Here is a 49,366-nt window from a genome sequence, read left to right as displayed (position 1 = left end):
ATGACAATTTTGGCGGTTGCCGGGTCAATTCTCAGTGGCAATCAACATGTTGACCGGCTGGAGAGCTACGCCTGCCGGGTGCTTCTGGCAGCGTTCGTATGCCTGCTTTTCGTGCAGATCGTCTCTCGGCAGGTGTTCGGAACCTCGATCACCTGGATCGAGGAACTGTCGGTCATTCTCTTCGTCTGGTTTGCCTACTTCGGTGCGAGCTATGCGGCACGGATGGCGGCGCATAACCGGATTTCGTTCCAGTTCAACCGGATGAACCGCCGCCGTGCCCGGCTGATCGAAGCCGTGGGTGATGCGTTCTGGATCGCCTTCAACGCAGTCTTCATCTGGCAGTCGATCAGCTTCATCTCGATGCTCAAACCCTTCGTCAAGGCGCAGACGCTCGGCTGGCAGATGCGCTGGGTCTATCTGGTGCTGCCGATCGCCTTCACGCTGATGACGATCCGCATCCTTCAGGTGAACTACATGAAACTCGTGCAAGGGCGCGATCCGCGCGACCCCGACAAGGTCGATGTCGTGGCGATGGACGCAAGCCCGACCGGAGGGTCCAGGTGATGGACAGCGTTCTGATCGAAATCCTCTTCGGTTGCTTTGCCTTCCTGATGCTGATCGGCGCGCCGATCACGGTTGCGCTCGGGGTTTCCGCGCTGGCGGCGATGTTCTACCTGGGCGACAATCCGATCAAGATGGTGCAGATGTCGTGGTCCTCGGTCGGGTCCTTCCCGTTGATGGCGCTGCCCTCCTTCATCCTCGCCGGCGCGCTGATGGAGGCCGCGGGTCTCTCGCGCAGGCTGATCACGGTGGCCGAGACGCTGGCCGGGCCCTTTACGGGCGGTATCTCGGCGGCAACGGTTGTCGCCTGCCTGTTCTTCGGTGCGATCTCGGGCTCGGGCCCGGCAACGACGGCGGCGGTGGGGATGCTGATGATCCCGGCCATGGCACGGGCAGGCTATGCCCGGGGCTATGCCGCCTCGATCACGGCGGCCTCGGGCGGACTTGGCATTATCATTCCGCCCTCGATCCCGATGGTCATCTTCGGCATCTCGGCAATGGGCATGCAACCCCCGGCCGAAGCTGTCGAGGCCCATGGCACCTTCCAGACCGTGTCGATTTCAAAGCTCTTCATCGCGGGTTTCTTCCCCGGTTGTCTGATGGCGGGGGCGTTGCTGGTCAGCAACTACCTGCGGTGCCGCGCGGCAGGGTATTGCGGCTCGGCAGAGTCGCTTTCGCTGCACAAGATCCTGAATGCAACGCTCAAAGGCTTCTGGGCGCTGATGGCCCCGATTGTCATCCTGGGCGGCATCTACGCCGGGCTCTTCACGCCCACCGAGGCCGCGATCGTCGCGATCTTCTATACGCTCTTTGTCGGCATCGTGATTTACCGCGAACTAAGCTTCAGGGCGCTGGTCGATGCGCTTGAAACGACGACCTGGCTGTCGGGGCGCGTGCTGCTGGTGCTGTTCACCGCAACGGTCTTTGGGCGCATTCTTGTGGAAAACGGCGTGCCGGCGGTGATCGCGGACGGGATGCTGTCGCTCACCGACAACCTCTACCTGATCTGGCTACTGGTGATCGGTTTCCTGCTGGTGGTGGGGATGTTCATGGAAACCCTCGCCGCAATCATGATCCTCGTACCGGTGATGCTTCCGGTTGCCTATCAGATGGGCATCGACCCGATCCATTTCGGCATCGTCATGATCTGCACCTTGTCGATCGGGTTCCAGACCCCTCCGCTGGGCGAGAACCTGTTCATCGCCGCGGGTATCTCGAATGTCTCGATCGAGGAAATCTCGACACGCGCCCTGCCCTTTGCGCTGACCGGGGCGGCTGCGGTCTACCTGATCGCCTGCTTCCCCGATACCGCGCTCTGGCTGCCGCGTGTGGTTGGCTACTAAGGGGATGAAATGATAAAGAAAATCAAAACGATCCTCTACGCAACTGACCTGAGCAACACTTCGGTTCATGCGTTTCGCTATGGGCTGTGCATGGCCAAGGGCCTTGGTGCACGGTTGCACATGCTCCACGTCATCGAACCGATGAACGAGGAAGCCCGGATGACGTTGCAACTGTTCATCTCGGACCCCGCGCAGCGTAATGCCGCGATCCACCACCGCCGCGAAACCGCGTTGGCGTTGCTCCGGGAGCGTCAGGAAATGTTCTGGGCACAGATCCCCGGCGACGAGCAGGCACTGCGCAACAGCGTGGACGAGATCGAGGTGGCCGAGGGGTTTGCCGCCGAAGCCATCCTGAAACGCGCCGAAAGCCTGCCCGCCGACATGATCCTGATGGGCAGCCACGCGCACGGGGTATCGCACACTTTCCTTGGAACGGTTGCCAAACGGGTCCTGCGCCGCGCGCGCATCCCAACGCTGATCGTCCCCTATGCCGAAGATTGACTGAAAGGACCAAGACCATGACCAAGACCATGACCGCCGATGACCTCAAGGCCACGTTCGACGCGTTCAACCGCCATGACGTCGCTGCGGTGATGACCCATTTCGCCGATGACTGCATCTTCACGACCATCGGCGGTGCCGAAGAGTTCGGGACCCGCATCGACGGCGCCGAAGCCATCGCCAGGGCATTCGCCGGGGTCTGGGCCGCGATGCCCGATGCCGAATGGGCCGACCACCGCCACTTTGTCTGCGGCGACCGGGCAGTTTCGGAATGGACCTTCAGGGGCACCGATGCCCAGGGCCAAAGGATCGAGGCACAGGGGGTCGACCTGTTCACGTTGCGTGATGGACTGATCGTCGAAAAACGGGCGTTTCGCAAACAGCGCCCGCCTTTCGCAACAAAATAACCCCCAACCTCTCATTTCGGGATCACGTCGATGCAAGTCACGGCACCACGGCGCAACACCGCGCCCTACAACCCCAAATACGACCCGATCCGGGATCGCTCGATCGGCCACGGCTGCGCCTACGCACCGACCTACTGGATCGGCACCGCCGGCACCCTGCCCGAGGATGACGGCCCGGTGCGGCAAGACATGGATGTCGATGTCGTGGTGATCGGCTCGGGCTATACCGGGCTGTCCTGCGCGCTGCATCTGGCCAAGGAATTCGGCATCAAGGCGCATGTGCTGGAAGCCAACGGCGTTGCCTATGGCTGTTCGACCCGCAATGGCGGACAGGCACAGATTTCCTCGGGGCGGCTCAAGCGTTCGCAATGGATCAATCGCTGGGGTCTCGAAACCGCCAGAGGGATGCATGCCGAGGTCACCGAGGCCTTCAGCTTGTTCCGCACGCTGATCACCGATCACAACATCGACTGCGACCCGCAGGACGGTGGTCACTATTACATTGCCCATAAACCCTGGATGATGCCCGCGCTGGAAAAGGAAACCGCCCTGTTGCGCGAGGCCTTCGGCTATGGGGCGAAGCTGATCAGCCGCGGCGAGATGCACGAACGCATCGTACGCGACGCGGAAGCGCAGGGCGCGATGTGGGAACCGGACGGCGTTGGCATCCACGCCGCCAAGCTGGCCTTTGGCTACATGCGGGCCGCGCGCGAACTCGGCGCAAAGATCCATGTGGACAGTCCCGTCGAAGGCTGGGCAACGAAAAACGGTATCCATCACCTGCGCACGCCGGGGGGCACCGTACGCGCCCGCGCCGTGGCCGTGGCGACGGCAGGCTACGCGCCGCGCGGACTGCACCCGCGGCTGCGCGACCGGATCATGCCGATCATGTCAAACTCGATCGTCACACGGGTGCTGACCGCCTCGGAACTCGAAGCCTGTGGTTTCCAGACCTTTTCGCCCCTGACCGACACGCGCACACTGCGTCATTATTACCGCCTGCTGCCCGACAATCGGGTGCAGATCGGATCGCGCGCGGCGATCACTGGCTCGGACGCCGACAACCCCAGGCACCTCGCCGGTCTGCGCGAGGGGCTGGCGCGGAAATTCCCCGCGCTGCGGGACATCCCCCTGGATTACAGCTGGTGGGGCTGGGTCGATGTCAGCCATGACATGATGCCCCGCATCACCGCCATGCCTGGCACACCCAATGCCTATTACGCGATGGGCTATGGCGGCAACGGTGTCATGTATGCCGCCCAGGCCGGACGACGCATGGCGCAACTTGTCGCGGGGCGCGCGGCGGACCTCCCCAAACTGCCGATCTTCGGCAACGAACTTCCCCATGAGGGCTGGAAAACGCCGTTCCGGCGACTCGGCCAATGGGGCCTCTACAAATTTTATCACTATCGGGACGAACGCGGCTGAGCCCGCGCGAGCAAGGAGACACGCGATGAAAATGACCACCGAAGAAGCCTTTGTGAAGGTCCTGCAAATGCACGGAATCGATCAGGCATTCGGCATTATCGGCTCTGCGATGATGCCGGTCTCGGACCTGTTCCCCAAGGCGGGCATCAAATTCTGGGACTGCGCCCATGAAACCAATGGCGGGCTGATGTGCGATGGCTACATCCGTGCCACCGGCAAGATGGCGATGGCAATCGCCCAGAACGGCCCCGGTGTCACCGGCTTCGTCACCGCCGTCAAGACCGCCTACTGGAACCACACGCCCATGCTTCTGGTTACGCCACAGGCTGCAAACAAGACCATCGGCCAGGGCGGTTTCCAGGAGATGGAACAGATGCGGCTTTTCGCCGACAGCGTCTGCTATCAGGAAGAGGTGCGCGACGCGACCCGCATCCCCGAAGTATTGAACCGCGTCATCATGAAAGCATGGCGATCTTCGGCACCGGCACAAATCAACATCCCGCGCGACATGTGGACCCAGGTCATTGATGTCGATCTGCCGCAGATCGTGAAATTCGAACGCCCCGCCGGTGGCGAAGAGGCCGTGGCCGAGGCCGCAAAGCTGCTCTCGGAGGCGCGTTTCCCGGTGATCCTGTCGGGCGCGGGCGTGGTACTTGCGGGGGCGATCCCGGATCTGGCGCAGCTGGCGGAACGGCTGGACGCCCCGGTCTGCTCGAATTATCAGCACAATGACAGCTTCCCCGGATCGCACCGGCTGGCCATGGGCCCGCTTGGCTACAACGGTTCAAAGGCCGGGATGGAACTGATCGCCAAGGCCGATGTGGTGCTGGCGCTTGGTACGCGGCTCAATCCGTTCTCGACCCTGCCGGGTTACGGCATCGACTACTGGCCGAAAGAGGCCAGGATCATCCAGGTCGATATCAACGCCGACCGCATCGGTCTGACCAAGAAGGTCACCGTCGGCATCGAGGGCGATGCGGCCAAGGTCGCGCGGGGCATCCTCGCGCAGCTTTCGGACACTGCGGGCGACGAAGGCCGCGCCGCACGCCGCGCACTGATCGCACAGACCAAATCCCGCTGGGCGCAGGAACTTTCGAGCCTCGATCACGAGGATGACGATCCCGGAACCGTCTGGAACGAAGAGGCCCGCGCGCGCGACAATGATCTGATGAGCCCGCGTCAGGCATGGCGCGCCATTCAGGCCGGGATGCCTGAGGATGCGATCATCTCGTCGGATATCGGCAACAACTGCGCGATCGGCAACGCCTATCCGGCCTTCGAAAAGGGCCGCAAATACCTTGCGCCGGGCCTGTTTGGCCCCTGCGGCTACGGCTTTCCGGCGATCCTCGGTGCCAAGATCGGCTGCCCCGACGTTCCGGTAATCGGCTTTGCCGGCGACGGCGCCTTCGGCATCTCGATGAACGAGATGACGGCCTGCGGTCGCGACGACTGGCCCGCGATCACCATGGTGATCTTTCGCAACTACCAGTGGGGCGCGGAAAAGCGCAACACGACGCTGTGGTATGACAACAACTTCGTCGGCACCGAACTGGACCGCGACACCACCTATGCCGGAATTGCCCGCGCCTGTGGCGCACATGGCATTCAGGTGCGCTCGACCGAAGAACTGACCACGGCGCTGCGTGAAGCGATCCAACGCCAGATGTCCGCGAAGGAAACCACCTTCATCGAGGTTCTGCTCAATCAGGAACTCGGCGAACCCTTCCGCCGCGATGCGATGAAGAAGCCGGTCGTGGTGGCCGGGATCGACGCCGCCGACATGCGTCCGCAAAAAGGCGCAATCTGAACCCTGCGGCGGGCAGTAATACCCAGGCTGCCCGCCGCACCCGACCTCGCCCGTTTCCTGCACTGGCGGGGGCCTCTCCTTCGCACAATCCGCCCGGAGCCCTGCCATGATCGCAGTCACGTCCGCCCCCAACCAGCTGCGGGTGCTGTTCCCCGGCTTTCTCGTCTCGGCCCTCGTGGCCGCGACCGCACAATTCCTTTCTGAACATTACGGTGCGCCTGCGATGCTGATGGCGCTGCTGCTGGGACTGGCACTGAACTTTCTTGCCGAAGACGGCAGCCCGACCGCCCCCGGTATCGCGATCACCTCGCGCACCGTTTTACGGCTTGGTGTGGCGCTGCTCGGCGCACGGATCTCGGTCGACATGCTCGCGGGGCTTGGCGCGGACCTGATCGCGCTTGTCGTCGGCGGGGTCATCGCGACAATCGCCTTTGGCCTGCTGATCGGCCGCTTCTTCGGGCGCAAGTGGCGTTTTGCCCTGCTGACCGGCGGTTCGGTCGCGATCTGCGGGGCTTCGGCGGCCATGGCGATTGCCGCGATCCTGCCCCGCCACGACAAGGCCGAACGCGACCTTGCCTTCACGGTCATGTCGGTCACGGTGCTTTCGACGGTGGCGATGGTGATTTATCCGATGCTCTCGAAAATTCTGGGCTTCGATGCCCGCGCGGGGGGTGTCTTCCTCGGCGGCACGATCCACGATGTCGCCCAGGTCGTCGGCGCAGGTTTCTCGATCAGCACCGAAACCGGCGAAACCGCGACCCTCGTCAAACTGATCCGCGTCGCGATGCTGGCGCCGGTTGTGCTCATGGCCTCGGTGCTGATCCGCGCTTTCGTCGCACGCGATGTGGGCAGCGGTCCGCGCCCGCCACTCCTGCCCGGCTTCGTCATGGGCTTTCTGGTGCTTGCCGCGCTGAATTCCTTTGGCGTGGTGCCCGCCATCGTCGCGGAATGGGCGGGGGTGATTTCCCGCTGGGCGCTGCTGATCTCGATCGCGGCGGTGGGGATCAAGACCTCTCTGGCCAGGATGCTTCAGGTCGGCGGCAGCGCCATCGCCCTGATCGTTGCCGAAACCCTCTTTATCGGCGGCTGGGTGCTGGCCGGCCTGCATTTTCTGGAGTAAGCAATGAAAGCCCTTGATCACATCTTCGACCGTGCGCGGCAAAATGCCGGTACCGTCATCTTGCCCGAAGGCGGGGATCCGCGGGTGCAGGCGGCCGGATTGCATGCGCAGCGCGACGGTCTGGCCCGGATCGTTCTGCTGGGGGATCCGGCGCAGATCACCCCTGCCCTTGCCGCACTCGGCGCCCGCCCCGGCGAAATCCGTGTCGAGGCGCCCGGGGACTACCCCCGCATCGGTGTGTTGGCCTCGGTGTTCCATGCCCTGCGCGCGCATAAAGGGATGACCCTGGAAAAGGCCCGGGAACTTGTCTGCCAGCCGCATCTGCATGCGGCCCTGCGGGTGTTCACCGGCGACGCCATCGGCACGGTCGGCGGCGCGGTCGCGACCACCGCAGAAACCGTGCGCGTGGCCTTGCAGACCATCGGCAGGGAACCGGGCCTTTCCACCGTATCAAGCTTTTTCCTGATGCTTTCCTGCACACCGGGGTCAAAACTTCAGGGGGGGATGATCTTTTCCGATTGCGGTCTGGTGATCGAGCCGAATGCGCAGGAACTGGCCGCCATCGCCCGTGCCTCGGCCCGGTCATGCCGTCAGCTCCTGAACGAGGAGCCGCGCATCGCGCTTTTGTCCTTTTCGACAGCGGGCTCGGCCGAACATGAAAGCCTGCACAAGATCCGCGAGGCGCTGGCCATCGTGCGCGCGGCCGAACCAGAGCTTCAGATCGACGGCGAAATTCAGTTCGACGCGGCTCTTGATCATGAATTGCGCGCCCGTAAGGCCCCGGGCAGCCGTCTCGAAGGGCGTCCGAACGTCTTTGTCTTCCCCAATCTTGCGGCCGGCAATATCGGCTACAAGATCGCCGAACGGCTGGCCGGAATGCAGGCTGTCGGCCCGATACTGCAAGGGTTGCGGCGCCCGGCCAACGACCTGTCACGCGGCTGCTCGGTCGAAGATATTGTGGCCACGATCGCGGTGACAGTGGTGCAGGCCATCGACTGCCCGCAAATACCGAAAAGCTTCGCAGCGGGGCATGCCGGCTGTACATGACCCGTTCAACCGGCCTCTGACCCGCCGGGGCACCTGAAAGGCGTCAAGGCTGAAAGCTTCTCATGCCAGAGTTGAAGGTTGCTCGCCTTCTGAGCGTAGGCCTTGAACGGGAAGCGGGCGCCGGGGGCTGGTGAACGCTTATTCGTGCGTATCCTTTTCTCCGACATAGATGCCCAAGGCATGGCGTTGGCTGTGATAGCTTGCGATCGAGGACACGACGTCCTCGCCGGCTTCCGCGATGATGAATGCGACCAGAACCTCGAAAAACGCCGTCAGCGCCACGGTTGAGATGAAGAATTGCGGCGTGTCGGTCGGCACGACGAACCTGTGCTGCGCCTCGGGCATGATCGGGCTTGCGAGACTGTCGGAAATGGCGATGACCCGAACACCCTGAGCGCGCGCAACCGCGACCGCTTCGACAATTTCGCGCCGGTAGGGCCGAAAGGTCATGGCGATCAGAACGTCGTTCTTGTCGGCGCGCGCAAGGCCGTCCACAGGCTGCATTCCGCCTTGGGGCAGGGCCCGCACGCCATCGATGGCCATGCCGGCAAGATAGGCAAAGTTCTGCACGATTGCGTTGTTCACACCCACACCAAGCGCATAGCAGCGCCGTGCAGATACGATTTCGCGTGCCGCCGCCTGAATGGCGCGGTGATCCGTCGCGGCGAAAAAGCCTTCGATGCCGTCAATGGCCGCTTCGGCGCTGGCGGCGAAAAGGGCGCCCATCTCGTCACGTTGCGCAACCGACTGAAGCCAGCGCGCCCGGTCGGGATATGTCTCGCGGCCCTGGCGGATTTCATTTCGAAATACCTCTCGGAACGATTCATAGCTTTCGATTCCAAGCGCGCGGGACAAACGTACCAAAGTGTTCGGCTTCACATCCGCCCTGGCGGCGAGCTGACGGATGGAACACACCCCGATCTCATTGGAGTTTTCAAGCAAAAATCCCGCCAACTTTGCCAATTCTGGCGTAAATTCAGCACGTTGCGCCTGAATCCGGTCAAGGATTTCAAGGGATGTCATCGGCGTTGGTTCATTTGTTTTCTTCATGATTGACGAAACTACAAATGTTCGATAGCCCTGTCCACAGAAAACATTTGTTCGAAAGGAAGAGATCAATGGTTCCCTCCTCTGCCCGCGTGGTGATCATCGGAGGCGGCATCATGGGCTGCGGTCTTGCCTATCACCTTGCACACGAAGGCTGGACGGATGTCGTCCTGCTGGAAAAGGCTGAACTCACCTCTGGTTCCACATGGCATGCCGCCGGGCAGATCACACATTCCACGTCCAGTTATGGCCTTGGCAAGTGCGTGGGCTACAATATCGATCTGTACTCCAAGGTGCTTGAGGCAGAGACCGGGCAGTCGGTCACCTGGCATGGCTGTGGCTCGCTCCGGCTGGCTTATACCGACGACGAGCTTGACTGGCTCCACCAGACGATTTCGGTCGGCAAGGGCCTCGGGTTCCCGATGGAACTCATCGGGCCCGAGCGGATTCGTGAACTGCATCCCTTCTACAACCTTGATGGCGTCAAGGCGGCATTGCACACGCCCGACGACGGCCATGTCGATCCGGCAGGCGCGGCCTTCGCGCTTGCCAAGGGGGCGCGGCAATTGGGCGTGAAGGTAATCCGTCACTGTCGGGCCACGAACGTGACATCTGCGCCGAACGGCGAATGGGTTGTGGAAACCGAACAGGGTTCGATCACTTGCGAACATGTCGTCAACGCCGGCGGCACCTACGCAAGACAGGTGGCTTTGTGGTCGGGCTATGACCTTCCGGCGACCTCGATGACGCACCACTATTTCATCACCGACACGGTGCCCGAGTTTCAGGGTCTCGACAAGGAACTCCCCGTCGTTCGCGATGATCGGCTGGTCTCGGGCTATATCCGGATGGAACAGAAGAAAGGCCTGATCGGTATTTACGAGAAGGCCAATCCGAACACTGTCTGGGAGGATCACTGCCCCTGGGAAGCCGAGAACGAGCTTTTCGAACCGGATTATGACCGCATCATGCCCTGGCTGGAAAACGCGATGGACCGGATGCCGATCCTTGCTGAACTTGGAATAACCCGCGAAGTGCATGGCGCGATCAGCCATCCGCCCGATGGCAACCCGCTGATCGGTCCGGCGCCGGGGCTGCGAAACTACTGGTGCTGCTGCGGCACCCAGATCGGTATCGGCTGGGGGCCTGGCCTGACGCGGGAACTGGCGCGATGGATCATTTCGGGCACGCCCGAGATCAACATGCGTGAATTCGATCCGCGCAGGTTCGGCCCCTATGCGGATAAGACCTACCAGATCACCAAGGCGAAAGAGGATTACCTTCTGCGGCACGAAATTCCATTCCCGCACTTCAACCGTCCTGAAGGCCGGCCGGCAAAACCCTCGGCGCTTTACGAAGATTGCAAGGCCGAAGGCGCGGTGTTCGAGGAAGTCTACGGCCATGAACGTCCGCGCTGGTTCGCGCCAGAGGGGACCGAAGCGGCGGATATTTACGGCTTCCGCCGCACCAGACTGCACGACATTGTCGGGGCCGAAGTACGCGCGGTTCGCGCACGCGCCGGGATAATGGATATCTCGGCCTTTACCAAGATTGAGGTCTCGGGGCCGGACGCGCGCGCCCTCCTTGATGGACTGGTCGGCAACAGGTTGCCCGCGCCGGGGCGCATCGCCCTGACACACGTCCTGAACGAGGCGGGCCGGATCGAGCTGGAAACCACGATCATCTGCCTTTCCCAGGACCGCTTCTACCTGGTCTGCGCGGCCTTCTTCGAACAGCGTCTGCTCGACAATCTGAGCTTCGCGCAGAAGGGCGGGAAGGTGACGATAACCAACCGCTCGTCCGACTGGGGTGCGTTTGCGCTGAACGGGCCGCTGTCGCGCGACATTCTCACGGCTTGCACCGGCTCCGACCTTTCCAACGCCGGATTCAAGTGGATGACAGCACAGGAAATCGAGGTGGGCGGCCACAGGCTTTGGGCTTTCCGCATGTCCTATGCGGGCGAACTTGGCTGGGAATTCCACGGCCCCCGCGATGCGACCCTTGGGGCTTTCCGTGCCATCAAGGCGGCAGGCAAGCAATACGGGCTGAAGAACTACGGATCCTTTGCCATGAACGCGATGCGCATGGAAAAGGCCCTCAAGGGCGCCGGAGAGCTCACGAATGAAGTGACGCTGCCCGAAGCGGATGTCATGAACTTTGTCAAACTGGACAAGGACTTCCGTGGCAAGGCGGTGACGGAAGCAGCCGCGGTCAGGCCGCGGCGCTTCGTCTGCGTCTATCTGGAAGTGGCCGATGACGGCAAATCCGACGGCAACGGCGGCGAGGCGGTTCTGGCGAACGGCACTCAGATCGGAACCGTCAGTTCCATCGCCTTCGGTCATGGCGTTGGAAAGCTGCTGGCCTTTGCCTATGTGAAACCCGAATTCGCCGCGCCCGGAACGACTTTGAACGTCGTGATCATGGGTGTGCCGCGGCCAGCCAGAATTCTGGGCGAACCGGCATACGATCCTGAAGGCCTCAAGCCACGGGCTGACAGCCGCGCCGTCTGCGCGTGATCCACGGGGTCAGTCTTCAGCGGCCGGGGCCGTTGCCGCGGGCTTTCCAGAAAAAAGGCGTCCAACGGCAAGGCTTTGCACGTCGCCCGCATCATCGCGCGCAAGGAACAGGGCGTCCAGGCCGAACTTCCTGGCAAGGATTGCGCCTTCATCCGTGCCCATCACCATCAGCGCGGTGGCCCATGCATCGGCCCCGGCACAGGTGGCCGCGATCACGGTAACCGATGCGGGCGAGCCAAGAAGGGGTGCCCCGCGCCCCGGGTCCATCGTGTGCGCCAGGTGTCGGCCATTGACCGTGACCCAGTGGCGGTAATCACCCGAAGTCGCCACGGCCGCATCCTGCAACGTCAGCACCGAATACGGCGCGCGGCGGTTACGGTCGGGGGCCTCGACCGCGATGGTCCAGGGGCTGCCGTCGGGGCGCAGACCCATGGCGCGCATCTCGCCGTCGATGCCGACCAGCGCATCGCGGATGCCGTGGTTGCGCAAGCAATCGACCAGCCGGTCCACGCCGTATCCCTTGGCGATACCGTTCAGGTCCAGCGTGATGGGCGCGGTCTTGCGTACCCTGCCGCCGCCAAGCTCCAACGTCTCGAAAGCGGGGCGACGGGGGGCCTCAATCGCGGCACGGATGGCCTGCGGATCGGCTGCGGCGGGGCCAAAGCCCCAGGCCCGCACTGCATCGCCCAGCCCGATGTCGAAGGCCCCGCCCGAGGCGCGACCGATGCCCAGCCCCAGTTCCAGCACACGCGCGAAATCATGAGGCATGTCATGCCACTCACCCACCGGCGCCGCGTTCAGGCGCATCAGGTCGCTGTCGGGCCGCCACATGGACATCTGCGCATCTATCGCATCCACCGCCGCCTGCAGGGCTGTCTGCGCCCGGGCGGGGTCGAAATCCCGGGCGGCAAAGAACAGCGCGGTCCACCGGGTTCCCATGGTCGGGCCATTCAGCGCGTGGCGGACAAGGTCAGTAGACATCTTCGACATAACGCCCCCCGGCCTTTAGCATCGCGGGCGTCATACCCATTGGTGCAAGGATATCCTCAAGCGCGCGGGCCACGCCTTGCGCCATGTCACGCCCGCCACAGACCATCACCTTTGCGCCCTGGCAGATCGCCTCGGCCACCTGCGCGGCCTCGGCCCGCAGCGCATCTTGCACATAGTGCGGTCGCGCCCCACGAGAGGCGGCGGTGGACAGGCGGGCAAGCCGCCCCCCGGCCTGCCACGCGACCAGATCGTCGCCATAAAGGAAATCGCTGTCGGGGTGACGCATCCCAAAGAACAGGTGCACCGCGCGGCAGCGGGCATTGGCGCGGATGACCCCGGCCAGCGGCCCGATGCCGGTGCCCGCCCCGATCAGGATCAGCGGTGCGTGACCGCGCCCGGCGTGGAAGCCCGGATTGCGCCGCAGGAAGGCCTGCACGCGGTCGCCCGGTTCCAGCGCCAGAAGCTGGCCGGAACACAGACCGCCGGGATGCTTCTTCACCACGATCTCGACAAAGCCATCGCGGCTGCCAGATGCCAGAGAATAGAACCGCGGCACGGCCGACCCTTCGGGCAGGATGCCCAGCAGATCACCCGCCTGAAACCGCGCAAAGCCCCTGCCTGCAAGCCGCGCCCGGAACGACGCCTGCGGCAGGTCAAAGCGCAGGATCGCGGTCGGGGCCTGCACTTCGGCCCCATAGTCGCGGCGCGAGGCAAGCGCCAGACTGTCGGCGGCGGGGCGGGTGGGCTGATGGTCAAGCTCCAGCGTCAGGCCCAGGGCGCCACCCAGCGCCCGGCCCCAGCGCACGAAATCCTGCGGTGACTGACGGTCCACGGTGTCCATGGGCAAAAGAGTAGCCCAGCCCATGGCGCGGGCGCGTTCTTCGACCTCTGCCGCGAAGGCGCAGAAGGCCGGAAAGCCGCGGTCGCCAAAGCCCAGCACGGCCAGCGGGGCCTTCGGTGCCTCGGTCATGCGCGCCAGCCGGTCAAGGAACCCCCTGGCCGAAGCGGGCGCGTCGCCTTCACCATAGGTCGCGGCCAGGATCAGGAAACGTTCGGCCCGGGGGTGAATGGCCGGATCGAAGGCGGACATCGGTGCCACATGCACCGCCTGCCCCGCTTTTCGCAGGGCGCATGTCAGCGTCGCGGCAAAGCCCCAGGTGCTGCCCCCTTCGGACCCCACAAGAATGACCGTCTGCGCCCGCGCGGCCGGGGCATTGCCGCGCAGCCGGGGCCGGCCCCGCCGCCCGGCAACCCAGATCAGCACGCCGGTTGCGCCCATCACTGGCACGCTCAGCGCGATCAGGCCAAGCACCAGCCCCAGCCCCGCCGCGCCCTGGCCGGTATGCAGCATATAGACGGTCTCGGACATTTTCCGCCACGGCGTCACCTCCGCCCATGAAAGCAACGCGCCCGTGCCCTGGTCAATCAGGCCCGTGCCGTCATCGGTTGCCAGCGTGAATACATCCTGCGCATCGCCTTTGTAGGGAAAGCTGAGCTTGCGAAGGCTTTGGACAGGCACATCCTGCAGCGCGGCCATCCGCCCAGGCGGAAACCCCATCTGGCCGCTGACCGCCGCAGGATCGGCCGGGCGCATCCCGTCATCGGGCAGAACGTCGAAGGTCGAGGCCGTCATCCACAGCGCCGTCATCGCCGACAGCGCAAGGCCAGGGACGGCCACGCGGGCGATCTCCACATGCAGCCGCCCGGCCAAAGGTCCGCGCAACCGGGCGAACCAGCGCAGCCAGCCGCCGGTGCGCCGCGCAACCAGCACAGCCCCCGACAGGGTCAGAACCAGCATCGCCGCGGCACCCGCGGCCATGACCAGCCGCCCGGCATCGTCCAGAAAAAGGGAACGGTGCAGGTTGGTAAGCCAGCGTTCCACCGGGTTCGGATCGGCCAAGGCGACATCCGCCCCGGTGGCCGGGTCAATCACCGCCGAACCCGGCGTGCCGCCGTCGAACCACCAGGCAGTGATCGTGCCAGAGGGCGCGCGGCGGATCTCCTCCAGCCCCGGATGGGTGACGGCAACGCGGGCGGCCAGGTCGGCCACGCTTTGCCCCGCCACGGGCTGCGGTGCGGACAGACGTTCGGCCATGGGAAAAACCGACAGCGCCGCCCCGCTGAGCGCAAGGACGGTCACAACGACAAGGGCCAGAAGCCCCGGCCAGCGATGAAACGAACGGATCATGGGGCCATCCCCTTACTGATAGGCAAAGCTGGCGATGTAGCGGCGGCCCTGCACAGGCGTACCGGCGCCAACGGCGGTCAAGGGCACTGCGATCTCATTCGGGCTGTCGCGCATGTCCTCGACCGCGGCGTCGATGTGCAGCATGTAACCCGCATCGAACAGCGCATCGGCCAGATCCAGCGTGATTTCCAGCGTCCGGCCCGCCCCGACGCTGGCCCCGGTAATGCCGTTGATCTGGGCGGGGTCACCCCCGGTCGCGGCGTACCAGTCGTTCAGGTGTTCGTAGTATTTCGACTTTTCGCCCGCCATCCAGAGGCTGCCCACATAGGCGCCGGAAGCATCGGTGACGTAAAGGGCAAGATAAGCCCCATCGCCGCCATAGTTGTTCAGCGTCGTGGTCAGCGTCACGGGACGGGCCATCGCCAGCCCCGGCAGGGTCAGCGCGGTGGTCAGGGCAAGGGTGGCAAGAAGGGATTTCATGAGAGAACCTTTGCAGTGAAGAGCGGTCCCGTTCCTGCCGGGACCGGATGACAGGATGCGGCGATCAGAACGGAACGTCGGGATGTCATGGCTGGTCCGCTGGTCTGCCTGGATCGGGATGCCATCAGGCTGAACCCCGTACCTGAGCGGTTCCTGACGCGCGAAACCTTTCTGCTTCAGCTTGGCGTCAGGCGAGAGGGCCAGAACGGACCCAACACGGGTCAAAGTCACGCACGGATCAAAAGGACGCCACGGGACCATGCCCCGCATCATGCGGCCGGTCGATTTGCGATGCCGTAACCCCGGCAACACAGAGCCGACGTGAACCCGGTGATCCCTGCGCGGCCATCACATGATCGTGAACGACGCTGAGGGCTTGACGAAATGGGGCGGTCAGGTGTTATTCTATAGAACTGTACAAGTGCGTTTTTCTGTTAAAGGGTTGTTTTTTGGACTACGTCGTATCATCGCGCGCCTACAATGGATCTTTGCTGGCTACACAATTGTTCAGCAAGCCCACCAATCTGGTGCTCTCCAGCTTCGGTACGCTGCAAACCGGGCAAACCCTTTCGGATGCAAATGGCAAGCTGTCTGTGGGCGAAAGCCTGACACTGGGCGGTACGCCCTATACCATGCTTGGGTCTGGTACGGTCACGCCCGGCATAACGGTGCTGGGTGCCACCGTGGCGCTTGGATCAGCGGTGGATGTGGTCATCGTTCAGGACAGCGGTGGAAATCTGCGTTTCATCTACCCGGAGGGAACGCCAAACCTGGTCGGGGCGCTGCTTCTGATTGTCGATGTCGACCCCATCGGCTATAGTCTGGTGACGGGGTCACCGCTGTGTTTCACCGCAGGAACGCGGATCCTGACCCGAGAGGGTTACCGCACTGTGGAAACTCTGGCGGTTGGCGATGTGCTGATCGATGCGGCAGGACAAGAAATGCCGCTGCTTTGGATCGGCCAGCACGAACAGGGGCTTGTGGCCCCGCGGGACCAGCGCCACAAGCCGGTTGAGATCGCCGCCCATAGTTTCGGCCCCGGCCTGCCCGAACGGTCGCTGCGCCTGTCGCCGCAACATCGGGTGCCAATTTCCGACAGCCGCTTCGTTTCTGCCTTTGGGACGAAAACTGTTTTGGTTCCCGTGAAATATCTGCTGGACGACGATTGCATTACCATCGTTTCCGACTTGCACCTGGTCATGTATTTCCATCTGCTGTGTCCCCGCCACTGCCTGCTGGTAGCCGAGGGCATGCCTGCCGAATCGCTTCTCCAGGGGCCGATGGCCCAGGAAGCACTGGCCAACCAAGTCGATGCTTCGCTGGCACATATTTCCACGCAACCCTGCCTGCCGGTGCTGAAACGCAGCGATCTGCGCAGGCTTGGCTATAGCTTCAGGCCGGAACGGATGCGGGCTGACGCCAAAATCGGGGGGTAAAGCCAGGACCGCGCCCGGTTACGGCCCTGGCATCATCGCCCCGCACGGGAGGCGGGTGGATCCTGCGCGCAGCGGCGCTGCCCCGTGACCGGAATTCCGCCCGCAGGCGCCGTGCCGCCCCATTTTCCCGCTGAATCAGAAAGCTGCGACGACTGATCTGAACATGGTTGTGGGGTCCCTTGTACTTTTGGTGTTGGCTATGTCATTCGCCAAGCGTGATAATTGCGCGTCCCAGAACGCTCTGATCCCGAAGGTCAAGGAAACGCACCTCATATTGGCCCGGGTCGCCCGGAAGCCTGAATTCCGTTTGGTTTTCATCTCCCACGCGATGCGCAGAAATCCATGTGAAATCGGGCGCGTCGGCCCGGGCCAACGCCACACGCCGGTCGGCATCATCGGCTTCGACCGTCCAGGAAACGGTGATGATTTCGCCCGGCTTCGCGGTGGCGGGCACCACCAGCCCGGCGCCGTCGTCCATAGGCGCATCCGCCGCCAGCACCTCGATCGGCCGGCGCGCCATGACCCTGTCGCCGTGGTCCAGGTGATACCGGATCTCATAGGCGCCCGGCTCTGGCGGGGCGGTAAGATCGGCCATTTCGGCATCGCCGACGCGGCGGTAGCCGTTCTGCGCGCCATCCGGCGTGCCGACGGGAACGATGGCAATGTAGTCGCGCGGATGGATGGTCCCGGTCCATGACACGGCAATCCCGGTTCCGGCCCGGACCCTGTCGGGCCCATTGATCGCGACATCCCCCTCGACCACCTCGATGGCCGTGCGGGCCAGCACCCGGTCACCGGAATCCAGTTGCAGGCGAACCTCATAGAGACCGGGTTCCGCCGGGGCGCGCAGATCACCCTCGGCGCGGCCTTCCATGCGGTCATAGTCGCCATAGTCCCCATCCCTGGCCCCGGCGGGCACGATCGTGACATAGTCGCGCGGATGAAGCCCTTCGGCCCGCCAGGTAACGGGAAAGGCCGATCCGACCACGACCTGCGCCGGGGCAGTGACCGTGACATCGGCATCGACCACCTCGATGGCCGTACGGGCCAGAACCCGGTCACCGGAATCCAGTTGCAGGCGAACCTCATAGAGACCGGGTTCCGCCGGGGCGCGCAGATCACCCTCGGCGCGGCCTTCCATGCGGTCATAGTCGCCATAGTCCCCATCCCTGGCCCCGGCGGGCACGATCGTGACATAGTCGCGCGGATGAAGCCCTTCGGCACGCCAGGTAACGGGGAAGGCCGATCCGACCACGACCTGCGCCGGGGCGTGGACCTGTGCCGGCGGCTGCTGCGGCGCGATGGCCGGAAAGATCGCATGCACATTGTGTGTGCTGTCCGGCGCCAGACGGATTTCGGCCTGCGAAAGATCGTCCTGCGCCATCGAATGGACCGTGACGATATAGTCGCCGAACGGCAGGTCGGCGGTAAAGGGATTCGCGGTGCCCGTCCGCACCATGCTGAACCCGGTGTCCGAGATTTCCCAGATCACCTCGCCGGCCAGAAGGGGAAGGTCCGGCGCTGTTGACGGTTGGTCCCAGACGGGGGCGTCGCCGATCTCTGCGCCGCCGAGACTGGCGGTGAAGGTGAAGGTTCCCGAAGGTGGCGCGGCGGTGACTTCGCGCAGGGCGCCGGTCAGTTCCAGGGCATTGTCTGCGGTCAGAAAGCGGCCTCCGGTTTCTTCGGCGATACATTGCATCTGCATCAACGCCTCGGCCTCTTTGGAAACATCGAACCCGATGACATGGGCGGTGAAATCCGTGCCGGCCGCCTCAAGCGCGCGCGCGGCGGCGCAGGGATCGGGGTTGCAGGTCTCGATCCCGTCAGAAACCAGGATTACCGTCGCCGCCTGTTCGGTATGACGCAACGCCTGTGCGGCGGCGATGACGGCGTCGGTCATCGGGGTCATGCCGCGCGGGTTCAACCCGTGGACGATGCGGGTAATTTCATCGGCGGTGCCCGGCGCCGGTGCAACAACCGTCTCGATATCCGTGCATTGCCCGCGTTCGCGATGGCCATAGGTCACAAAGCCAAGGTTCTGATCCGCCGGGAAATCCGACAGGATGTCAGCCACAACCTCGCGGGCGATGGTGATCTTGTTCACCCCGTCGATCTGACCCCACATCGACCCCGATGCATCCAGCACAAGGATCGTGTTCGGGCGATCCTGGGCAAGCGTCGGTGCCGCAAGAAAGAACGCCAGGGCGGCAAGCCCGGGAATTACTGGGCATTTCATACGGCTTCTCCGTTGTGCGTGGCGCCGAAGCGGGGGCCCGCGCGCTCTTTCAGCTTGCGGAAATGCGAGGACATCTTATCCAGCCGCGCCTCCCATTCCGGGTCGGGGCGCTGACCGTCCGTCGTCCTGAAATAGACCTGCATCAGGCAGGCGACGGCGAAGGGTTCCAGGAAGGCGGCCTTGACACTCCAGGCAAGCAGCAGCGCAAAGACGAAACCCCCTGCCGACCAGGCGCCGGGCATGGCATGGACCAGCGCCGCCGCCGGGGCAAGCGTCACGAGGAAAACCAGAAAGGCCAGGCCATAGGTGATCAGCGTCAGCCAGGCGGCGTTGCGCAGCATCACCTTCCAGTTCTGGCCGTAAAGTACCAGGGCCTCATGCGCCGATCCCCAGGCATCCGTCGATCGGGTGCGGATCGCATGGGCAAGGATCACCTCGTCGATAAAGCCCACCGCCATGCGAAGAAAGGCCTGCACGACGCCCATCAACTGCCGGACATAGGGGATCGGCAGGATCGACAGGATGCCGCGCACCAGCCCCGTGATGGCGCGGATCACGCCCTTGACCAGCTGGTCCAGCGCAAAAAGCAACGACGCCTGGCCGAACCGTTCCTTCACCACGACCGTGGCATGGGCGATCTGGCCGCGCCCCTGCGGCAGCGGTTTGCCGTCGATCAGTTCGACCAGCACCGCGACGTGGCCCGCCTTGACGATGTAAAGGATATACTCGCGCAGCCAATACATCACCGCCCCGGCCAGCGTCAGGCCCGCGATGCCGCCCCAGGCCATCGACGTTGCCCGGAAGTCGTCGTCGCCAAAGGCACCGACGCCCCAGCCGATCCCGACGCCGGTGCCGGTCGCAAGGATATAGGCCAGCGTGATCCCGAAATAGACCGCCGCCCGCAAGAGCACGAAGGGCAGCGTCCGCATCATCAGGCCGATCGCTTGTCCGATATTGAAATCCCACACGGTTCCGGTTTCCTTTCGGGTGTCTGTCGGCTTCAGGGGTGACGGCTGGGGACGCTTGTTTCGTCCCCGAAATGGCGTCGCAGCCAGGCGTTGATGTCATTGGCGATCAGCGCGGGCCCATCGCCCGATACGCCCCAGCGCGACAGCGTGACCCGCGTCGCCGGGCGTGTGTGGCGAAAGACCAGAACCACCTTTGATGTCGTGCGGTCCTCGCGCGCGGTATGGCTGCGGTCCAGTTCGGCACTGTCCAGGGTCTCCAACGGATAGTCCCGCCGGCGCGTGCCGAGGCGCGATGTCCGGGTGATGCTGACCTGCCCGGATCCGGCGTCCAGCCTCAGCCGTGTACGCTCGGACAGGGCGATATACCCTGCGACAAAGGCCCCGTTCAGCCCGACCAGCAGCACCAGCGCGGTCAGGACCTCGCCGCCGGTCAGATTGGCCAGCCCGATCAGCGTGACCGGCAACACAGGCACCATGACGAACCACAGGATAAAGCGCGGTATCGCCAGTTCCAGTTCCAGCAGGTCGGGCGTATTCGTCTTGATGCTCATGACGGATCTTTCTGGTCGCGGCGGGACAGCCAACCATTGATGATGCCGGTCAGATGCGCCACCTCGTCGGGGTCCGGCCGGAATATCGGCACGACGATCTCGCGCCGCTCTGGCCCCGATCCGCATATCAGGACCAGCCGGGTCTCATCGTTTCCCGCGGCCGTTCCATAATGCGCGACGCTTTCCAGCCCGCGCAGATCCGCAAGCGCGCATGTCTTTTCCTGCCGCCCGCGCAATGTGGTCACGCGCAACCGGGCAAACCCCGCGGCCCGGTCCAGGCGCAACTGTGTCAGTTGCACCACCTCATGCAGGTAAAGCCAGCCGATCAGGCCCACCATGGCCAGCACGATGACCCCCGTGCCGACAGCGCCGTCCGTAATGGCCGCAAGGCCCGACGCAATCGCCACCAGGATCACCACTGCGGCAATCGCCGCCCGCCGGATCGGACGGTTTTCGATCTCCAGCACGTTTTCGGAAACTTGCGTGACGCGCAGCGGATCGGCCAGAAATTCGGCAAGCGTCATGGCGCGGCACCCAACGAGGTGTCGATCCGTCCCTCAAGATTTCGGCAATCGTCAGGGGCATCCCGGCGGCACAGAACCGCCGAAAAACCGGCCCGGATCCAACCTTCGCCCTCAGGATCCAGCAGGTCGATCTGCATCCGGGGCTGCTCTTCCTCGCTTTCCCAGACGGCGCCTGCCATCGCCCCGCGATCCGGGCGCATGTCGATGGTCAGACCGGCGGGCGGCGAATTGCCCGAAGGTTTGCCGTGAAAGATCAGGCCGATCGAAATGCTGCCGTCACCAAGCGCATGCAGGTCGATCATGGTCAGCGGGCCGATATCGGTGATCTGCACCATCGCCAGGCCGTCATCCTGACGCAGCACCTGCCAATTCAGGTCTTCACCGTCCAGGCTTGCCCCGATCTTGCCAATGGGCTCCAGCGCGCGGGCCGGGGCTGCGATGCCGAGGGACAGGATCAGCGGAAGAAACACCTTCATCGTCAGTCCTGTCGGCTTATCAGCTGTTCGCGGACGCCCCGCGCAGAATTGCGTTTCGCCCCTATCGCCTCGGTCGCCAGGAAAAAACCGGTGATCCCGCCCAAGCGCCGTGTGCCTGTCCCGAACTGCCATTCGAATTGCGGGGCTCCGGTCATCTCAGTCAAGCTCCTCAAGCCGGGCGTCGAAGCTGAAGGTGACGGGCCGGGTTTCAGAGCCGGGGCCGCCACTGACCTGCCCGGTGATCGTGCCCTTCAGGGCGACGATCCCGTCGCCCGCCGCGAAGTCGTCCAGCGCCAGCGTCAGGCTGTCCTGATCGCCAATCCAGTTCCGACCCATGTCGCGGGCGAAGGCGATCATCAGCTCCATCTCACCGGGCGCGGGCAGATCGCCGTTGATCGTCAGTATCAGATTGACCGGCCCCTGGGCTCCCTCCATCTGTGCGGCAAGAAAGGAGGCATCGGCGTAGTTGCCGATGATCGTCACGTCGGACAACTCGGGTGCAATGGTCAGTTCCAGTGGCTGATCGCCAAAACTGCCGGTCACCAGGCCACCCGGCCCGTCGGCCAGCGCCGGCAGCGCCAGCAGACAGGCCAGAACGGGTATGCCTGTCCTTTGCATGGCCGAAAGAATGGTCAAGAATGATCCCTCCTGCTGCTTGGTCCCAAGGGTAGCATTCACCAGGATCGGCTGCCCCGTTCGTTTGAACGGGGAACCTGCGGTCTTTTGTGCTAAAGTCACATCGGGATTGGCTTTCACGTCAGGCTGTGGTGATGAACTTGCGGCATCGCATCGCTCAAATCGTGCTGATCGCGGCGCTTTTGCTCGCGGCCATGCCGATGGCCGCCGAGAGCGTCCTGCTGACCCTGACCGGGGCGGTCAGGGATGGCAGGGTGGACCTGACGCGCGCGGATTTCGATGCGATGGACTGGCACGAATTTGCCACATCGACCAGCGTCACCGATAATCGGCCAGCATTTCGCGGCGTGCTGATGCGCGACATCCTTGCACGCGCCGGGGCCAGGGGAAGTCATGTGCGCGCCACGGCGCTGAATGATTATGTCATCGACATCCCGGTTGAGGATTTCCACCGTTTCGATGTTCTGGCCGCGCTTTACATGGACGGCGTGCCCCTGAGCCCGCGCGACAAGGGTCCGGTCTGGATCGTCTATCCCCGCGACGATCACCGCGTTCTGGCCGATATCCGGTATGACATGCGATGGGTCTGGCAGCTTGTTGCGCTGCATGTGCAATGACCGGCCCGCGGGAATGGATACGATATCTGGGGCTGGGCGGTCTTGTGCTGATCTGCCTGGGCTTTCTGGGGCTGGCTGCATGGCAGCTTGTCCGACTGGAACGCCAGATGCGGATCGACGCCACCGAAAACATGATCTGGGTCTTTGGCCAGGCGCAGATCGAGGCGTTGAACCTTGCGCTGGCGCTTTCGGACAAGGCTGCGCCGCAACAGGTTCAGACCCGCTTTGACGTGCTGCTGTCCCGGCTGACGCTGCTGGAGGCGGGCCCGCAACGCCGCTTTCTTGAAGATGCGGGGCTTTCCGAAACGCTGGCTGGCTGGCGCAGCGGGCTTCTGGCGCTGGACCCCGCGCAAGGCGCTGACCCGACCGCGTTGCGGGCACATGTCACGGCGCTGGTCGCAGCCCTGCGGGGCAAGGCCAGTCTGGTGATGTCGCACGAATGGCAGATCCAGGCGGCGCGGCTGGACCGTCTGGGGCATCTGCACCGGCTTGCGCTGGCGTCGATCCTGGGGGCTGCGGCCGCAGGGTTGGGGCTGGCGACAATCCTGATCGACCGCGAAAGACGGCTGATGCGGGGCCGGCTGGATCGGCTGCGGGCCGAAAAACTGGCCGGTGATCTGGAACGCGAACGCGAAACCTCGGAAAATCACCGTCGGTTCGCCGATCTGATTGCCCATCAACTTCGCACGCCGCTGGCCGTGATCGACAGCGCCATGCACCGCCTGACGCGGCGCGGCGGCGGCCCGGTTTCGCCGGAACTGATCTTGGAAAAGGCGACCGTCTCGCGCGAGGCGGTTGCCCGGCTTGTGAAGCTGACGGATACCGCGCTGATGATGTCACGGCTGGAACGTGACGCGGTTCTTCCCCACCTGCGCGCCCATGACCTGCGTGATCTGGTGGCCTCGGTCGTTGACGACCTGATGGTATCGGCACAGGACCGCGACCCGTCCCGTATCCGGCAGCTGACGCAGGCAGCGCCGATGGTCGCGCGCTGCGATTCGGCGCTGACCGGCGAAATCCTGTCCAACCTGCTTTGCAATGCGCTTTTGTATTCCCCGCCCGGTTGCCGCGTCGATGTCGGGGTTTCGCAATCGCAGAATCATATCCTCTGTCGGATCGAGGACCGGGGAAAGGGCATGTCGCCTGAAGAGATCGCGCGCGCCTTTGACAGGTTCCACCGTGGCAGCGGGCACGAAACCCTGCCCGGTTCCGGGCTGGGGCTGACGCTGGCGCGCCATCTTGCCCGGATGCAGGGGGGCGACGTGCGTTTGATGCCGCGCGCCGAAGGTGGCCTGACAGCCGCGCTTTACCTGCCGAGGGAGGATGCCGCATGACCGCACCGCTGATCCTGTGTGTCGAGGATGAACCATCCCTGCGCGACGACATCGCGTTCGAACTGCACGAGGCCGGCTATGCCGTGACGGCTGTCGCAGATGCGTGCGAGGCGATGGCCTTTCTGGAAAGCCGGCGGCCCGATCTGATCCTGTGCGATATCCTGATGCCCGGCATGGACGGAAAGGGGTTCATGTCCCGTTTGCGTCAGACCCGGCCTGATCTTGACGACGTGCCCTTTGTCTTCCTGACGGCCCTGTCCTCACGCCAGCAGATCATCGACGGTCGCATCGCCGGGGCCGACGACTATCTGACCAAGCCGATTGACTACGACCTGCTGCGTGCGACCGTTGAAACGCGCCTGAACCGGATACAGCGGTTGCGCGCAATGCCCGGGGACCGTTCCGGCCTGATCGCACTGGATCGTCTGGCCATCGGCGTGGTGCTGCTCGACGCCAATGGCGGCGTGGTCCATGCCAATCCCCTTGCGCGGCACCTGTCGGGCGAGGCCGGCATCTTGCTGGACGGGCGCATCACCACCAACGGTGAAAATGGCCGGAAACTATCCACCCTGATCGCCTCGTTGATTTCGGATGAAGGGATGGTGCCGGCGGGCCTGCGCCTGGAAGGCAGGTGCCATCTTATGGTTGTCGGGATGTCGCTGCCGGCACGCGCGCACCATGACGAGGCGGTCGCCATGCTGATCCTGAGCGGCGCGGATGGCCAGCCCCCTCTGGACAATGCGACCCTTGGCCGGCTGTTCGACCTGACCCCGATGGAAGCCCAGGTCGCTTGTTTGCTGGCCGAAGGACTTCGCCGCAACCAGATCGCGGATCGGTTGGCGGTCTCGGGCACGACCGTCGCGTTTCATCTGCGAAACATCTTCGCCAAGACCGGCGTGCAAAGGCAGGCGGAACTGGTGGCGCTGGTTCTGTCGGTGCCGCTGGCGCGACCCACATGATCTGAACAACGCAGGACAAAGGGTGCGTCTGACACAGAAATCGCCCCTTTTTCGGTGTCATGCGCGCGGGCCGTCATCCTGAATTTCGTCCATCATGCCATGTCCCGCCAGTAGTCATTCGCCGCGGCCACGGTGGCGAAATGCGTCGCGACAACCTGACTGACAGCGATCAGGGCATTGGAATCTTCGGCGTATTCCGGGCGCAACCGATCGCGCACCCCGGCGTCGGGCTGGGTCAGTTTCACGGCAATTCGTGCAAGTTTGACCGCAAGGTCATAGCCCTCTTCGGGCGTTGCCGTCTTGAGCGTCGGGAGCCAGTTTGCCATGGGAATTTCCTTCCGTTCGGGATAGGTGACTTGGGGGGATAACGCGCCACGCGGCGCCGTGCGGATCGTCAGATTGCCCGTTTCTGAACGCCCAGAAGAAGGCGCAAAGACCAAGCAGGCCGATTCCAGGCCCGCGCGCCATGAACCCATGCGCGGACATGACGCCGTGGCGCGCCGCCGCCGCCATGGACAGCCCCATCAGGGCCAGCAGGATCATGCCAATGCGGCGTTCGGAAACCGACAGCGTTCCGGTCATCTTGCCCCGCCTTTTTCGATTACGCCGCAGCCTGTTGTGGAAGGGCAATATCGGCAAGTGTTGACCTGTTCAGATCCTCGATGAACCTGATCTCCGCCTGCCGCAGCCGGGATTTCAGACGGCAACAGCCTTCTATCGTGCAGTCTCCTCCAGTCGGCCCGAAACACGCGACCAGCGCCTGCCCCTGTTCGAGCAGCCGCACGACGTCGCCCAGCCGGATCTGGGCAGGGCTGGATCGCAAGACGGCGCCACCGTTCATCCCGCGCCGGGTCTCGACGATGCCGCCCTGCGCAAGCCGCTGCATGATCTTTGTCAGGTGGTTGCGGGACAGCTTGAATTCCTCGGCCAGATCGGCCGTCGAGAAAGCCCGGTCCGGCGCGCTCGCCATCCGCATCAACATCCGAAGCCCGTAATCTGTGAAGGAAGTGAGGTTCATGTCGTCCCGCATCTTTAACTGGTATTTACAATACCTATTTAACAGGGATAATATAAAACTCAAGCCAAATTCCCGATGGTCCCATGTCATCCACCGATCCACAGATCATCCCGGCCCGCCCGCGAATGACCGCCGCGATCATGGCGCGGACCGGGCTGGACGACGACAGGCTGACCGAACCGGTGCATCGTTGCCATGACAAGGTGCGCGCCGACGCCGTTCCTGGCCCGATCTTCGCCGCCCGGACTTTCGATTGGGGCCCCCACCTGGAACGCATGGTGGATTTCTGGTCCTCGGCCGCGCTGATGACTGGCCGCTATCACGGGGCCCCGATGCCGGCCCACGCGACCCTGCCGGTGGAATGGGCGCATTTCGAACGCTGGCTGGCGCCGTTTCGTGAAACCGCGGCCAAGACCTGCCCGCCTGAAGGCGCCTCCTGGGTCCATGTGCTGAAGGCGGCAGAGGCGATCGGCAACACGGATGGGCGGGACAGTTGATGTCATCGGCAAGCCCACCCATCCCCGATGCCCCCGGCGCGCGTATCCGCGTCAAGCGGATCTATCGCGCGGCACGCATGTCGGATGGCAAACGGATACTGGTCGACCGCCTGTGGCCGCGCGGCATGGCAAAGGACCGCGCCCGACTGTTTCAATGGTGCAAGGAGATCGCACCAAGCGATGCGTTGCGGCACTGGTTCCACGACCACCCCGATCAATGGCAGGCGTTCTCTACGCGCTATCAGGCGGAACTTGCCGCCCATGACGATTTGGTCCGCGAACTTGCCGGATATGCACGCGATGGCGTCGTCACGCTGCTTTATGCCTCAAGGAACGAGACGCATAACAACGCCATCGTGTTGCGCGATTACCTGCGCCAATGGCTGTAACGGAAGGGGCAGACATGACAGACCGGCGAAAGGCCCCGCTGCGCACACCGCTTTGCGACCTGCCGGGATGCGGCCACCCTGTGCCGCTGGCCAATCTGGTCGCGCAGGCCCGGCATATCCCGAAGGGCACGCTTCGAAACGACCTGAAGGCGGCGTCATGAGCGATAAATTCAAGGGCTTCCGTTGCCAAAGCGGTTTTTCCTCACCGCCCTGCTATGCCGCCGAGGTCGCACCGGATTATTTCGATCCGCTGGCGGTCGATCCCGAACAGGCCCGCGACGTGGCCCGCTGGCGCAGGGCCGAACGCACCCGCCTGCGCGACGCGCGCCTGTCTCTGCCGGTGGTGGAACGCGAGAGGATCGGCAAGGCGCTGGCCGGGCATCTGCGGCAGGTGTTGAAAGACCGCTTCGGCGGGGCGCGGGGCATGGTCTTTTCCGCCTATTGGCCGATCAAGGGCGAGCCCGACCTGCGCCCCCTGATGGCCGGTCTGCACGAGGCCGGCGTGATCGTCGCCCTGCCGCTGGTCGAAACCAGGGCGGCCCCGCTGACCTTCCGCCGCTGGACACCCGAAACCCGCATGGTGCGCGGCGACTGGAACATTCCCGTCCCGCCGCCGGATGCACCCGTCGTCACGCCCGACATCGCGCTGGCCCCCGTCGTCGGCTGGACGGCGGATGGCTATCGTCTGGGCTATGGCGGGGGCTATTTCGACCGGACACTGGCGGCGATGAACCCGAAACCCCTTGTCATCGGCATCGGTTTGCAGACAGCGCAACTGACAACCATCTACCCGCAGCCGCACGACATTCCTCTCGACCTCATCGTGACCGAGAACGGCCTGCACGCCGGCCAAGGATCAAACAGCCGGGTTGAAAAACAGGCCGATCCCGCGGGTTAACGAAAGACAAGGGCGATCTCTTCTTTGCCCAGCAGCGTCCACTGGCCGGGGGCCAGGTTGTCAGGCACGCAAAGATCGCCCAAACGTTCGCGTCGCAGGGTCTCGACGAAGTTGCCGGTGGCGGCAAACATGCGGCGCACCTGATGGTATCTGCCCTCGGTCACAGTAAGCAGGGCCTCGGTTTCAGAGATTATTTCCAGCGCGGCAGGCGCCAGCGGCGTGTCATCCCCCTTAAGCTTCAGTGTGCCCGATGCGAACAAAGCGGTTTCGGTGCCATCAAGCGGACGCGCCAGCGTGGCGCGATAGGTCTTCCTGACCTGACTTTTGGGGCTGCTGATACGGTGTAAAAGGTTGCCGTCATCGGTCAGCAGCAATAACCCCGACGTCTGCTTGTCCAGGCGCCCAATGGTTGAAATCACGGGATTGCGGCGCCGCCAGCGCGCGGGCAGGATGTCATAGACCACTGCGCCCGCCTCGTTGTGCGAACAGGTCACGCCCACAGGTTTGTTCATCAACACGACCATACCCACAAGCGGATCAAGTGCCTCGCCCGCGACCGACATACGGCGCGGCAAATCCGCACCAACAGGGATGCGGACGGTGGCGTCCGTTATCTCATCCCGGTCAAGGACGATGCCGCCAGCCCGTGCCAACTGCGCGATGTCCTTGCGCGTGCCATACCCCATCGAAGACAGGAGCTTGTCGATACGCGCGGATAAAGCCCTGGACATTTCCCCTGATCCTTTTATGTGCGAAATATGTCGGGCGCGCGGCACGACACCCCCTTCCCCACAGACACCAGACTGATGGGGTCTGCGACGTTCTTTCCTGACCGCAGTTCGTATTGCGACCAGATTTGCCGGCGTCTTTGCCACGGGCGGCCATTCGCGCAGCCCCAGTTGTCCTATCGTTGTGGTATTTTAAGAAGCCCCGGGGGTTCGGCAGGCGCAAACGCGCCTAGACCACCCGGGGAAACGGGCGGTTCAGCAGAAGGAAACGATAATGATCTGCATGCTCGAACATGCCGCCAGAGTTAGGTAGTCAAGCCGGTTGTGTCAATCGCATCGATTTCAACGCGGCGCCATTGGCGATTTTGTGACAGGTGGCTTCCCCGCGTTCGTCACGATCGCAGGCAAGCGGCGGTCCACTGATCGCGCGGAATACGCGTGACAAACATATCTTTTTTTGATATTTATTTGCCAGTTGGATATGAAATGGCAATAACTTGCTTACGCTGAAACACTATGAACTGCTGATCGCCCTGGCCGAAGAACTTCACTTCGGGCGTGCCGCCGCGCGGCTGTCGATTTCACAGCCCCAGTTGACACTGCAATTGCAGCAGATGGAAGAGATTGTTGGCACCCTTCTGTTCGAACGCACAAGACGCAGGGTCGCGCTGACACCCGCCGGCGCGATGATCCTGCCCGAGGCGCGGGCGGTTCTGCGCCATGCCCGCCGGGCCGAGGATGTGGCGCTGCGCGCGGGCAAGGGGCAACTGGGCGAACTGGCCATCGGCTATATCGGGGCGGCCGCCTACAATGGCGTGCTGACGCGGATGCTGCGGAATTTCAGGGAAAAGGCCGCGCAGGTCGATCTGAAACTGGTGCTGATGGACCTTGACCGCCAGATCCCGGAAATTGCCGCCGGCAACCTGGATGTGGGCATCGTCCGCCTGCCCTTCCCCGACATGCCCGAAAACGTGATCGCCGTGCCGCTGTGCCGCGAAGAGCTGTGGGCCGCGCTGCCCGCATCCCATCCGCTGGCCGGGCGCGGCACCATCACGCTGAAGGAACTGGCAGGCAGCGACTTCATCGCCACCCATCTTCCGACGCATGTGGGCTTTTCCGCGGCCATGCATGCGGCCTGCCTTGAAGCGGGCATTTCGCCGGACATCCGCTTCCGTTCGCCGCAATTCGCATCAATCGTCAGCCTGGTGGCGGCGGGTCTGGGCGTGGCGATCGTGCCAAAGGCCATCAGCTGCGTGCATCTGGCTGGCGTGACCTACAAGCCGCTGGCGGGCACCACGGCGCGGGCGGACATCTCGTTGGTCTATCATGCCGAACGGATGACCCCGCCGCTGCAGACGTTCCTGTCCTGCATCGACACATCTGAAACCTGACGGAACCCCAAGATGACACAAGAACAGTTCACCGCATTTCGCGGCATCCATCACGGCTATCGCCCGGCGGCCGCGGGAAACCCCGTCGTGGTCTTTGCCAATTCGCTGGGCACCGACCTGCGGGTCTGGGACCGGGTGGTCGCCCGCCTGCCGGCGGGTTGGGGCATCCTGCGCCACGACAAGCGCGGCCACGGGCTAAGCACCGCCCTGCCCGGCCAAAGCATTGAAACAATGGCCGCCGATCTGGAAACGCTGCTGGACCATCACGCCATTTCCCGCTTTGCCGGGGTCGGGCTGTCGGTGGGCGGGCTGATCATGCAGGCGCTGGTGCAGCGCAGGCCCGGCGCGATGACGCATCTTGTGCTGGCCGATACCGCCGCCAGGATCGGCACGCCGGACATCTGGAACCCGCGGATCGACGCGGTGCTGAAAGATGGAATCGCCAATATCGCAGACATGATCCTGCAGCGTTGGTTCGCGCCGGGGTATCAGGACACCGAAGATTTCACGATGTGGCGGACAATGCTGGAACGCACCCCCGCGCAGGGCTATGCCGATGTCTGCGCCGCGATCCGCGATGCCGATTACACCGCCGCCCTGCCCCGCATCACCCGGCCCACGCTGGTCATCGCCGGGGCCGAGGATTGTTCCACCCCGCCCGCGCTGGTGCAGGCGATGGCCGCGCAGATCCCCGGCGCGCGCTATGTCGAAATCGCCAATGCAGGCCACCTGCCCTGCGTCGAACAGCCCGATGCATTCGCCGGGCTGCTGATCGAACATCTGGGATAAGGGAAAGGGGGCGTTGCGTCAGCCGACGGTGACGCCCCCGCAAACGAACAGCGTTTGCCCGGTGACAAAGCCCGCCCCGGGCGCGCAGAAAAAGGATACCGCATTGGCAACATCCTCGCCGGTGCCCAGGCGCCTGACCGGAACCCTGGCGATGATGTCGCGCGTCAGGGGCGCATCGGGGGGATTGTTCTTCCAGAACGCCTCGGTGGCGATCGGGCCGGGTGCCACGCAGTTCACGGTAATGCCGTGCGGCCCCAGTTCCAGCGCCCAGGTCCGCGCCATCGCCTGCGCCGCGCCCTTGGTCGCGCTGTAAAGGCTGCGCAATTCCTTGCCCAGCGTCACACGACTGGTGTTCATCACGATCCGCCCGCCGCCTGCCGCCTTCATCGCGGGCAGGAACGCCTGCGCGCAGATCAGCGAGGGGCGCAGGTTCACATGCATCAGCCGGTCCAGATCCTCGGCGTTCACCTGTTCCAGCGGGGCGGGCGCGACGACGCCGACATTGTTCACCAGGCAGGTGACCGCGTGATCCGCCGCGATCTGCGCCGCGGCGTCGCGGGCCGCATCCAGATCGGACAGATCGACCCGATGGAAATGGTCGCAGGGCCCTTCCGGATCAACAATGTCCAGAACGACCGTGCGGAACCCGTCCGCCGCCAGCCGCCGGGTGATCGCCGCCCCAATGCCCCGGCTACCGCCGGTCACGACGGCAACGCCCCTTGCAAAGCCCGTCATGCGTCACCTTCATGGATAGACGACGGATGCCGGCACAGCGGTTTCACCGAGATTTCCATGTAGGGATAAAGCGGCAGTCCGGTCAGCACCTCATGCAGGTGGGTGTTGTCGCGGCAGTCAAGGATCGACAGGTTCGCATAGGCCCCCGCCACCCGCCAGATGTGGCGCCAGATGCCCGCGCGTTGCAGGTCCTGCGAATAGGCCTTTTCGCGCGCCTTCAGGTCGGCGGCGATGCCGGGGTCCATGTCCTGCGGGATGCGGACGATCATTTCCACCTGATACAGCATCTTATCCCTCCGTCAGGGTGTTTAGTCCGGCCAGATAGGCCTTGCGCCAGCGCGTGATGACCACCCGCTGAAACAGGTCGCCTTGCGCGAAGGGATCGGCGGCGATGAAGGCCGCGGCCTCGGCGCGGGTGTCGACATCCAGCAGGTACAGCCCGCCGCTGGCCACATCACCCGCATCCGACAACTTTGCCCCGCAGGCCAGCAACAGGGCCTTGTGCGCCTCAAGATAATCCAGATGCGCGGGGCGAAGCTGGCTGCGCAGATCTGCGCAGCCGGGTTTGTCATAGGTTTCCACCATCCAGGGCATCTGCCATCAAACCCCGATAAAGCCCCAGATCGTGACCGCCGTCCCGTAAATGACGCCCAGGTAGAACAGCACCAGCACCATATAACCCATGATGTCGCGCAGCTTCAGCCCCGAGATCGCCAGCGCCGGCAAAAGCCAGAACGGCTGCACCATGTTGGTCCACTGGTCGCCGATCTGCACCGCGATCGCCGTGGCCGGAACCGAGGCGCCCAGCTGGGCCGCGGCCTCCATCATCACCGGACCCTGGATGACCCACTGGCCACCGCCCGAAGGCACGAAGATGTTGATCAGGCCCGACGAAATGAACGACCAGATCGGCAGCGTTTCGGCCGAAGAGATCGCCACAAACCAGCTGGCGAAGGTCACGATCAGGCCCGATCCCGACAGGATGCCAAGGATACCGGCGTAGAACGGATACTGGATGATGATGTTGCCCACGATCCGCGCGCCATCGCTCAGCGTCGCCAGAAAGCGGTTTGGCGTGACAAACAGCAAAATGCCCAGGAACACGAACAGCGTGTTGACCAGGTTCAGCGTGATCCCGCCGCCGTCGCTCAGATACAGCGCGCAATACAGCAGGCCGAACAGGCCCACGCCCACGCCGATCACCGGGCTGTTGTTCAGCCGGTCGGCAAAGGTGGGCGCATGGGTTTCAACCTCGGGCGCGGCGACGGGGGCTTCGGGTTTGGCCTCGATGACCGGCTGGCCGGCCCTGGGGTGCAGCATCGCATTGAAGAAGGGCATCGTCACCACGATCAGCAGGCTGGTGATCAGCATGATCGGCGAAAAGATGGTGTCCGACAGCGGCACCAGACCGATCTTTTCCTCAAGGAAATGGCCGGGGGTGTTCAGCAGCAGCGGAACCGAACCCGACAGCCCGATCCCGTAAAGCGCAAAACCCGAATACCCCGCCGCGATCACCAGCGGATAATGCAGGCCCTTGACCTTCTGGCCCAGCTTCTGCGCGATCAGCGTACCGATGACCAGACCAAAGCCCCAGTTCAGCCAGCTGCCCACGCCGCCGAACAGCGTGGCCGCGATGATCGCCGCCCGGGGCGTGTGAATGCCCGCCACGACCCAGTTCATCAGCCTGTCGACCACCGGCGTTTTGGCCAGGATATAGCCCGCCAGCAAGATCACCGTCATCTGCATCGAAAACGCCAGCAGTTCCCAGAACCCCTTGCCCCAATAACGGGTCGCATCAAGGAAGCTGGTGCCCTGCCAGACCATGGCGAACACCACGGTCAGCGCGGTCAGCAGGACCGCCACGACCAGCGGGTCGGGCATGTAGCGGTTCACGATCCGCGTAAAGAAATTTGCAAGTCCGTTCACGTTTTCCTCCTGCCGGCAATGTCCGTGGGCTGCGCCGGCATCCTCGTTTCACTTATATTGAAGTCCTATAAAAAGTTATTTATTATTTTGTCAATGTATATGAAAACGCCGGAGCAGAACATGACGATGCGGGTTGCGATCATTGGTGCGGGGGTCATGGGACAGCGCATTGCCGGGCATTTCCTGGCCGCGGGCTTTGCCGTCGGCCTGATCGATCCGAACAGTCAGGCACTTGAAAAAGCGTCGGATTTTCTGTCCATGGCGGGGCAGGACAGATCGCGCCTGACCCTGGCCCCGGCGCTGTCCGATCTGGCGCAGGACTGGCGCGACACGCCCCTGGTGATCGAGGCGGTCCCGGAACATCTGGAACTGAAGCAGCGCATCTTGTGCGAGGTCGAGACGGTCGTATCGGATCAGACGATCATCGCATCCAACACCTCGGGCCTGATGAGTCGCGACCTTTGCGCGGGGATGCGCCACCCGGAACGCTTTGCCATCGCGCATTTCTTCAACCCCGCCGATGTCATCCCCGTGGTCGAGCTGATCGGCGGCCCGCACACGCCCGCGGCCACCACCGCCCGGCTGGCCGACATCCTGCGCCAAAGCGGCAAGGTGCCTGCGGTCCTGAAGATCGAAATGCCCGGGTTCGTCGCCAATCGCATCCAGCATGCGATGATGCGCGAATGCTTCCATCTGGTCGAAACCGGGGTGGCCGACCCCGCGACGATCGATGCGATCGTGCAGCACAGCCTGGGTGTCCGGCTGGCGCTGATCGGGCCTTTCCTGCAACGCGACCTGAACGGGCTGGATACCCATCTGAACATCGCGTCCTATCTTTACCCCCGGCTTGCCACCGATGCCACGCCACCCGCGGCGCTTCGGTCGCGGGTGGACAATGGGGCACTGGGGCGTAAAAGCGGCAAAGGGTTCTATGACTGGGACAGCGCCCTGAACCAGCGGGCCGAGGCGCTGGAACAGGCCCTGCGCCAGGTGATCGCGATTGGCGCCGCCGCGCCGCCCAACGACAAGGAGGCATGAATGCCGGACTGGATCAACCGCCCCGAAAAATCGAACTGGGGTGATTTCGGGCGCGACGATCAGCTGGGCACGCTGAACCATATCGGGCCGGCCGAACGTCTGGCGGGCGCCGCCGAAATCCGCGAAGGCCGGGCCTTCTGCCTGTCCTTGCCGCTGGATATTCCGGGGGCGGTCACGCTGAACCCCCGCCGCAAACCGCCGCGCCTGGCCCCCACCTTTCTGGGCGATACGGCCTATGTGAACTATCCGCTGGCCAGTGTCGATCCGCTGCTGCGCGACGTGCTCAGCGACGATCAGGTGGTGCTCAGCACACAATATTCGACGCAATGGGATTCACTGGCCCATGTCGGCGCGTTGTTCGATGCCGATGGCGATGGTGTGGCCGAACGGGTCTATTACAACGGATTTCGCGCCGATCACGATGTCCTGGGCCAGGAACCGGGCAGCCCGCACGGGTCCTTTGCCCGCAAGCTGGCCGTCAGCGAGATGGCGGCAACCGGGGTGCAGGGCCGCGCGGTGCTGATCGACCTGGCACGCCACTTCGGCACCGGGCGCACGATCGTCGGCCGCGCCGCACTGGAACAGGCGATTGCCGCGCAGGGCGTCGAGATCCGCAAGGGCGACATCGTGCTGTTGCGCACGGGCTATGCCGAAGCATTGCTGGACATGCAGCAGGCCCCCGACCCCGACCGGCTGGACCGCACCGGCGCGGTTCTGGACGGTCAGGATGAAACGCTGCATGACTGGATCACCGAAACCCGTATCGCCGCCATCGCCGCCGACAATTACGCCGTGGAAAACCCGCATGGCGACCCGCATGCCTGCTGCCTGCGCCTGCCGCTGCACCATCATTGCCTGTTCAGGCTGGGGATGCCCCTGGCCGAGCTTTGGTATCTGAAGGATCTGGCCCAGGCGCTGGCCACGCGCGACCGGTCCGCCTGTTTCCTGACCGCGCCGCCGCTGCGTCTTCCCGGCGCGATCGGATCGCCCGTCACGCCGGTCGCCACGATCTGATCATCGTCGGCGGCGATGGCCCCCAAGGTGCGGTTGTCCGCGGCGGATGTGGTGGCGGCACGGCGGCCACCGCATGCGGGGCGCCGGATCGGGAAGGCAGGGCACCGATGGCCGCGCAGCCTGGTTCGACAAAAGCCCGTCGAACGGTCAGCGATACATCTGACGCGCCTTTCGCCAATAAAGATGATCACGGTATTCAGAAACGAAAGCGTCGAATGCCTGTTCCCCCAAATGCTTGCGCAGCGCGTCAAGCAATGGACGGCCAAGCAGGGGATATTTCCAGATTCGTCCAAAGACATGATAATGCACGATGGCGCACCCCCCATCAGAGGGGCCACCCCATCCCATTATATTATAGTTCAGTTTCTGGGACATGGTCCGCGTCGGATCACCGAACCGCGCGCCAAGGCCTGACAGGGTGATCTGATCAATGTTCAGATGCCAGTCGCCCAATTCCATTTCCCGATCCATTTCCAGGCTCATGCGCAGCCACTCTTCCCCAACACGCAAATCGTGACCCTCGATCCGCTCGCGGAAAATCACCATGCCCGCGTTGAAATACGGCGGATAATCAAGGTTCGGGCGACGCAGGGTGCCGGGCCGTTCTTTCGGCATGTCGACGCCCATGAAGTCATAGACCTTACCCCATGCACCACTGTCAGGCAGCGCACCACAACGATAGTCGGAAAGAACCGCCCCGACCGTCCCGTTTTTCAGCTCTTCCCGAAAATCTACCGATGCGCAAAAGAACGTGTCCGTATCAAGGAACACGGACATGTCACCCCCGCGATCATCGGCCGCGGCCAGAAGCTTGTTACCTATCGGGTATGGTTTATGCCACGGGTCCGGGTCCCCACCGGGGATCTCTTTCACACTGATTTCCGCTTTTTCAAACAATTCTTCCAGGCTGGCAGGAAGCCTGGTCCCGGGCCTTACATAAGCAAGGTAACGACACTTTCCTGCCATATGCTCAAGGATCGAGGTGGCCAGGAAATATGCCTGCGCCTGAAGTTTCTTTCCATCCACGATAAAAAACAGGTTAATCAATATCTTTCTCGTTCTCGTGACGCAAAAACCATTTGACCAGTGTTCCCGGGCGCGATGTTCCCGCAAACCCCCCGGGGCCGGGTCCCGACGCTGGCAACCACCTTGCGCAGGATCGTTGCGCGAAGATCGGCGCACGTTTCTGGTCGGCAGCCCGCCAGCAAGGGAAGTATCGGCGCCCCCCAACGCTGTCAACAAACCTGTCATGCCACAAGGCCCCGGCCCGGTCGTATCGCGGAATGGGCGATGACGGGCGTCACCTCGCCCTTCACCGCGATCAGCGGTCCTGCGGGGTGGGGCAAGGGGGCTCGCGGCGGGGGGCATTCTGCGTCATCATGGCGCGACACCCCACCCCAACCCAACCGGATCGCCATGATCGACAAGCTGCAGATGTTCATCGAAGTCGCGAAAGAGGGGCATTTCGGCCGGGCCGCGGCGCGCCTGGGCATCACCCAGCCGACCCTGTCCAGCGGGATCAAGCAACTGGAAGATCAGCTGGGCGTGCAGCTGATCTTTCGCGGGTCGCGCTTCATCGGGCTGACGCCCGAAGGGCAAAGCGCGCTGGTCTGGGCGCGGCGGATCGTGGGCGACGCGCGCCAGCTGCGTGACGAAATGCGCGCCCGGCGTCACGGCCTGTCGGGCCAGCTGCGCATCGCGGTCATTCCCACGGCGCTGACCTGGGCGGCCAGAATGTCGGCACGGTTCAGCGAACGTCACCCCAATGTGCGCTTCACCATCCTGTCGCGCACCTCGATCGAGATCCTGTCGATGCTGGACAACCTCGATATCGACGCGGGCATTTCCTACCTGGACAACGAACCCACGGGCCGGGTCAGCACCGTGCCGCTGTATGAAGAAGACTATATGCTGATCTGCGCCGCGGACAGCCCCCTTGCCGCGCGCGACAGCATCGGCTGGCATGACCTGGCGGATGCCAAGCTGTGCCTGCTGACGCCAGACATGCAGAACCGGCGCATCATCAACAAGCATTTCGCCGATGCGGGCGTCAGCCCCCGGGTGCTGATCGAATCGAACTCGACCGTGGTGCTGGTGGCCAATGTGCTGTCGGGCGGCTGGCTGACCATTCTGCCCGCCGATATTGCGCGCTTTCTTGTCACCGGCAAACCGCTGCGCGCCATCCCGATGGCGGGCACGGGGCGGGGCCATTCCGTCGGCCTGCTGGCGCCCTGGCGCGAACCCCACACCCCGGTGCTGCAGGCGCTTCTGGCCGAGGCGGGGCAGATTTCCGAATTGGACTGATAGACAATTCCTATCAGACAACGGAAATGCGATATTGAAACCGATATGAAAAGCCGCATGCTGGGGCCCGTTACCCGTGAAAGGCCCCGCATGCAGACCCAAGCGCCCAGCCCTACCCCCCCGACTGACGGGGAAATTCGCGCCATCATCGACCGGCATCTGGCGCAGGAAGGGCCGTTGCTGCCCATCCTGCACGGGCTGCAGGCAGCCTTTGGCCATATCCCCGCCGCCGCCGCCGTGCTGATCGCGCAGGCGCTGAACCTGACCCGGGCCGAGGTTCATGGCGTGATCAGCTTTTACCACGATTTCCGCCACCGCCCCGCCGGGCGCCATGTCATCCGCATCTGCCGGGCCGAGGCCTGCCAATCCGTCGGCGCCACCGCGCTGGCCGAACATGTGCTGACGCGGCTGGGGCTGGACTGGCACGGCACCAGCCCGAATGGCGCGGTAACGGTGGAACCGGTCTATTGCCTGGGGCTGTGCGCCTGCGGGCCGGCGGTGATGGTCGATGACCGCCTGCTGGGCCGGATCGACGCCGCGCGGATGGATACGATCCTGACGGAGGCCGGGGCATGAGGATTTATCTTCCGCTGGACAGTGCCGCGGTTGCCCTTGGCGCCGATGATGTCGCCGCCGCGATCCGCGATCAGGCCGCCGCGCACGGGGTGGACATCCGGCTGATCCGCACCGGATCGCGCGGCATGGTCTGGCTGGAACCGCTGGTCGAGGTAGACATTGACGGCATCCGCCACGGCTTTGGCCCGATGGCCCCGGCGGATGTGCCCGCGCTGTTCGGCGATCTGGCGGACCATCCCCGCGCGCTTGGCCCGGTCGAGGCGCTGGACTGGATGCGCCGCCAGACCCGGCTGACCTTTGCCCGCTGCGGCGTGATCGACCCGCTGGACCTGGCCGATTATCAGGCCCACGGCGGGCTGGCCGGGCTGCGCCGCGCCATCGCCATGACACCGGCGGATATCGTGGCCGAAATCACCGCATCCGGCCTGCGCGGGCGCGGCGGTGCGGGCTTTCCCACCGGGGTGAAATGGGCCACCGTCGCGCAGGCGCAGGGCAACCGGAAATACATCGTCTGCAACGCCGATGAGGGCGACAGCGGCACCTTTGCCGACCGCATGATCATCGAGGGCGATCCCTTCAGCCTGATCGAAGGGATGGCCATCGCCGGGCTGGCGGTGGGGGCCGGCAAGGGGTTCATCTATCTGCGGTCGGAATACCCGGTTGCGGCGGCAATCCTGCAAGATGCCCTGCGGATCGCCCGTGAAAACGGGATCCTGGGGGCGAATGTCCTGCAATCGGGGCGATCTTTCGACCTGGAACTGCGGATGGGCGCGGGCGCCTATGTCTGCGGCGAGGAAACCGCCCTGCTGAATTCGCTGGAAGGCAAACGCGGCGTGGTCCGCGCCAAGCCGCCCCTGCCCGCGCTGCAGGGCTTCATGGGCCAGCCCACGGTGGTGAACAACGTGATCAGCCTGGCGACCGTGCCGGTGATCCTGGACCGCGGCGCGCAGGCCTATGCCGATTTCGGCCTTGGCCGGTCGCGCGGCACGGTGACCTTGCAGATCGCGGGCAATGTGAAACGCGGCGGGCTGTTCGAAACCGGCTTTGGCGTGACCCTGGGCAAGGTGGTCGATGACATCGCGGGCGGCACCGCCACCGGCCGCCCGGTCAAGGCGGTGCAGGTGGGCGGCCCGCTGGGCGCCTATCTGCCGCGCGCAAAATTCGCCACGCCCCTGGGGTATGAGGAACTGGATGCGCAAGGCGGGCTGATCGGGCACGCCGGAATCGTCGTCTTTGACGACAGCGCCGACATGCTGCGCCTGGCGCGCTTTGCGATGGAATTCTGCGCGGTGGAAAGCTGTGGCAAATGCACGCCCTGCCGGATCGGCGCGGTGCGCGGGGTGGAAACGCTGGACCGGATTGCCGAGGGCGATGGCGCGGCGATCGGGCTGCTGAGCGATCTGTGCGAGACGATGAAGGACGGGTCGCTGTGCGCGCTGGGGGGGTTCACCCCCTTCCCGGTCATGTCGGCGCTGACGCAATTCCCCGAGGATTTCGCCCGCCCGCGCGAGGCCGCCGAATGACGCGCGGGCCCAACCCCACGGCGGGGGGCTTTGCCCCCCGTGCCCCCCAGAGTATTTTTGCCAAGAAGAAGCAAAGGCCCGCGCCATGAAGGATCTGATCATCCCCTGGGACGACCGCGACATGGGCACGCCCGCGAAAACCGGCGCGCCGGTCACGCTGCACATCGACGGGTTCGAGGTGACCGTGCCCGAGGGCACATCGGTCATGCGCGCGGCCGCCGGGGCGGGGATTGCGGTGCCAAAGCTGTGCGCATCGGACAATCTGGAGGCTTTCGGGTCCTGCCGGTTGTGCGTGGTCGAGATTGAGGGCCGGCGCGGCACGCCCGCATCCTGCACCACGCCGGTGGCGCCGGGGATGGTGGTGCATACCCAATCCGACAAGCTGCGCAAGCTGCGCCGGGGGGTGATGGAGCTGTATATCTCGGACCATCCGCTGGATTGCCTGACCTGCGCGGCCAATGGCGATTGCGAATTGCAGGACATGGCCGGGGCGGTGGGGCTGCGCGATGTGCGCTACAGGGCGCCCGCGGGGGGCCAGGTGGCCAACCATTTCACCGCGCGCGACACATCCGGCGCGGCCAATCCGCAGTGGCGGGCCAAGGATGAAAGCAACCCCTATTTCACCTATGATCCGGCCAAATGCATTGTTTGCAGCCGCTGTGTGCGCGCCTGCGAAGAGGTGCAGGGCACCTTTGCCCTGACGATCGAGGGGCGTGGTTTTGACAGCCGGGTCAGCGCGGGCGCGGGGGGGGATGATTTCCTGTCCTCGGATTGTGTCAGTTGCGGCGCCTGCGTGCAGGCCTGCCCGACCGCGACCCTGCAGGAAAAATCGGTGATCGAGCTGGGCACGCCGACCCGGTCGGTGGTGACCACCTGCGCCTATTGCGGGGTGGGCTGTTCCTTCAGGGCCGAGATGAACGGCGATCAGCTGGTGCGCATGGTGCCCTGGAAACATGGCAAGGCCAATCGCGGCCATTCCTGCGTCAAGGGCCGGTTCGCCTATGGCTATGCCACGCATCGCGACCGCATCCTGAAACCCATGATCCGCGACCGGATCACCGACCCCTGGCGTGAGGTCGGCTGGGACGAGGCGGTCGGCTTTGCCGCCGCCCGCCTGCGCGCGATACAGGCCCGCCACGGGCAGAAAAGCATCGGGGTCATCACATCCAGCCGCTGCACGAATGAGGAAACCTTTCTGGTGCAGAAACTGGCCCGGGCGGTCTTTGGCAACAACAACACCGATACCTGCGCGCGGGTCTGCCATTCGCCCACCGGCTATGGGCTGAGCCAGACCTTCGGCACCAGCGCCGGCACCCAGGATTTCGACAGTGTCGAGGCCGCCGATGTGGTCATGGTGATCGGCGCCAACCCGACCGACGGGCACCCGGTCTTTGCCAGCCGGCTGAAGCGGCGGCTGCGCGCGGGGGCCCAGCTGATCGTGGTGGATCCGCGCCGGATCGATCTGGTGAAATCGGCGCATGTCGCGGCGGCCCATCATCTGGCGCTGCGCCCGGGCACCAATGTCGCCGTCGTCACCGCGATGGCCCATGTCATCGTGACCGAGGGGCTGATGGATGAAACCTTCATCCGCGCCCGCTGTGACTGGGACGAATTCCTGACCTATGCCGAATTCATCGCCGACCCGCGCCATTCCCCCGAGGCGACCGAGGCCCTGACCGGCGTGCCCGCCGCCGATCTGCGCGCCGCGGCCCGGGTCTTTGCCACCGGCGGCAATGGCGCGATCTATTACGGGCTGGGCGTGACCGAACATTCGCAGGGATCCACCACCGTGATGGCGATTGCCAACCTGGCCATGCTGACCGGCAATATCGGCCGGCCCGGCGTGGGGGTGAACCCGCTGCGCGGGCAGAACAATGTGCAGGGGTCCTGCGACATGGGCAGCTTTCCGCACGAACTGCCCGGGTATCGCCATGTGAAACTGCCGCAGGTGCGTGAAATCTTTGAACGCGCCTGGGGCGTGACGATCGACCCCGAACCCGGCCTGCGCATCCCAAACATGCTGGATGCCGCGGTCGATGGTACCTTCAGGGGGCTGTATTGCCAGGGTGAGGATATCCTGCAATCCGATCCCGATACCAAACATGTGGCCGCGGGGCTGGCCGCGATGGATTGCGTCATCGTGCATGACCTGTTCCTGAACGAGACATCGAATTACGCCCATGTCTTTCTGCCCGGGTCCACCTTTCTGGAAAAGGACGGCACCTTCACCAATGCCGAACGCCGCATCAACCCTGTGCGCCGCGTGATGGCCCCGCGTCAGGGCTTTGCCGATTGGGAAATCACCCAGATGCTGGCCAATGCGATGGGGGCGGGCTGGGCCTATGACCACCCCGCGCAGATCATGGCGGAAATAGCCGCGACCACGCCCACCTTCGCGGGCGTCAGCTATGATCTGCTGGACCGGCTGGGGTCGGTCCAGTGGCCCTGCAACGACGCCGCGCCCGAAGGCACGCCGATGATGCATGTCGATGGCTTCGTGCGCGGCAAGGGGCGGTTCATCGTCACCGAATATGTGGCCACCGATGAAAAGACCGGGCCACGATTTCCGCTGTTGCTGACCACGGGGCGCATCCTGTCGCAATACAATGTCGGCGCCCAGACCCGGCGCACCGAAAATGTGGTCTGGCATGATCAGGATCTGCTGGAAATCCATCCCCATGACGCCGAGGTCCGCGGCGTGAAGGATGGCGACCAGGTTCGCCTGGCCAGCCGGTCGGGCGAAACCACCCTGCGCGCGCGGATCACCGACCGGGTCAGCCCCGGCGTGGTCTATACCACCTTCCACCACCCCGACACCCAGGCCAATGTCATCACCACCGATTATTCCGACTGGGCCACGAACTGCCCCGAATACAAGGTGACGGCGGTGCAGGTCAGCCCCTCAAACGGGCCCAGCGACTGGCAGGTCGATTACACGGCCCAGGCGGAACGGGCGCGCCGTGTGCTGCCCGCGGCGGAATAGCGCCATGCCCCTGCCCCCCGCCCGCAGCGTTTCCGGCACCGCGCACCGATCCGGGGCGGCAATGCCCCTGCGCCGCGCCCTGCCCGAAGAGGTACCCGTGGCCATGGTCTATGACGGGTCGACCCAGGCGGTGATGATGGCCACCCCCGGCGACATCGCCGATTTCGCGGTGGGATTTTCCCTGTCCGAAGGCATCGTCACCGATCTGGCGCAGATCCGCGATTTCGAACAGGTCACCCATGACGCGGGCATCGAGGCGCGGCTGTGGCTGGCCGCCGATCGCGGCGCGCAACTTGCGGCGCGGCGGCGGTTCATGGCGGGGCCGGTGGGCTGCGGGCTGTGCGGAATCGACAGTCTGGATCAGGCCCTGCGCCCCCTGCCCCGCATCGACCGCCCCGGCCCGCGTTTTGCCCGCGCCACGGTCGCGCGCGCGGGCGATACCTTGCGCGCGGGCCAGATGCTTTATGACCAGACCCGCGCCACCCATGCCGCGGGCTTCCTGCGCCCGGATGGCGAAATGCTGTTGCTGCGCGAAGATGTGGGCCGCCACAACGCGCTGGACAAGCTGATCGGCGCGATGGCGCGACAGGGGCTTGACCCCGGCACCGGCGCCTTCGTGCTGTCCAGCCGGTTGTCGGTGGAACTGGTGCAGAAATCCGCGCTGGCCGGCTGCCCGATGCTGATCGCCGTATCCGCCCCGACCGCCCATGCCCAGCGTCTGGCCGAGGGTGCGGGCATCACCCTTGTCGCCTTTGCGCGGGGCGAGGGCTTTGACATTTATTCCCACGCCCACCGCATCACATCCGAGATCCCCGATGTCGCCTGAAAAAATGGTCCATATGGCGAACCAGATCGCCATCTTCTTCAAATCGCAGCCCGGGACGGATGCCAGCGACCGCGTGGCCGCCCATCTGCGCGACTTCTGGGAACCGCGGATGCGCCAGCAACTGCGCGACCATGTCGCCAAAGGGGGCACGGGGCTGGATGATCTGGTGGTCCAGGCCGCCAGTTCGATCTGATCGCGCCGATTCAGACCAGCCGCAGGTCGCGCGCGATCATCGCGGCATGGGTGCGGTTGCGCGCGCCCAGCTTGCGGCATACCGATTTCACATGCAGCTTGATCGTCACCTCTTGCAGGCCCAGATCGGCGGCGATCACCTTGTTGGCCTTGCCTTCGCAAATCCCCTGCAGCACGCGCATTTCGCGCGGGGTGAATTGCGAATCCGCCGGCGCATCGGGCTGGCGCATGAAATCGAAGGGCACATATTTTTCGCCCGCGATCATGAAGCGCAGCGCCTGCAACAGCGATTTAGACGCCAGCGTCTTGGGCACAAAACCCGCCGCCCCCGCCGTCAGCGCCTGTTCGACCGTCGCGCGCGAGATGTTGCCCGACAACAGCGCCACCGGCCGCCCGCCGCTGTGCGCCAACACACGTTCCAGTCCCGCAAGCCCGTCCATGCCCGGCATCTTGTAATCCAGCAACACCAGGTCGAAGGGGCCGGCATCATCAATCCGGTCAAGCGCCTCTTGCAGATTGCTGGCCTGCACGACGCTGGCACCTTCCTGCGTCTCAATGAAGGCACAGATCGTTTCGCGCACCAGTCCGTGATCGTCGGCAACAAGTATCTTCATCAGTTTCCCAGCCGTATCGTACAACTGCCCGTTTCCCGTGTTGGCAGATCGGTCCCCCTGTTCAACTTGTGGTATAGCACAGCCAGCGCCACCGCAGAATACATCGGGATGATCTTTTTCATCGTTACAGTACACGAAAGTATCAGCAATTCAGGGTTTCGTAACGGTTCGCCCACGCTCAGGTTAGGCAGAATTCGTATACATATGGTTTTCAGTAGATCATCTACTATCCTTAAGAGACTATGGATTTTCGAAAGACAGCCGCAGATATTCACATGCACCATGCCCGGCACGATCCCGCGCCCGGCCCCGTTCCAGATGAGTTGCTGCATGATGTTCGCATTTCCCAAGACAGACCCGTTCACAAGGCGCTGTGCCCCTGTCCTGCTGGCTTTATTTGCTTTTTTCGCGGCGCCGGCAATCGCGGCGGATCTGTCCCAACCGACGGGCCGCGTGGTCCTGACGGTGGATGGTGCCATTGGCGTGACGAATGCCCCCGGCGCGGCACAATTCGATCTGGCGATGCTGGAATCGCTTGGCACGGTCGTGGTGGAAACCTCGACGCTCTGGACCCGGGGGGTGATCCGTTTCGAAGGCGTGCCCCTGCGCGCGCTGCTGGACCGGCTTGACATCCGCACCGGCCAGATCCAGGCCATCGCCGCCAATGATTACGGTGTCGCCATCCCGGTCAGCGATGCGGTCGACGGCGGCCCGATCATCGCCTTCCGCCGCGATGGCAGGGAAATGACGGTGCGTGGGAACGGCCCGCTCTGGATCATCTATCCCTATGATTCCAATCCAGATTACCAGACCGAAGCGATCTATGCCCGCAGCATCTGGCAACTGGTCCGCATGACGGCAAAGCCATAGGGCATGTTTGGCGGGCAGATCAGCGCCGGGCAGCGACGCGTTCTGGGACGACTGGCGCGCAGCCTGAACCGCAGCGGCCTTTACTTTGCGCTGGTCACGGCGGCGGTGGGGCTTTGCATCGCCGTGTCGATCTTTCTGGCTTCACGCGTGGCCCAGCAGATCGACGTCAAGACTTCGGCGGAATCGGACAAGGTGCCGTGGAACCTGGCCCAGACCGAGGTCGAGCTGATTTCGCTGCAGCTGGCCCTGCATGAAGCGCGCGAAAACCCGGCGATGGATCTGGGCAAGGTCCGGCTGCGCTTTGACATCTTCTACAGCCGGATCATGATCCTGTCGCAAAGCCCGCTGCACGCGCCGCTGCGCGAAGGCCGCGATGTGGCCCACGCCCTGGATGAGGTGACGGGCTTCCTGCACGACGCGGCCCCCATGGTGGATGCGCCCGACCACGAATTCCGCCTGCAACTGCACGAACTGGAACTGGCCACCACCGCGATCCGCCCCGCGGTGCGCACCATCGCGCTGACCGGGATTCAGCTGTCCTCGGCGCTGGCGGATCAACGCCGCGCCGACTTTGTCACGACGCTGCGCGATCTGGCGGTGCTGACGGTGGCGCTGGTCATCTTCCTGCTGCTGGCGGTGGCCATTCTGGCGCGGCTGTCGGCGATCAACACCGCCCGCGCCCGGGCCGAGCGGATGATGCATGAACGCATCGGCACCATCCTGGCCAATACGCTGGATGCGGTGGTCGAGGTCGACGCCGATGGCCGCATCGCCGAATTCAACGCCGCCGCCGAACGCATCTATGGCTATACCCGGGCCGAGGCGCTGGGAATGCCCGCCGATCTGCTTGAGGTCGAACAGACCAGAGCGATACCCATCGTCGACAGCCTGCGCAACCTGAGCGGCACCGGACTAAGCCTGATGATGGCCCGGCACAAAAGCGGGCGGCAATTCCCGATCGAATTCGCGATCAATGCCCTGCCCGACCGCAAGGGCGAAAGCTATGTCGCCTTCGCCCGCGACATCACCGGACGGCTGGACCGGGAAAATGAACTGCGGCAGGCCCGCGACCGGGCGATCGCCGGGGAAAAGGCCAAGCAGGCGATGCTTCAGGTCATGAGCCATGAAATCCGCACGCCGCTGAATGGCCTTCTGGGCACGCTGCAGCTTCTGGAAGATACCGACCTGACCCCCGAACAGGCCCGCCTGGCCGAGGTGATGCGCGCGTCCGGCGAATTCCTGATGCAACATGTCAACGACGTTCTGGACATCTCTCAGATCGATTCGGGGACGATGGCCCCCAATCCGATGCCGCTCAGCCTGCAGACGCTGGTGCGTGAGGTGGCGGCAAACCAGAACGGGCTGGCGCAGGCGCGCCACAACCGGATTGAGGTGGTCGACAACCTGGGCCAGGACCGGCGCGTGCAAAGCGATCCGAAATGGCTGCGCCAGATCCTGTTCAACCTGATCAGCAATGCCAACAAGTTCACCAGCAACGGCCGCATCACCATCACGCTGGACCGCCCCGACCCGACCGGCCCCTATCGCATCGCCGTGGCCGATACCGGCATCGGCATCAGCCAGGCCAATATCACCCGCATTTTCAGCGATTTCGTCACCATCGACCAATCCTATGAACGCACCGCCGGGGGTACCGGGCTGGGCCTTGGCATCGCACGGCGGCTGGCGCGCAAGCTGGGCGGCAACCTGACGGTGGAAAGCCAGCTGGGCATCGGCAGCACCTTCACCCTGACTGTGCCGCTGACCGATCTGGCGGCCGAACCCGACGAACCCGCACCGGCCAGCCCGGCCTCTGCACAGTCGATCCGCCAGCTGTCCGTCCTGATGGCCGAGGATAATCCCGTCAACCGCCTGGTCCTGCGCGAATTGCTGCAGCGCGAAGGCCATACCGTGACCGAGGCGCATGATGGCCGGGAAGCCGTCGATCTGGCCCAGACGCAGCACTTTGACCTGATCCTGATGGATATCAGCATGCCGCGCATGAACGGCATCGCCGCCACCCGCGCGATCCGTAACGGGCAGGGGCCGAACCGGGCCACGCCGGTGGCGGCGCTGACCGCCCATGCCTCGGACAGCACACAGTTCCAGCAGGCAGGGATGGCCGAGGTCGTCGTCAAGCCCATCTCACGCACCAGGCTGCGTGACGCGATCGCGCGGATTTGTGGCGATTGCGGGACCGATGACCCCGCCGCGCCCGACACGCCCCTGCTGGATGCCGCACATCTGCAGGAAATGCACGATACCCTGCCCTCTGACCGCTTTGCGCGGCTTCTGGACAACTATCTGGCCGAGGCTGACCGCGGCTTTGCCAAACTGGCCACCACCGACAGCACGTTGCTGGACCTGGACCGCGTGGCCCAGCGGGCGCATAAAGAGGCGGGGTCTGCCGCCACCTTCGGGCTGACCCACCTGCGCGCCGAACTGATCCGGGCCGAACAGCTGGCCCAATCCGGCGATGCCGATGCCCTGGCGCCGGTTCTGGCGCAACTGCCCGAAATCTGGCAACAGACACGCCGCGCCGTGGCCGACTGGCGCCGCGATTGCGCCACAGGCTGATCCTGACCAAAGGGATCGGTACATATCCTTTCGCATATTTTATCGCTCTATTTCATTCGCCTTTGGCGTGTCGGCCTCTCGGACGCGCCCGCGCATTCGCCCCCCGGAACCATTAAAATAACGTAAAGTCATCTGATCCCCGAGTGCGCCATGATCGCCATCAGCAAACACGGACGCCCCCTTCTGCCCGATCTGCGCGCGCTGTTTTCGCGCGCGATCCGGCCCGCCGTCCGCCCCCTGCCCCCACAGGCACCGCCACAGGCCGATACGCTGGTGCCGCGCGACCTGTTGCTGGGGCGGATGCTGATCTGCCTGGACCTGACCCCCGCCATGGTGGCGCAGATCCGTCCCTGGGCCGGCGCCCTGGGCGGCACCGTCCTGTCCGTGGCCACCCCGGATCAGGCACTGACCGCCGCGCGGTCCGGCCCCGCCATCCTTCTGTGCCACAGCGCCACCGGCCCGCAGGACCCCACCCTGCGCGCCCTGCGCGATGCCGTCCCCCATGTGCCGCTGATCTGCCTGTCCGGGTCCACCGATCCGGCCAGCTTTGAGGCACCCGACCCGACCTCGGTCGATGCCGCGCTGCGCGCGCCGCTGACCCGCACCGCGCTGTGCCTGGGCCTGCAGGCGGCGCTGGCCAATCGCGCCTTTCACAGCCACTGACCCCCGCTTCCAAAGCAAGACGCCCGGATGGCGACATCCGGGCGTCTTTGCATCCGTGCGGGCAGGCAGCGGCCCGTCAGGCCCCCTGCGCCAGAAGCAGCGTATCTTCGGGCACCACCGCCTCACCTTCCACTATGTTCATCTGCCGCATCTGCCAGGCAAAATTGTTCACCCGCGCCTTTTGCAGCGCCACGTTCACATCCGCCGCATCCGCGGGCAGCGCCAGCGACACATCGCAGATCGACAGCCGTTCGACCGACAGATCATGCGCCCGCATCCGCGTGGACGCCATCACCACCGGCAAATCCGGCCGTTCCAGCCGCAGGATCCGCAGCTTGTCCAGCACCGCCGAAATGCCGCCAAACCCCTCGATCTCGATGAACAGCAGCGACCACACCCGGCTGGGCGAGCCGACCAGATTGTTGAACCGGCGCAGATCGGTGCACAGCGCGACATCACGGCCCAGATGGCGGATCGTTTCGATTTCATAGGTCACGGGCGCGGTTGCGGCGGCAAAGACCAGCACCGGATCAAGCCGCAGCGGCAAACCCGGCCCCGGCGTGCGATGCGCCTTGAGCATCAGGGGCCCGTCCGAAGGCATGCGGTTCAAAAGCAGCTCAATGTTCATGTTCGGCCCCTTCCG

The 49,366-nt window shown here is 64.3% G+C and carries 51 protein-coding genes; 30 read left to right on the top strand and 21 right to left on the bottom strand.

The genetic code is table 11. The annotated features are described in order from the left end of the window. From ACK8OU_RS10165 to pta, 8 genes are all read left to right on the top strand, one after another. Complete coding sequence (locus tag ACK8OU_RS10165; RefSeq protein WP_410303271.1) at positions 1 to 564, top strand: TRAP transporter small permease; 564 nt, start codon at positions 1 to 3, stop codon at positions 562 to 564. Continuing rightward, positions 564 to 1,904, top strand: coding sequence for a TRAP transporter large permease (locus ACK8OU_RS10160; RefSeq protein WP_410303277.1), 1,341 nt, complete (start codon positions 564 to 566; stop codon positions 1,902 to 1,904). Before ACK8OU_RS10165 ends, ACK8OU_RS10160 begins: the two co-directional genes overlap by 1 nt. A gap of 9 nt (positions 1,905 to 1,913) precedes the next feature. Next, positions 1,914 to 2,405, top strand: coding sequence for a universal stress protein (locus ACK8OU_RS10155; RefSeq protein ID WP_410303270.1), 492 nt, complete (start codon positions 1,914 to 1,916; stop codon positions 2,403 to 2,405). 17 nt (positions 2,406 to 2,422) lie between these two features. Next, the gene (locus ACK8OU_RS10150) at positions 2,423 to 2,812 is read left to right on the top strand and encodes a nuclear transport factor 2 family protein (protein WP_410303269.1); all 390 of its coding nucleotides are present in this window, start codon (positions 2,423 to 2,425) and stop codon (positions 2,810 to 2,812) included. A 30-nt stretch (positions 2,813 to 2,842) separates the two neighbouring features. Next, on the top strand, positions 2,843 to 4,240 hold the full coding sequence (locus ACK8OU_RS10145) for an NAD(P)/FAD-dependent oxidoreductase (protein ID WP_410303268.1): 1,398 nt from the start codon (positions 2,843 to 2,845) through the stop codon (positions 4,238 to 4,240). Between the two features lie 25 nt (positions 4,241 to 4,265). After that, positions 4,266 to 6,047, top strand: a complete 1,782-nt coding sequence (xsc, locus tag ACK8OU_RS10140; RefSeq protein WP_410303266.1) for a sulfoacetaldehyde acetyltransferase — start codon at positions 4,266 to 4,268, stop codon at positions 6,045 to 6,047. Between the two features lie 106 nt (positions 6,048 to 6,153). Next, a complete protein-coding gene (locus ACK8OU_RS10135) occupies positions 6,154 to 7,167 on the top strand; it encodes a YeiH family protein (RefSeq protein WP_410303264.1) in 1,014 nt (337 codons plus the stop codon). A gap of 3 nt (positions 7,168 to 7,170) precedes the next feature. Then, on the top strand, positions 7,171 to 8,214 hold the full coding sequence (gene pta / locus ACK8OU_RS10130) for a phosphate acetyltransferase (protein ID WP_410303263.1): 1,044 nt from the start codon (positions 7,171 to 7,173) through the stop codon (positions 8,212 to 8,214). Positions 8,215 to 8,352: 138 nt separating this feature from the next. On the opposite strand, the gene ACK8OU_RS10125 is transcribed toward pta, so the two are convergent. Continuing rightward, positions 8,353 to 9,333, bottom strand: a complete 981-nt coding sequence (locus ACK8OU_RS10125) for a MurR/RpiR family transcriptional regulator (RefSeq protein WP_410303262.1) — start codon at positions 9,331 to 9,333, stop codon at positions 8,353 to 8,355. Here ACK8OU_RS10125 and ACK8OU_RS10120 point away from each other — a divergent pair. Further along, a complete protein-coding gene (locus tag ACK8OU_RS10120) occupies positions 9,333 to 11,777 on the top strand; it encodes an FAD-dependent oxidoreductase (RefSeq protein ID WP_410303261.1) in 2,445 nt (814 codons plus the stop codon). The two genes, ACK8OU_RS10125 and ACK8OU_RS10120, sit on opposite strands and share 1 nt — an antisense overlap. Before the next feature lie 9 nt (positions 11,778 to 11,786). Here ACK8OU_RS10120 and ACK8OU_RS10115 read toward each other — a convergent pair whose 3' ends face one another. From ACK8OU_RS10115 to ACK8OU_RS10105, 3 genes are read right to left on the bottom strand one after another with little or no spacing between them, the layout of a single operon-like run. Continuing rightward, positions 11,787 to 12,767: an FAD:protein FMN transferase gene (locus tag ACK8OU_RS10115; RefSeq protein ID WP_410303260.1), complete on the bottom strand. Its 981-nt coding sequence runs from the start codon at positions 12,765 to 12,767 to the stop codon at positions 11,787 to 11,789. Beyond that, the gene (locus ACK8OU_RS10110; protein ID WP_410303259.1) at positions 12,748 to 14,955 is read right to left on the bottom strand and encodes a PepSY domain-containing protein; all 2,208 of its coding nucleotides are present in this window, start codon (positions 14,953 to 14,955) and stop codon (positions 12,748 to 12,750) included. Before ACK8OU_RS10110 ends, ACK8OU_RS10115 begins: the two co-directional genes overlap by 20 nt. 12 nt (positions 14,956 to 14,967) lie before the next feature. Then, a complete protein-coding gene (locus tag ACK8OU_RS10105; RefSeq protein WP_410303258.1) occupies positions 14,968 to 15,435 on the bottom strand; it encodes a DUF2271 domain-containing protein in 468 nt (155 codons plus the stop codon). A 503-nt stretch (positions 15,436 to 15,938) separates the two neighbouring features. Between ACK8OU_RS10105 and ACK8OU_RS10100 the strand changes: the two genes are divergently transcribed. Next, a complete protein-coding gene (locus ACK8OU_RS10100; RefSeq protein ID WP_410303257.1) occupies positions 15,939 to 16,871 on the top strand; it encodes a Hint domain-containing protein in 933 nt (310 codons plus the stop codon). Between the two features lie 202 nt (positions 16,872 to 17,073). On the opposite strand, the gene ACK8OU_RS10095 is transcribed toward ACK8OU_RS10100, so the two are convergent. The 6 genes from ACK8OU_RS10095 to ACK8OU_RS10070 all read right to left on the bottom strand — a co-directional run bounded on the left by ACK8OU_RS10095 (position 17,074) and on the right by ACK8OU_RS10070 (position 22,262). After that, positions 17,074 to 19,107, bottom strand: coding sequence for a vWA domain-containing protein (locus tag ACK8OU_RS10095; protein ID WP_410303256.1), 2,034 nt, complete (start codon positions 19,105 to 19,107; stop codon positions 17,074 to 17,076). After that, positions 19,104 to 20,075, bottom strand: coding sequence for a hypothetical protein (locus ACK8OU_RS10090; RefSeq protein WP_410303255.1), 972 nt, complete (start codon positions 20,073 to 20,075; stop codon positions 19,104 to 19,106). Before ACK8OU_RS10090 ends, ACK8OU_RS10095 begins: the two co-directional genes overlap by 4 nt. A gap of 32 nt (positions 20,076 to 20,107) precedes the next feature. Next, entirely contained in the window at positions 20,108 to 20,626 is a 519-nt protein-coding gene (locus ACK8OU_RS10085) for a TMEM70/TMEM186/TMEM223 family protein (protein ID WP_410303254.1), read from the bottom strand. Continuing rightward, positions 20,623 to 21,150: a hypothetical protein gene (locus ACK8OU_RS10080; RefSeq protein ID WP_410303253.1), complete on the bottom strand. Its 528-nt coding sequence runs from the start codon at positions 21,148 to 21,150 to the stop codon at positions 20,623 to 20,625. The genes ACK8OU_RS10085 and ACK8OU_RS10080 overlap by 4 nt, the downstream gene beginning before the upstream one ends. After that, on the bottom strand, positions 21,147 to 21,626 hold the full coding sequence (locus ACK8OU_RS10075) for a hypothetical protein (protein ID WP_410303252.1): 480 nt from the start codon (positions 21,624 to 21,626) through the stop codon (positions 21,147 to 21,149). The genes ACK8OU_RS10080 and ACK8OU_RS10075 overlap by 4 nt, the downstream gene beginning before the upstream one ends. Positions 21,627 to 21,782: 156 nt before the next feature. Beyond that, complete coding sequence (locus ACK8OU_RS10070) at positions 21,783 to 22,262, bottom strand: hypothetical protein (protein ID WP_410303251.1); 480 nt, start codon at positions 22,260 to 22,262, stop codon at positions 21,783 to 21,785. Between the two features lie 134 nt (positions 22,263 to 22,396). On the opposite strand from ACK8OU_RS10070, the gene ACK8OU_RS10065 reads away from it, so the two are divergent. Genes ACK8OU_RS10065 through ACK8OU_RS10055 form a run of 3 tightly spaced genes read left to right on the top strand, consistent with a single transcriptional unit; the run spans position 22,397 to position 25,172 of the window. Beyond that, positions 22,397 to 22,879, top strand: a complete 483-nt coding sequence (locus ACK8OU_RS10065; RefSeq protein WP_410303250.1) for a putative pterin-binding protein — start codon at positions 22,397 to 22,399, stop codon at positions 22,877 to 22,879. Beyond that, positions 22,876 to 24,213: a sensor histidine kinase gene (locus ACK8OU_RS10060; RefSeq protein ID WP_410303249.1), complete on the top strand. Its 1,338-nt coding sequence runs from the start codon at positions 22,876 to 22,878 to the stop codon at positions 24,211 to 24,213. The genes ACK8OU_RS10065 and ACK8OU_RS10060 overlap by 4 nt, the downstream gene beginning before the upstream one ends. Next, positions 24,210 to 25,172 carry a response regulator gene (locus tag ACK8OU_RS10055; protein ID WP_410303248.1) on the top strand — a complete coding sequence of 321 codons (963 nt, stop codon included), beginning with the start codon at positions 24,210 to 24,212 and terminating at the stop codon, positions 25,170 to 25,172. The genes ACK8OU_RS10060 and ACK8OU_RS10055 overlap by 4 nt, the downstream gene beginning before the upstream one ends. A 92-nt stretch (positions 25,173 to 25,264) precedes the next feature. On the opposite strand, the gene ACK8OU_RS10050 is transcribed toward ACK8OU_RS10055, so the two are convergent. Genes ACK8OU_RS10050 through ACK8OU_RS10040 form a run of 3 tightly spaced genes read right to left on the bottom strand, consistent with a single transcriptional unit; the run spans position 25,265 to position 26,190 of the window. Then, positions 25,265 to 25,498: a hexameric tyrosine-coordinated heme protein gene (locus tag ACK8OU_RS10050; protein WP_410303247.1), complete on the bottom strand. Its 234-nt coding sequence runs from the start codon at positions 25,496 to 25,498 to the stop codon at positions 25,265 to 25,267. Then, entirely contained in the window at positions 25,446 to 25,754 is a 309-nt protein-coding gene (gene ccoS, locus ACK8OU_RS10045; protein ID WP_410303246.1) for a cbb3-type cytochrome oxidase assembly protein CcoS, read from the bottom strand. Before ccoS ends, ACK8OU_RS10050 begins: the two co-directional genes overlap by 53 nt. 19 nt (positions 25,755 to 25,773) lie before the next feature. After that, on the bottom strand, positions 25,774 to 26,190 hold the full coding sequence (locus ACK8OU_RS10040) for an RrF2 family transcriptional regulator (protein WP_410303245.1): 417 nt from the start codon (positions 26,188 to 26,190) through the stop codon (positions 25,774 to 25,776). 83 nt (positions 26,191 to 26,273) lie between these two features. Between ACK8OU_RS10040 and ACK8OU_RS10035 the strand changes: the two genes are divergently transcribed. From ACK8OU_RS10035 to ACK8OU_RS10020, 4 genes are read left to right on the top strand one after another with little or no spacing between them, the layout of a single operon-like run. Further along, on the top strand, positions 26,274 to 26,687 hold the full coding sequence (locus ACK8OU_RS10035; RefSeq protein ID WP_410303244.1) for a group III truncated hemoglobin: 414 nt from the start codon (positions 26,274 to 26,276) through the stop codon (positions 26,685 to 26,687). Further along, entirely contained in the window at positions 26,687 to 27,076 is a 390-nt protein-coding gene (locus tag ACK8OU_RS10030; RefSeq protein ID WP_410303243.1) for a DUF488 domain-containing protein, read from the top strand. The genes ACK8OU_RS10035 and ACK8OU_RS10030 overlap by 1 nt, the downstream gene beginning before the upstream one ends. Before the next feature lie 14 nt (positions 27,077 to 27,090). Beyond that, a complete protein-coding gene (locus ACK8OU_RS10025) occupies positions 27,091 to 27,237 on the top strand; it encodes a hypothetical protein (protein WP_410303242.1) in 147 nt (48 codons plus the stop codon). Beyond that, positions 27,234 to 27,974: a 5-formyltetrahydrofolate cyclo-ligase gene (locus tag ACK8OU_RS10020; protein WP_410303241.1), complete on the top strand. Its 741-nt coding sequence runs from the start codon at positions 27,234 to 27,236 to the stop codon at positions 27,972 to 27,974. Before ACK8OU_RS10025 ends, ACK8OU_RS10020 begins: the two co-directional genes overlap by 4 nt. Here ACK8OU_RS10020 and ACK8OU_RS10015 read toward each other — a convergent pair. Continuing rightward, positions 27,971 to 28,849 (bottom strand): 16S rRNA pseudouridine(516) synthase, encoded by an 879-nt coding sequence (locus ACK8OU_RS10015; RefSeq protein ID WP_410303240.1) that lies wholly within the window; start codon positions 28,847 to 28,849, stop codon positions 27,971 to 27,973. The genes ACK8OU_RS10020 and ACK8OU_RS10015 overlap by 4 nt on opposite strands. Positions 28,850 to 29,199: 350 nt before the next feature. Here ACK8OU_RS10015 and ACK8OU_RS10010 point away from each other — a divergent pair, with 350 nt between their 5' ends. Beyond that, positions 29,200 to 30,093: a LysR substrate-binding domain-containing protein gene (locus tag ACK8OU_RS10010; protein ID WP_410303239.1), complete on the top strand. Its 894-nt coding sequence runs from the start codon at positions 29,200 to 29,202 to the stop codon at positions 30,091 to 30,093. Positions 30,094 to 30,105: 12 nt separating this feature from the next. Then, entirely contained in the window at positions 30,106 to 30,882 is a 777-nt protein-coding gene (gene pcaD / locus ACK8OU_RS10005) for a 3-oxoadipate enol-lactonase (RefSeq protein WP_410303238.1), read from the top strand. An 18-nt stretch (positions 30,883 to 30,900) separates the two neighbouring features. On the opposite strand, the gene ACK8OU_RS10000 is transcribed toward pcaD, so the two are convergent. Genes ACK8OU_RS10000 through ACK8OU_RS09985 form a run of 4 tightly spaced genes read right to left on the bottom strand, consistent with a single transcriptional unit; the run spans position 30,901 to position 33,543 of the window. Continuing rightward, positions 30,901 to 31,617, bottom strand: a complete 717-nt coding sequence (locus ACK8OU_RS10000; protein ID WP_410303237.1) for an SDR family NAD(P)-dependent oxidoreductase — start codon at positions 31,615 to 31,617, stop codon at positions 30,901 to 30,903. Further along, positions 31,614 to 31,904: a muconolactone Delta-isomerase gene (gene catC, locus ACK8OU_RS09995; protein WP_410303236.1), complete on the bottom strand. Its 291-nt coding sequence runs from the start codon at positions 31,902 to 31,904 to the stop codon at positions 31,614 to 31,616. Before catC ends, ACK8OU_RS10000 begins: the two co-directional genes overlap by 4 nt. A 1-nt stretch (position 31,905) precedes the next feature. Further along, positions 31,906 to 32,211 carry a YciI family protein gene (locus ACK8OU_RS09990; protein ID WP_410303235.1) on the bottom strand — a complete coding sequence of 102 codons (306 nt, stop codon included), beginning with the start codon at positions 32,209 to 32,211 and terminating at the stop codon, positions 31,906 to 31,908. A gap of 6 nt (positions 32,212 to 32,217) precedes the next feature. Further along, positions 32,218 to 33,543: a short-chain fatty acid transporter gene (locus ACK8OU_RS09985; RefSeq protein WP_410303234.1), complete on the bottom strand. Its 1,326-nt coding sequence runs from the start codon at positions 33,541 to 33,543 to the stop codon at positions 32,218 to 32,220. Positions 33,544 to 33,663: 120 nt separating this feature from the next. On the opposite strand from ACK8OU_RS09985, the gene ACK8OU_RS09980 reads away from it, so the two are divergent. Both ACK8OU_RS09980 and ACK8OU_RS09975 read left to right on the top strand, forming a co-directional pair. Then, entirely contained in the window at positions 33,664 to 34,581 is a 918-nt protein-coding gene (locus tag ACK8OU_RS09980) for a 3-hydroxyacyl-CoA dehydrogenase family protein (protein ID WP_410303233.1), read from the top strand. Beyond that, on the top strand, positions 34,582 to 35,595 hold the full coding sequence (locus ACK8OU_RS09975; protein WP_410303232.1) for a cyclase family protein: 1,014 nt from the start codon (positions 34,582 to 34,584) through the stop codon (positions 35,593 to 35,595). It abuts the gene before it with no gap. A gap of 147 nt (positions 35,596 to 35,742) precedes the next feature. Here the strand turns inward: ACK8OU_RS09975 and ACK8OU_RS09970 are convergent, their stop codons facing one another. Next, positions 35,743 to 36,846, bottom strand: a complete 1,104-nt coding sequence (locus tag ACK8OU_RS09970; RefSeq protein ID WP_410303231.1) for a hypothetical protein — start codon at positions 36,844 to 36,846, stop codon at positions 35,743 to 35,745. A 165-nt stretch (positions 36,847 to 37,011) separates the two neighbouring features. On the opposite strand from ACK8OU_RS09970, the gene ACK8OU_RS09965 reads away from it, so the two are divergent. The 6 genes from ACK8OU_RS09965 (at position 37,012) to ACK8OU_RS09940 (ending at position 44,000) form a co-directional block, all read left to right on the top strand. Next, on the top strand, positions 37,012 to 37,899 hold the full coding sequence (locus ACK8OU_RS09965; protein WP_410303230.1) for a LysR family transcriptional regulator: 888 nt from the start codon (positions 37,012 to 37,014) through the stop codon (positions 37,897 to 37,899). Positions 37,900 to 37,989: 90 nt separating this feature from the next. Further along, entirely contained in the window at positions 37,990 to 38,475 is a 486-nt protein-coding gene (locus ACK8OU_RS09960) for a formate dehydrogenase subunit gamma (RefSeq protein WP_410303276.1), read from the top strand. Further along, positions 38,472 to 39,998 (top strand): formate dehydrogenase beta subunit, encoded by a 1,527-nt coding sequence (locus ACK8OU_RS09955; protein WP_410303229.1) that lies wholly within the window; start codon positions 38,472 to 38,474, stop codon positions 39,996 to 39,998. The genes ACK8OU_RS09960 and ACK8OU_RS09955 overlap by 4 nt, the downstream gene beginning before the upstream one ends. An 85-nt stretch (positions 39,999 to 40,083) precedes the next feature. After that, positions 40,084 to 42,981 carry a formate dehydrogenase subunit alpha gene (gene fdhF / locus ACK8OU_RS09950; RefSeq protein WP_410303228.1) on the top strand — a complete coding sequence of 966 codons (2,898 nt, stop codon included), beginning with the start codon at positions 40,084 to 40,086 and terminating at the stop codon, positions 42,979 to 42,981. 4 nt (positions 42,982 to 42,985) lie between these two features. After that, positions 42,986 to 43,807, top strand: coding sequence for a formate dehydrogenase accessory sulfurtransferase FdhD (fdhD, locus tag ACK8OU_RS09945; RefSeq protein ID WP_410303227.1), 822 nt, complete (start codon positions 42,986 to 42,988; stop codon positions 43,805 to 43,807). Then, a complete protein-coding gene (locus ACK8OU_RS09940; protein ID WP_410303226.1) occupies positions 43,797 to 44,000 on the top strand; it encodes a formate dehydrogenase subunit delta in 204 nt (67 codons plus the stop codon). Before fdhD ends, ACK8OU_RS09940 begins: the two co-directional genes overlap by 11 nt. A gap of 10 nt (positions 44,001 to 44,010) precedes the next feature. Here the strand turns inward: ACK8OU_RS09940 and ACK8OU_RS09935 are convergent, their stop codons facing one another. After that, positions 44,011 to 44,613, bottom strand: coding sequence for a response regulator (locus tag ACK8OU_RS09935; RefSeq protein WP_410303225.1), 603 nt, complete (start codon positions 44,611 to 44,613; stop codon positions 44,011 to 44,013). Positions 44,614 to 44,943: 330 nt separating this feature from the next. On the opposite strand from ACK8OU_RS09935, the gene ACK8OU_RS09930 reads away from it, so the two are divergent. The 3 genes from ACK8OU_RS09930 to ACK8OU_RS09920 all read left to right on the top strand — a co-directional run bounded on the left by ACK8OU_RS09930 (position 44,944) and on the right by ACK8OU_RS09920 (position 48,723). Then, a complete protein-coding gene (locus ACK8OU_RS09930) occupies positions 44,944 to 45,483 on the top strand; it encodes a putative pterin-binding protein (protein ID WP_410303224.1) in 540 nt (179 codons plus the stop codon). 3 nt (positions 45,484 to 45,486) lie between these two features. Beyond that, positions 45,487 to 48,060: a hybrid sensor histidine kinase/response regulator gene (locus tag ACK8OU_RS09925; RefSeq protein WP_410303223.1), complete on the top strand. Its 2,574-nt coding sequence runs from the start codon at positions 45,487 to 45,489 to the stop codon at positions 48,058 to 48,060. Between the two features lie 150 nt (positions 48,061 to 48,210). After that, on the top strand, positions 48,211 to 48,723 hold the full coding sequence (locus tag ACK8OU_RS09920; protein ID WP_410303222.1) for a hypothetical protein: 513 nt from the start codon (positions 48,211 to 48,213) through the stop codon (positions 48,721 to 48,723). Between the two features lie 76 nt (positions 48,724 to 48,799). Here the strand turns inward: ACK8OU_RS09920 and ACK8OU_RS09915 are convergent, their stop codons facing one another. Then, on the bottom strand, positions 48,800 to 49,351 hold the full coding sequence (locus ACK8OU_RS09915) for a hypothetical protein (RefSeq protein ID WP_410303221.1): 552 nt from the start codon (positions 49,349 to 49,351) through the stop codon (positions 48,800 to 48,802). Between the last annotated feature and the right edge of the window lie 15 nt (positions 49,352 to 49,366).

The organism is Pontitalea aquivivens (assembly GCF_046507575.1).
GTDB classification, from domain to species: Bacteria; Pseudomonadota; Alphaproteobacteria; order Rhodobacterales; family Rhodobacteraceae; genus Pontitalea; species Pontitalea aquivivens.
The sequence above is the reverse complement of the archived record's forward strand: the minus strand, read 5'-3'. Positions and strand labels throughout refer to the sequence as shown.

Excerpts from the sequence above, each read along its gene's own strand:
- ACK8OU_RS10165 (WP_410303271.1), top strand. The coding sequence starts at position 1 with ATGACAATTTTGGCGGTTGCCGGGTCAATTCTCAGTGGCAATCAACAT.
- ACK8OU_RS10160 (WP_410303277.1), top strand. The coding sequence starts at position 564 with ATGGACAGCGTTCTGATCGAAATCCTCTTCGGTTGCTTTGCCTTCCTG.
- ACK8OU_RS10155 (WP_410303270.1), top strand. The coding sequence starts at position 1,914 with ATGATAAAGAAAATCAAAACGATCCTCTACGCAACTGACCTGAGCAAC.
- ACK8OU_RS10150 (WP_410303269.1), top strand. The coding sequence starts at position 2,423 with ATGACCAAGACCATGACCGCCGATGACCTCAAGGCCACGTTCGACGCG.
- ACK8OU_RS10145 (WP_410303268.1), top strand. The coding sequence starts at position 2,843 with ATGCAAGTCACGGCACCACGGCGCAACACCGCGCCCTACAACCCCAAA.
- xsc (WP_410303266.1), top strand. The coding sequence starts at position 4,266 with ATGAAAATGACCACCGAAGAAGCCTTTGTGAAGGTCCTGCAAATGCAC.
- ACK8OU_RS10135 (WP_410303264.1), top strand. The coding sequence starts at position 6,154 with ATGATCGCAGTCACGTCCGCCCCCAACCAGCTGCGGGTGCTGTTCCCC.
- pta (WP_410303263.1), top strand. The coding sequence starts at position 7,171 with ATGAAAGCCCTTGATCACATCTTCGACCGTGCGCGGCAAAATGCCGGT.
- ACK8OU_RS10120 (WP_410303261.1), top strand. The coding sequence starts at position 9,333 with ATGGTTCCCTCCTCTGCCCGCGTGGTGATCATCGGAGGCGGCATCATG.
- ACK8OU_RS10115 (WP_410303260.1), bottom strand. The coding sequence starts at position 12,767 with ATGTCGAAGATGTCTACTGACCTTGTCCGCCACGCGCTGAATGGCCCG.
- ACK8OU_RS10110 (WP_410303259.1), bottom strand. The coding sequence starts at position 14,955 with ATGATCCGTTCGTTTCATCGCTGGCCGGGGCTTCTGGCCCTTGTCGTT.
- ACK8OU_RS10105 (WP_410303258.1), bottom strand. The coding sequence starts at position 15,435 with ATGAAATCCCTTCTTGCCACCCTTGCCCTGACCACCGCGCTGACCCTG.
- ACK8OU_RS10095 (WP_410303256.1), bottom strand. The coding sequence starts at position 19,107 with ATGAAATGCCCAGTAATTCCCGGGCTTGCCGCCCTGGCGTTCTTTCTT.
- ACK8OU_RS10085 (WP_410303254.1), bottom strand. The coding sequence starts at position 20,626 with ATGAGCATCAAGACGAATACGCCCGACCTGCTGGAACTGGAACTGGCG.
- ACK8OU_RS10080 (WP_410303253.1), bottom strand. The coding sequence starts at position 21,150 with ATGACGCTTGCCGAATTTCTGGCCGATCCGCTGCGCGTCACGCAAGTT.
- ACK8OU_RS10075 (WP_410303252.1), bottom strand. The coding sequence starts at position 21,626 with ATGAAGGTGTTTCTTCCGCTGATCCTGTCCCTCGGCATCGCAGCCCCG.
- ACK8OU_RS10065 (WP_410303250.1), top strand. The coding sequence starts at position 22,397 with ATGAACTTGCGGCATCGCATCGCTCAAATCGTGCTGATCGCGGCGCTT.
- ACK8OU_RS10060 (WP_410303249.1), top strand. The coding sequence starts at position 22,876 with ATGACCGGCCCGCGGGAATGGATACGATATCTGGGGCTGGGCGGTCTT.
- ACK8OU_RS10055 (WP_410303248.1), top strand. The coding sequence starts at position 24,210 with ATGACCGCACCGCTGATCCTGTGTGTCGAGGATGAACCATCCCTGCGC.
- ACK8OU_RS10050 (WP_410303247.1), bottom strand. The coding sequence starts at position 25,498 with ATGGCAAACTGGCTCCCGACGCTCAAGACGGCAACGCCCGAAGAGGGC.
- ccoS (WP_410303246.1), bottom strand. The coding sequence starts at position 25,754 with ATGACCGGAACGCTGTCGGTTTCCGAACGCCGCATTGGCATGATCCTG.
- ACK8OU_RS10040 (WP_410303245.1), bottom strand. The coding sequence starts at position 26,190 with ATGAACCTCACTTCCTTCACAGATTACGGGCTTCGGATGTTGATGCGG.
- ACK8OU_RS10035 (WP_410303244.1), top strand. The coding sequence starts at position 26,274 with ATGTCATCCACCGATCCACAGATCATCCCGGCCCGCCCGCGAATGACC.
- ACK8OU_RS10030 (WP_410303243.1), top strand. The coding sequence starts at position 26,687 with ATGTCATCGGCAAGCCCACCCATCCCCGATGCCCCCGGCGCGCGTATC.
- ACK8OU_RS10025 (WP_410303242.1), top strand. The coding sequence starts at position 27,091 with ATGACAGACCGGCGAAAGGCCCCGCTGCGCACACCGCTTTGCGACCTG.
- ACK8OU_RS10020 (WP_410303241.1), top strand. The coding sequence starts at position 27,234 with ATGAGCGATAAATTCAAGGGCTTCCGTTGCCAAAGCGGTTTTTCCTCA.
- pcaD (WP_410303238.1), top strand. The coding sequence starts at position 30,106 with ATGACACAAGAACAGTTCACCGCATTTCGCGGCATCCATCACGGCTAT.
- ACK8OU_RS10000 (WP_410303237.1), bottom strand. The coding sequence starts at position 31,617 with ATGACGGGCTTTGCAAGGGGCGTTGCCGTCGTGACCGGCGGTAGCCGG.
- catC (WP_410303236.1), bottom strand. The coding sequence starts at position 31,904 with ATGCTGTATCAGGTGGAAATGATCGTCCGCATCCCGCAGGACATGGAC.
- ACK8OU_RS09990 (WP_410303235.1), bottom strand. The coding sequence starts at position 32,211 with ATGCCCTGGATGGTGGAAACCTATGACAAACCCGGCTGCGCAGATCTG.
- ACK8OU_RS09980 (WP_410303233.1), top strand. The coding sequence starts at position 33,664 with ATGACGATGCGGGTTGCGATCATTGGTGCGGGGGTCATGGGACAGCGC.
- ACK8OU_RS09975 (WP_410303232.1), top strand. The coding sequence starts at position 34,582 with ATGCCGGACTGGATCAACCGCCCCGAAAAATCGAACTGGGGTGATTTC.
- ACK8OU_RS09970 (WP_410303231.1), bottom strand. The coding sequence starts at position 36,846 with ATGACAGGTTTGTTGACAGCGTTGGGGGGCGCCGATACTTCCCTTGCT.
- ACK8OU_RS09965 (WP_410303230.1), top strand. The coding sequence starts at position 37,012 with ATGATCGACAAGCTGCAGATGTTCATCGAAGTCGCGAAAGAGGGGCAT.
- ACK8OU_RS09960 (WP_410303276.1), top strand. The coding sequence starts at position 37,990 with ATGCAGACCCAAGCGCCCAGCCCTACCCCCCCGACTGACGGGGAAATT.
- ACK8OU_RS09955 (WP_410303229.1), top strand. The coding sequence starts at position 38,472 with ATGAGGATTTATCTTCCGCTGGACAGTGCCGCGGTTGCCCTTGGCGCC.
- fdhF (WP_410303228.1), top strand. The coding sequence starts at position 40,084 with ATGAAGGATCTGATCATCCCCTGGGACGACCGCGACATGGGCACGCCC.
- fdhD (WP_410303227.1), top strand. The coding sequence starts at position 42,986 with ATGCCCCTGCCCCCCGCCCGCAGCGTTTCCGGCACCGCGCACCGATCC.
- ACK8OU_RS09940 (WP_410303226.1), top strand. The coding sequence starts at position 43,797 with ATGTCGCCTGAAAAAATGGTCCATATGGCGAACCAGATCGCCATCTTC.
- ACK8OU_RS09935 (WP_410303225.1), bottom strand. The coding sequence starts at position 44,613 with ATGAAGATACTTGTTGCCGACGATCACGGACTGGTGCGCGAAACGATC.
- ACK8OU_RS09930 (WP_410303224.1), top strand. The coding sequence starts at position 44,944 with ATGATGTTCGCATTTCCCAAGACAGACCCGTTCACAAGGCGCTGTGCC.
- ACK8OU_RS09925 (WP_410303223.1), top strand. The coding sequence starts at position 45,487 with ATGTTTGGCGGGCAGATCAGCGCCGGGCAGCGACGCGTTCTGGGACGA.
- ACK8OU_RS09920 (WP_410303222.1), top strand. The coding sequence starts at position 48,211 with ATGATCGCCATCAGCAAACACGGACGCCCCCTTCTGCCCGATCTGCGC.
- ACK8OU_RS09915 (WP_410303221.1), bottom strand. The coding sequence starts at position 49,351 with ATGAACATTGAGCTGCTTTTGAACCGCATGCCTTCGGACGGGCCCCTG.